Below are 55241 nucleotides of genomic sequence, written 5' to 3' on the forward strand. Positions count from 1 at the left end.
ATCGACTGGCCCACCCTCCTCACCCCCTACAACACCCACCCCACCGAACTCCCCCCCTACCCCTTCCAACACCACCACTACTGGCTCACCCCCGAGCCCGCCGACGTCACGGTGAGCGGGTCGCGTTCGGAGGGGCGACCGGTGGAACCCGTACGTCTGTTGGGCGTGCGACTGCCGTCGCCGCTCGCGCAGGCGCAGTTCGCCGCCCGACTCGACCCGGCGGCGCATCCCTGCCTCGGTGACATCGTGGTCGGCGGACGGCCGGTGGTGGGTGCCGGGGTGTTCCTGGCGTCGGCGATCGAGGCGGTCACCGAACTGGCCGGGCCGGGGCCGGTTTCCGTCGAGGGTCTGGAGCTGCCGCTCGACCTGGTGCTCGCCCCGGCCGGCGCCGATCCGGGCGCGATCACCGAACGCGCCGTCCAGCTCGTGGTGGATGACGGGTCGTTCCGTTACTACGCGCAGGACGCGGCCGGTGGCTGGCAGCTGCACGCGGAGGGACGGGCCCGCTCGGGCGCGCCGGCCGCGCCGACGGTGGCGCTCGCGGTGGTCGAGTCGGGCCGGGAGCTGACCGGGGACCAGCTGTACCGGTTGCTGTGGCAGCGTGCGTTGTACCTGGGTTCGGCCGTCCGCTGGGTGGAGCGGATCAGGCTCGGCCGGGACGAGGCCACGGCCGTGATCCGGGCCGCCGTCTCGGGTGAGGCGGAGCCCTATCTGCTGCACCCGGGGCTGGTCGACGCGATGTTCCATACCGCGCTGGCCTGCTTCCCCGCGGGCGGGCCGGCCCTCGTGCCGGTCGGGCTGGACCGCTTCGTCCACTACCGTCGTGGTGGCCCCGGGGACGGTCTGCGATGTCACGCGGAACTGTTCGACGGTGGCGCCCGGGCGCGTATCCGGCTCGTCGCGGGAGACGGGCGGCTGGTGGCCGAGGCCGACGGTGTGCGGTTCGCTCCGGTCGCTGCCCGGCCCGGGGCGGAACCCGCGGCCGTAGCGACGTCCGTGGTGGTGCCGGGGCCGTGCGCCCGGACCGCGGAGCTGACGGTCCCCGCGCCCGCCCCGGCAGAGGTGGCCGAAGAAGTGCCCGCCCTCACGCCCGAGGCGGTGCGGGCGTTCGTGGCACGGACCGTGGCCCAGGCGCTGGGTATGGAGGCGGCCCGGTTCGACGGACGCCAGCCGTTGCAGGCGCTCGGTCTCGATTCGCTGATCGCGATGAAGATCCGGCTGACCCTGAGCCGGCGGTTCGACGTCCTGCTGCCGATGACGGCGTTCCTCAACGGCCGCGGCAGCGACGACATCACCGACGACATCCTTCGCGCCCTGGGCAGCGCGGTCGAAGCGGAGAGCGACCGCGAAGCCGGCACCGGCACGGAAGCCAGGCAGGCCGCCGAGGAAGCGGGCACCGTGTCCCGGGCCGAGGACGCGGAACGCTACGAGCCGTTCGGTCTCACCGATCTTCAGCAGGCGTACCTCGTCGGCCGTGGTGACGTCTTCGAACTCGGCGGCACCTCCACCTACTTCCAGATCGAGATCGACCTGGAGCACGTGGACACCGACCGCCTCGCCGCCTCCTTCCGGGCGATGATCGAACGGCACGACATGCTGCGGGCGGTCTTCACGGCCGAGGGCGAGCAGCGGGTGCTGCGGGACGTTCCGGCCTACGTGATCCGGGAGAGCGACGTCTCCGCGCTGGACCCGGCCGGGCGCGACGCCGCGTTGACCGCCGTCTACGAGGAGATGCGGCGGCAGGTGTTCGACACCGCCCAGTGGCCGCTGTTCGACGTGCGGGTGACCCGCGTCGACGACCGGGTGATCCGGCTGCACGCCGGCTTCGACGCCCTGATCATCGACGGTTTCAGTACGTCGATCCTGTTCAGGGAGTGGGCCGCCCACTACCGCGGTGAGACGCTGCCGGAACTGCGGCTGCGCTACCGGGACTACGTCCGCCAGGCCCGTGCCCTGGAGAGCGGGCCCGAACACGAGCGGGCGCTGGCCTACTGGCGGGACCGGCTCGACACGCTGCCGCCCGCGCCGCAACTGCCGCTGGCTGTCGACCCGTCGACCCTGGACCGGCCGGTGTTCAACCACCGGGGGGCGACCCTGTCGAGCCGGGACTGGTCCCGGTTCAAGCGGCACGCGGCGGCGGCCGGGGTCAGCGCGTCCGCGGCCCTGTGCACCGCGTACTCGCAGGTGATCGCGGCGTGGAGTGCCACCCCCGACTTCTCGCTCAACCTGCTGTTCGCCAATCGGCTGCCACTGCACCCGCAGGTCGGCGATGTCATCGGCAACTTCTCCACCACCCTGCTGCTGGAGATCCGGGACGCGGCCACCGACACGTTCGCCCGCCGTGCCGAAGAGGTGCAGCGCCGGCTGTGGAGCGACATGGAGCACAGTCAGGTCAGCGGGGTGCAGGTGCTCAGGGAGCTGAACCGGGCCCGGGGCGGATCGGTGCGGGCCGCCGCGCCGGTCGTCTTCACCAGCCTGGTGAACTCCACCGGCCGGCAGGACACCGAGCAGCGGGGTGTCGTGCAGTATCTGGCCGGGATCGGTGAGAACGGCCGCCAGGTCAGCAGCTCGGTCCGCACCCCACAGGTGTGGCTGGACCACCAGGCGGTCGAGGAGGCCGGTGAACTGGTCCTGAACTGGGACGTCATCGAGGAGTTGTTCCCGGCGGGCTGTGTCGACGCGATGTTCGCCGCCTACCGGCGGCTGCTGCACGACCTGTCGCAGGACCCGGCGGCCTGGCAGCGGCCCGCTCCCGTCCTCGTCCCGGCGGCCGATCTGGGCGTGCGGGACACGGCCAACGCCACCGACGGGCCCGTCCCGGACGGGCTGTTGCACGAGGGTGTTCTCGCCCAGGCAGCGTTGCGGCCCGACGAGCCCGCGGTGATCACGCCGGCGCTGACCCTGACGTACGCCGGTCTCGACCGCCGGTCCAACCAGGTGGGGCACCGGCTGCGCGCTCAGGGAGCCGGTCCCGGCGATCTGGTGGCGATCGTGATGGACAAGGGCTGGGAGCAGGTCGTCGCGGCGCTCGGCATCCTGCGGGCCGGGGCGGCGTACGTCCCGATCGACGCCGCCGTGCCCGCCGAGCGGCTGCGGGTACTGCTGGACAGCGCCGGGATCAGCCACGTCGTCACCCAGCCGTGGGTGGAGGACACCGCCGCGTGGCCTCAGGGCGTGGCCAGGACCGTGGTGCGGGCCGATGACGAGGGTGACGACCGGCCGCTCGGCCGGTGCGGCGCCGGACCCGCCGACCTCGCCTACGTGATCTTCACCTCGGGTTCCACCGGGCTGCCGAAGGGCGTGATGATCGAGCACGGGGCGGCCCTGAACACGGTGGTCGACGTCAACGAGCGCTACCGCGTCACCGCGGCGGACCGGGCGCTGGGGCTGTCCGCGCTCAACTTCGACCTGTCCGTCTACGACGTCTTCGGGCTGCTGTCGGTGGGTGGCGCGCTCGTCCTGCCCGAGCCGTCCGCGCACCGCGAGCCGGCCCGCTGGGCGGAACTCGTCGCCGAGCACCGGGTGACTGTCTGGAACAGCGTGCCGGCGCTGATGGAGATGTTCACGGAACACGCCCTCGCCAACGGGCTGACCGGGCTGCCGGTGCGGCTGGTGATGATGAGCGGGGACTGGATCCCGGTGACGCTGCCGGGCCGGATCCGGCTGTTGCTGCCGGACGCCGAGCAGTGGAGCCTCGGCGGCGCCACCGAGGCGTCGATCTGGTCGATCTGCCAGCCGATCGGGCAGGTCGCGGAGGACTGGGTGAGCATCCCCTACGGCAGGGCGATGCGTAACCAGCGCTTCCACGTCCTCGACGGCGCGATGCGGCCCTGCCCGGTGTGGGTGCCGGGTGATCTCTACATCGCCGGTGTCGGTCTGGCCCGCGGGTACCTGAACGACGAGGCGAAGACCCGGGCCGCCTTCGTGCACCACCCGGTCACCGGTGAGCGGCTGTACCGCACCGGTGACCTGGGACGCTTCCTGCCGGACGGCACCATCGAGTTCCTCGGCCGGCAGGACTCCCAGGTGAAGATCCAGGGATACCGGATCGAGCTGGGAGAGGTGGAGGCCGCCCTCACCCAGTGCGAGGGGGTGCGGGCCGCCGCGGTCGTCGCGGCGGGCGAACAGCACGGTCCCAAGCGCCTGATCGCCTACGTCGTCCTCGACGACGGGCGGGAGGACACCGAGGCCGGGATCACCGAGGCGCTGCGCCGTGCGGTGCCCCGGTACCTGGTGCCGCAGCGGATCCTCGTCCTGGACGAGCTGCCGCTGAGCGACAACGGGAAGGTCCTGCGGGCGGCGCTGCCCGCGCCGGACGAGGTGGCCGCCGAAGGCACCGGCTTCGTCGCGCCCCGCGACGACGTGGAGCGCCGACTGGCGGAGATCTGGGCGGAGTTCTTCGGTCTGGCCGAGGTCGGGGTGACCGCCGGCTTCTTCGAGCTCGGCGGTGACTCGCTGCTCGCGGTGCGGCTGATGGCCAGGATCGCCCGCGGTCTGGGCCGCAGCCTGCCACTGTCCACCCTCTTCGCCCGGCCGACCATCGAACTGCTCGCCCAGGCCGTCCGGGAGACCGGCAGCGGTGGAGACGGCCGCACGGCGCTGGTGCCGGTGCGCACCACCGGCTCACGTCCCCCGCTGATCTTCGTGCACCCGGTCGGCGGTGACGTGCTCTGCTACGCGGAGCTGGCCGAACTCCTCGGCGACGACCAGCCGTTCTACGCGCTCCAGTCGCCGGACGCCGAACTGCTCAGCGTCGAGGACATGGCCGCGCACTACGCGGCGGCGGTCCGCGAGGCGCTGCCCGAGGGCCCGTACCGGCTGGGCGGCTGGTCGATGGGCGGGGTGATCGCCCTGGAGACGGCCGCCCAGCTCACCGCGGCGGGCGCCGAGGTGGACCTGCTGACCGTGGTGGACCTGCTGGAGCCGCCCGGGCCGGCCGACGCGTCCGTCACCGACGAGGTGCTGCTGTCCTGGTTCGCCCGGGACCTGGCGGGTCTGGCCGGCGTGGACTGGGAGCTGCCGCCCGAGGCGTTCGACGGCCGCCCGCCCGTGCAGGTGCTGCACAGCGAGGCGTGCGCGGCGGGGGCGTTGTCGGACGACGTCGACCTCGGCACGCTGAGCCGCATCCTCACCCGGTTCCAGAACAACTACCGTGCTCTGCTGCGCCATTCGCCCCGCGGCTTCGCCGGCCGGGTGCTGGCGCTGCGGGCCGCGGACGGCGGTGCGACGGCCGAGACGGCGTCGCGCTGGATGGCGTACTTCCCCGGTGACGCCGAGCTCGTCGACATTCCGGGCGACCACTACACAGTGATGCGCGGCGAGGGGCTGCGCGCTCTGGCCGGCGAACTGCGCCGGGCACTCGACGCCAACTGACCGGCCGGCCGGGCCGTCCCACCGACGGCCCGGCCGGTCCACCCCGGACGGGTCCTGCGGGTCCGGCGGGTCCGGTCCAAGGAGTGAGGACAATCGGTATGCGAACTGACCAGGCCGCCGACCCGAAGCGGTGGCTGATACTGGGCGCGATGGCGTTGATGATGTTCATCGCGACCATCGACAACACGGTGATGACCGTGGGCCTCGCGTCGATCCAGAGCGGACTGGGCGAGTCCAACGCCCAGTTGCAGTGGTCGATGGACGCCTACACGCTCACCTTCGCGGCGCTGCTGTTCACCGCGGGCATCCTCGGTGACCGGTTCGGCCGGCGGCGGGTGCTGCTGGCCGGCCTCGTGGTCTTCCTCGGCGCGTCCCTCGCCGGCGCGTGGTCCTCCAGCCCGGGCGAACTCATCGCCTGGCGGGCCGTGATGGGGGTCGGTGCCTCCGTCGTGCCGGGTTGCACGATGGCCGTCGTCGCGAGCGTGTTCCCCGCCGAGGAGCGGGCCCGGGCCATCGGCTACTGGTCGATGTCGGCCGGTATCGGCATCGCGGCCGGGCCGGTCGTGGGCGGTGCGCTGCTGTCCGCCTTCTGGTGGGGGACGCTGCTGCTGGTCAACGTGCCCTTCGCGGTCGTCGCGCTGGCGATGGTCGGCGTGCTGGTGCCGGCGAACCGTGGCCCCGGGGCTCCCCGGGTGGACGTCACCGGGGTGCTGCTGTCGGTCGCCGGTGTCGGCGCCCTCGTCTACGGAGTGATCGAGGGCGGTGAGGAGAGCAGCTGGCTGGAGGGGGTGGTGCTCGGTCCGATCCTGCTGGGACTGGTCCTGCTCACGGTGATGGTGCTGGCCGCCCGCCGCCGGGACCAGCCCGCGTTCGACCCGTCGCTGTTCACCGACCGGCGGTTCGCGATCGGCGCGGCGGCGCTGGCCGCGTCGTTCTTCGTCGCGACCGGGGCGACGTACATCCTCTCCTTCTACCTCCAGCAGCTGCGGGACTTCTCGCCCGTGCGGGCCGGGCTGCTGACGTTGCCGCTGGCCGTCGGTTCGACGGTGTCCGGTGCCGCTGCCACCCGGCTGACCGCCCGCTGGGGGCCCGCGGTCGCGCTCGGCGGCAGTGGCCTGCTGATGGCCGTCTGCTGTGTCTTCTACGCGGTGGTGGACGCCGCCACCCCGGTCTGGCTCTTCGAGGCCGTGCACGCGCTGTTCGGGCTGGGTTTCGGGGCCACGTTCGCGGTGGGCATGGCGGCGACGATGTCCGCGGTGCGGCCCGCGAAGGCCGGCGCCGGGTCCGCCGTCGCGAACACGGTGCGGCATCTGGGTACGGCCTTCGGTGTCGCGGTGCTCGGCTCCGTCCTGGGGTCGGTGTACCGGCACTCGCTGGGCGGTGCCGCCGGGGCGCTGCCCGCCGGGGCGCGGACGTCCCTCGGTGGCACCCTGCGGGCGGTCGTGCACGCGCCGCCGGGCCTGCGCGGGGCGGTGGTGGCCGACGCCGACAGTGCGTTCCTGACCGGGCTGCACGCCGCGATGTGGGTCGCGGCCGTGGTGTGCGCCGTCGCGTCCGCCGTCGTCCTGGCCGGCCTGCGCGGCGGTCCCGCCCCGGCCCGCCCGGTCGCCGGCCGCCGGCCGCGCGCGGTCGCCGGAGGGACCCGATGAGCGCGCTGCCGGCCACCGTGCCGGTCGCCGTCGTCGGAGCGGGCCAGTCCGGGCTCGCCGTCGGGTACTACCTGCGGCAGGCCGGCGTGCCCTGCGTGCTGCTCGACGCCGGGAGCGCGGTCGGCGAGACCTGGCGGCGGCGCTGGGACTCGCTGAGACTGTTCACGTCCGCGCGGTTCTCCGCACTGCCGGGCCTGCCCTTCCCCGGCCCCGGCGCGCGCTACCCCGGCAAGGACGAGGTCGCTGCGTATCTACGGGAGTACGCGCGGCGGTTCGACCTTCCCGTACTGCCCGGCCACCGGGTGCTGGCCCTGCGCAGGGACGGCGACGGCTACCTGCTGACCACCGGGCACGGCGACTGCCGGGCCGGTCAGGTCGTCATCGCGACCGGCGCGTTCGGCACCCCGCGGATCCCGGAGTTCGCCGCCGCGCTCAGCCCGGACGTGCCGTCCCTGCACACCGGCGACTACCGCGGCCCCGCGCAGGTCCCGCCGGGCACGGTGGTGATCGTCGGTGACGGCAACTCCGGGCGGCAGATAGCCGTGGAGCTGGCCGGCACCCACCGGGTGGTGCTCAGCTGCGGGGACACCGTGTCACCGGGGCTGCCGCAGACCGTCGTCGGGCGGGACATGTTCTGGTGGATGAGCGTCCTCGGCGTGATGAGCATGCCGGTGAACATGCGGGCACCGGATCCCATCGTCGGTGACCGGGTGCCCGCGCTGGTCGCGGACGGCCGTATCCGGACGGTGGGCCGGATCGCCGCCGCCCGGGGCGCCGAGCTGCTGGTCGCGGACGGCGAGCGCCTCAGGCCGTCCGCGGTGATCTGGGCGACCGGCTACCGCACCGACTGGAGCTGGCTCGACCCGGCGATGCTCGACGAGTCCGGTCAGCCCCGGCACACGGAGGGTGTGGGGGCGCTGCCGGGCAGTTACTACCTGGGCCTGTACCGGATGCGCACCCGCGGCTCGGCGCTGCTCGGCTTCGTCGGCCGGGACGCCGAACGCATCGCGGCCGCGGCCGTCACCGCCGCCCGCGGCACCCCGGACGCTTCCCCCGCTGCGAAAGGCGAACCGGCATGACCACGGCCACCGTCACCGAACTCGACGTACTCGCCGCACTGCTGGCGTTCGACTTCATCGGTTTCGCGCAGAAGTCCACCGCCCTGGATCCCGCCGACCCGCACTACGGGCGCGCGGTCGGCGCCGCGTTCTCGCTGGCGGTCCGCCGCCGGTTCCCGCGCGGCGCGGCACCCGAGGAGATCAGCGGCTACGTCGCCGGCGTACTCGGCTCGCTGGAGGCAGGCGCGGAGGACTTCCCCCCGGCGTTCCTCGAAGGCCTCGTCACCGAGGGCCTGTACGGCGGGCAGGCGTCGGGCGAAGGGCACGTGGGCCCGGAGACGGTACTCCAGGCCCGACTGCTGCTGACGTTCCGGCTGGTGCGCGAGCTGGGTCTCGACCCGGACGGGCAGCGGGAGTTGCTGGCCGAGGCGGCCCGGCGGGTGTCGGCCTGAGGCGTGCCGGTGTGGGCCCCGACGGCCGGGGCTCCTCCTGAGGCGTGGCCGCTGTGGTGCCCCGGGCGGCGGGCGGCACCGCAGCGGCGCTCACCGCGCGGACGGCGGACCGGGAACCTGCGGTCCGGCCGGGCTCCCGGACACTCGCGCCGTGCCTCGGTCCCCGGCTGCCTGCGCCGTACCGCCCTCCCCGGTCGCCTGCGCCACGCCTCGCTCCCCGGACGCCGTGTCCGTGTCCGCGCCGGAGGCCCGCGGGCCGCCCGAGACGTGCAGGGCGCCCTCCGCGTACATCGCGCGTACCGACCGCTTGTCGTACTTGCCGACGCTGGTCTTCGGCACCGCGTCCACGAACGACCACCGCTCCGGAACCCACCAGCGGGCCACCCGACCGGCCAGGAACTCCCGCAGCTCGTCGGCGCCGACGTCGGCGCCCGGTACCAAGGACACACAAGCGAGCGGGCGTTCCTCCCAGCGCGGGTCGGGCACACCGACCACGACGGCCTCCAGCACCGCGGGGTGCTCGGTGATCGCGTTCTCCAGCTCGATGGTGGAGATCCACTCGCCGCCGCTCTTGATGCCGTCCTTGAGCCGGTCGCTGACCACCACCCAGCCACCCGGTTCGATCACTCCCAGGTCGCCCGTGCGCAGCCAGCCGTCGTGGAACTTCTCGGCCGAGTCGGGGCTGTTGTAGTAGGAGCCGGTCACCCAGGGCCCGCGCAGCTCCAGTTCGCCCACCGACGTGCCGTCCCAGGGCTGTTCGGTGCCGTCCTCCGCGATCAGCCGCACCTCGACGCAGGGCATCAGCCGGCCGCTCTTGGCGAGCCAGTCGATCTCCTCCTCGTCGGGGGTGCCGTGCGGCGGGACCGCGAAGGTGGCCAGCGGGCTGGTCTCGGTCAGACCCCAGCCCTGCTTCAACCGGACGCCGTAGCGGTCCTTGAGCCGCTGGAGGAGGGCACGCGGCGGGGTGGCACCGCCACAGCCGGCGAGCCGTACGCCGCTCAGGTCCAGCGGGTGGTGTTCGCCGTGGTGCACCAGGCTGTTCCAGATCGTGCAGATCGCCGCCACCCCGGTGGGCCGCTCCTCGTTGATGATCCGGGCCAGCTCCGGAGGGTGCAGCAGCCGCCCGTTCATGATCAGGTCGGCGCCCGCCAGCCAGGCCGCGTACGGCCAGCCCCAGGCGTTGGCGTGGAACATGGGCACGATCGGCAGGATCCGGTCGCCTTCCCGCATCGCGAAACCGGCGCCGGCCGACACACCGAGTGTGTGCAGGAAGATCGACCGGTGGCTGTAGGCCACGCCCTTGGGGTGGCCGGTGGTGCCGGTCGTGTAGCAGAGCGCCGCCGCGTCCCGTTCGTCCAGGTCGGGCCAGGGGAAGCCGGGCCGCTCGGCCGCCAGCAGCTCGTCCCAGCGGTGTACGGTGATGTGCCCGGGCAGGTCCGGTTTCGGCGCGTCGCCGATGACGACCACGTCGCGCACACTGCCCAGCCGGTCCCGCAGCGGGGCGAGAGTCTGCAGCAGGGTCGCGTCGACCAGGAGGACCGCGTCCTCGGCGTGCTCGACGATGTAGCCCAGCTGGTCGGGGTGCAGCCGGAGGTTGAGGGTGTGCAGCACCGCGCCCATGCTCGGCACGGCGAAGTACGCCACGAGGTGCTCGGGGGTGTTCCAGGCCAGCGTGGCCACGCGCTCACCGGGCCGCACGCCCAGCCGGTCCAGCGCCGCTGCGAGCCGCTCGGCCTGCCCGGCGATGCCGGCGAAGGACTGCGAGGAGCGTGCGGCCGGCCCGTCGGCACAGCGCACGACCCGGCTGTCCGCGTAGACGCGCTGCCCGTGGCTCAGGATGTCGCGGACGAGCAGTGGACGGTCCTGCATCGTGCTCTTCATGGCGGCCCCTCGCAGGTGCGCGGTCAGAAGGTGGTCCGGCGTCTTACCACGGCTGTCGTCCGGGAGGTCCGGACGACAGGCCGGGGCCGCACGGGGAACGCTGACGGCGGGCGGCGGGCCGGCCCGTCGCCCGCCGCCGTCGTCCGTTGCTAGGAGAGGGTGCCGTGCAGACTCGCGGAGACGTGGGACGTGTCCCGGAGGTTGACGACGGAGTTCATCCGTCCGCCACCGGTGGCGTGCGCGTACTCCCCGGTGCCGCCGGTGATCCAGTAGGTGCCGGACGGGTGGACGACGGGGTCCTCCGTGAGCGGCGCGGTGAGGTGGTAGCCGAGGGTGATCCGGTCGCCGTCACCGGCGCTGATGACCGCCGTCCCGTTGATGTCGTACTGGCCGGGAAGGCTCAGCGTGCAGGCCTTCTCCTGGTCCTGCCATGTGCCGTTGCCGCCGATGGGAGTGCCGGCGGCGCGCCCCTGCGCGGTCACGTCGAAACCCCCGCAGGTCACGGTGTCCGGGTCCGCGGCGACGGTCGCCGCGAAGTGCGCGGTGACGTTCATGTTGCGACCCTGCTGGTCGGCGGCGTGCGTGGCACCGGCGGTGTACCCGGCCAGCAGCAGCGCTGCGGCAGTGGCACCGGTGGAACGCGCCAGCCATTGACGGACAGCTTTCCTCAAGACGTCCTCCGTCTGTCATGAACAGTCAGATCTGGGTTCGGCAGGCCGCGGCGGACCGGTCGGCGCCGACCGGCCGTGGCCCGTGTGCGATCTCGCGTGTCAGCCGCCCTGTCGGGGTCTCCCCCTCCCCGGGGCACGCGACACGGCCGTCCTCCGCGCCGGTGCCGGTCGGGCAACCGAGCGCGGGTGAAAGTCCGTTGAGGACAGTTTCCCTGCCGATGTCCCTTCCGTCGAGGCGTTTGACACATTGTCCTGCTTTCGGATCTGCGTTCTATGCGACTGCCGAGCACGGCTCCCACCGGCCGGCCCGGCCCGGTGCCTCAGGTCGTCCTGTGCGACCGAACGGCCCGGTACGCACCGGCGCGCCGCCCGACTGACGCGCACGGCCGTGCCGGGCACGCGATGCTGGTGGACGGAACAGGTCCGTGCGAGGCCAGGAGGCTCGGCCGGTGACAGCCGTCAACCCGACGAACAGCGCCTCGGTACTCGCCGCCTTCGGCGCGCTGGGCGTCCTGGCGGTGATCTTCGCCGAGTCGGGGCTGCTCGTCGTCGGCTTCTTCCTGCCCGGTGACACCCTGCTGTTCCCGGCCGGGGTGCTGTGCGCCGGCAGTGCCGGGCAGCCGCCGCGCCTGGAACTGTGGCAGGTGCTGGTGTGCGCGGCGGTCGGGGCGGTGGCGGGCGGCCAGGTGGGGTACCTGATCGGCCGGCACGGCGGACGGGCGTTGCTGGCGCGCACCTCCAGCCGGCGCGTGAAGGACGCGGCGGCACGGGCGGAGGAGCTGCTGGCGCGCTACGGCCACGGCAAGGCGCTGGTGATCGGCCGGTTCGTACCGGTGCTGCGCACGGTCGTGCACCCGGTGGCGGGCGCCCTGGGCGTGCCCGCGCGGGCCTTCACGCTGTGGCAGACCGTGGGCGGCGTGCTGTGGTCGCAGACGCTGGTCCTCGCCGGCTACCTGCTCGGCACGTCCGTACCGCACGTCGACGACTACCTGCTGCCGCTGGTCGCCCTGGTGGTGGTGCTGTCGCTGCTGCCGCTGCTGGCCGGAAGCCGCCGGGCCCGCCGCGAACGAAGCGAGCGGCGCGGCCCCGGACACTGACCCCACGCACACGCTGCCCCGGCACGGCGCACGCGCCCCGCGGGCGCACGCCACCCGCCGGACCGGTGCCGACGGGCGCCGGTCGTGCGGGGAGCCGAGGCGGTCGCGCGCCCGGCGCCGCCCGTGCCCGAAGGCGCGCCCGCGGCCGGACCGGGCCGGTGTCAGTGGGGCCGGAGCGGCGTGCGTTCCTCGCGGCGCCTGCTGTTCGGACGGCGCGGGCGGTGGACCGTGTCCATCTCCCCCACCGCCGCGCGGACGTGCCCCGGACCGTCCGGCCCGTCGGTCCCGCCGCACCACCAGGAGGGGCGTCCGGCGACCTCGGCCAGGTGCATCCCGAGCCCGTGGAGGGTGCACACCGGCCACGCCAGCCACAGGCACTCCATGACGGTGTCCTGGGCGGCCCCGGCGACGGCCAGGAGGGCCTCGGCAGCGGTCGACGACGGCTCCAGCGGGTTACCGTGCGCGTCGCCGTCCGCCAGGGCCACGTGCACGCGCTCCGCCTCCTCCTCCGGCTCGCCCGGCCAGGCGACGAGGCACAGCGGACGCTGGTCGGGCAGGGTCACGGCCAGGTCCTGGTTGACGGCGGCCAGGGCCTCGTCCCGGAGCGGGTGTTCGCCCCTCGGGACGAAACGCGGCTCGGACGGGGCGGGGAACGGTGCATGCATGGCCTCATCCTCCCAGCCGGCCGCCGGGACCACGCCGGCCGTTCGTCGCCGCCGGCCGCCCGGGGAGCCGTGTCATGCAGGTACGTGCCCGGCGTCCGGTGGTCCGCGCCGCCGGAGAGCGCGGAGTTCCACGGCGTCCTGGGTCTGGAGGAGGTCATGAAGCGGGACCCGAACGGCGCGGTGGTCGACGTGCTGGGCCACCCCTGACCCGTCCGGGCGGGCACAACAGTCTCCTGGGCGGTTCGCTGACCGGCCGTGGTACCGGTCCGGGTACGACGCCCCCGCTGTCCGGAACGGGGGCAGCGGCTTCTCGCCGGAGGCACCCGAGGGGGTGCGTTTCCTCACCCGTTCTCGCGTAGTGGACGCCTGCTCGGCCCGGCGGCCGCCCGAGTCTGGTGCACTTCCCTTGGTCAAGGCAGAGTTGACGAGACATCAGGGGACACGGTGATCAGACGTCGCAGACGTTCGACAGCGGGCAGAGTGGTTCTCACGGCGGTCACGGCGTTCGGCGTGCTGGCCGGTACGGCGTCGGCGGTGGCGGCCCCGGCCCCGGCGGGCCGGTGGATCGCACCGGGTGTGACCTACCGTCAGTTCGACATCGACGCCCGCGCGGGGACGGCCCACGCCCATCTGCTCACGGTCGACCTGGCCAACCCGCACGTCCGGGTCGACCTGCTGTATCCGGGCGAGGTGGCGGCCCGGGCCACCGTCTCCCGGCTGGCGGACTCGGCCGGGGCGGTCGCGGGTGTCAACGGCGACTTCTTCCACATCACCGAGACGCAGCATCCGGGTGTGGAGGCCACCGGTGCGACCGTAGGGCCGGCCGTCGCGGCCGGGCAGGTGCTCAAGGCGGCGGTGCCCCAGGGCCAGCGGTTCGGACCGGCACTGCCCCCCGGCACGACCACGCGCGACGTCTTCGGCGTGGGCACCGACCGGAGGGCCCGTCTGGACCGGCTCTCCCTGGCCGGCACCGTCGGCACGCCGGACGGCCGGCTGGCCCTCGGGGGCCTCAACCAGTACGCGCTGCCGGTGAACTCCGTCGGCGCCTTCACCGCGAAGTGGGGCAGCGCCTCCCGGGCGCGGGCCGTATGCGGCACGGACACCCAGCGGTCGGCGCCGTGCAGCGGCGACACCTACGAGGTGAAGGTGCGCGCCGGCCGGGTGGCCTCCGTCTCCGGCGCCCCGGGCGGCGGCGCGATCCCGGCGGACACCACGGTCCTGGTGGGCCGGGAGGAGGGCGCGGGGCAGCTGCGCGCGTTGTCGGTCGGGGACCCGGTGGAGGTCACGCACAGCCTGGTGGCGGCCTCCTCCGGGGTGCCGTACACGTTCGCGGTCGGTGGCTTCCCGGTGCTGCGCGGCGGCGCCCCGCTGTCCGGGCTGGACGACGTCACCTCGGCGGTGCGCACGGTCGTGGGGTACAAGGGCGGCGGACAGCAGCTGCTGCTCCTGGCGCTGGACGGCTCCGCGGAGTACCGCAGCGGCCTGACCGTCGCGGAGGAGGCGGACACCATGCGGTCGCTGGGCGCCTCCGACGCCTTCAACCTGGACGGCGGCGGCTCGACGGAGCTGGTCACCCGCGCCGCGGGCGCCGGCGCCGTGTCGGTCCGCAACCACCCGAGCGGCGGCGCCGAACGTCCGGTGCCGAACGGCATCGGTGTCTTCTCCACCGGGTGACTCAGGGCCGCAGGCTGCTCACCAGGTCGGCGGTCGCGGTGAGCCCGCTGTGGATGGTCGGCGCCATGCTGGTGCCGGCCAGATAGAAGCCGAGCATCATGCAGACCAGGGCGTGGGACACCTTCAGGGCGCCGTTGCGCATGAAGATCACGGCCAGGATCAGGAGCAGCAGCACCACAGAGATGGAAATGGCCATCAGAACCTCCTCCGCCACGCCCCATGTGCGGCGTTCGGCCGCAAGTGTGGCGTAGCGGAGGGTCTGCCCGGGTCGCTGACGTGTCCGCCGTTCGTGTGGTGTCACACGGAGGGACGGGCGTCGAGGAAGGCCTCGAGGCCGGCGAGGTCGTCGGTGTTGAGACAGTCGACGCCCGCGGCGAGCAGTTCCGTCCACAGCGCGTCCCGGGCGGGACCGGCCGTGTCGGGGGTGGCCCAGAAGCGGACCCGCCGGCCCTGCGCGTGGGCGGCGCCGGTGATGCCGCGCGGCTTCTCCCGTTCGGCGTCGGGGAACGCGCCCTCGCCCGTCCAGGTGAAGTTCTGTGTCCAGTTGTCGCTGATCAGTGAGATGAGGGAGGCCGGGGCGGTGCCGGGAGGTCGTCGAGCCGGCCGTCGTAGAAGGCACGGCGTTCCGTCTGCGCCTCCATAGGGGTGCGGGCGGCACGGTCGCCTCAGACGACGGCGGTGACGGGACCGGGGTGGACGCGGCCGTGCGCGTACCGCGTCCACAGGTGCGGGTGGCGGCGAGGTGGCGGTCGAGTTCCAGGTAGGTCGAGGCGCCCTCGGTCTTGATGTCGATGAGGAGGTGCAGTGGCCGGCGCCGTCCCCCGTGGACACTGCCGCGGTTGGCCCGGACGAGGGCGGCGAGCGGGTCGAGACAGAGGGATTCGAGGGTGCGGGACGGGTCCGGTCCGGAGCTGTCGTGGCCGACGAGGAGCTGGTCGCCGACGAGGAAGATGTCGGCCTCGACGCTGCCGAAGCGGTGGTCGAGGGCGTCGGACAGGGGCCGCGGATGGGCGTAGTCGTTGTGGGCGTGGGCGTGCCACAGCGGGCGTGGGTGGTGCTGGTGCGCACCGGCCGACGCGCGGTTCGCGGGCAGGGCGAACGTGCCCGCGAGGGCGGCGCCGAGGGTGGTGAGTACTCGGCGGCGGGTGGTGAGGGCCATGCGCTGCCTCCCTGGGAATGCCGGATGAGGCCGAAGGGAGTATGCGTTCGGCACCTCACCGACAGGCCCCACCCGACGGGGAGTTCGCCCTCTGTTCACTTGTCGTCGCCGGGTGGGACGGCCGGCCCGGGGCGCGGGGAAGCGCACCCGGCCGGGCCCGCGCCCGGCGTCCGCCGGTCAGGGCTCCTGGAGATCGACCAGTTCTGCCAGCGCCGAGCGGTGCGCGCCCGCGGTGCCGTAGGCGATGGAGTCGGCCTTGGCCCGCTTCAGGTGCAGGTGTGCCGGGTGTTCCCAGGTCATGCCGATGCCGCCGTGGAGTTGCACCGCCTCCTCGGTGGCGCGGACGGCGACGGGGGCGGCGTAGGCCTGGGCGACGGCGACGGTGATACCGGTGTCCTCGCCGGTGGTGAGGGCGTCCGCCGCGGCACGGGCGGCGGCCCGGAGGTGGACGACCTCCAGCCACAGCTGGGCGAGCCGGTGCTTGAGCGCCTGGAACCCGCCCACCGGCCGGTTGAACTGCTTGCGCTCCTTGAGGTACCGGACCGTTTCCGTCAGCGCCCAGTCGGCCACACCGAGCTGCTCCGAGGCGAGCAGTCCGGCGGCGGCGCGCAGCGCCCGGCGTACGGCGGGTCCTGCGTCGCCGACCCGGCGGCCGGCCGCGCCGGCCAGGGTGACGGTGGCGAGCGGGCGGGTGAGGTCGAGGGAGACCTGCGGGGTGACCGTCACGGCGTCGGCGGTCACGGCGTACAGGCCGCCGTCGTCGGCCGGGACGAGCAGCACGTCGGCGACGGCCGCGTCCGCGATGCCGGTCAACTCGCCGTGCAGGACGCCGTTCTCGACGCGCACGGTCGCGAAACCGGCGTCCGGGGCGAGGTGCAGTCCGACCGCGAGGGCGCCGATGGTCCGCCCGGAGGCCAGTCGGCCGAGCAACTCCTCGTCGGCGCAGGCGAGCAGGGCCTCGGTGGCCACGACGGCGCTCGTGAGGTACGGCACGGGGGCGACCGCCCGCCCCAGTTCCTCGAGCACGACCGCGGCTTCGCGGGCGGAGGCGCCCTGGCCGCCCTGCGCCTCGGGCACCAGCAGGCCGGCCAGGCCCATGCCGTCGGCGAGCAGCTTCCACAGGGCGAGGTCGTGCGGGGCGTCCGACTCGGTGCGGGTGATCACGTCGGCCGGGGCGCAGTGGTCCGTGAGCAGGTCGCGGACGGCGGCACGCAGCGCCTCTTCCTCCTCGGAGTAGAGGAGATCCGGCTGTGTACTCATCGGGCCAGGTCCTTCCAGGCGACGTCCTTGTCGGTGCGCGGCTCGGCGGGCAGGCCCAGGACGCGCTCGGCGACGATGTTCAGCAGGACCTCGCTGGTCCCGCCCTCGATGCTGTTGCCCTTGGAACGCAGGTAGCGGTATCCGGCGTCCCGGCCGGTGAAGTCGACGAGTTCGGGGCGGCGCATGGTCCAGTCGTCGTACAACATGCCCTCCTCTCCTCGGAGTTCGACTTCGAGGCCGCTGATCTCCTGGTTGAGGCGGGCGAAGGCCAGCTTCATGCCGGAGCCCTCGTAGCCGGGCTGGCCGGCGACGAGCTGCTGGCGCAGGCGTTCGCCGGTGAACCGGGTGACCTCGGCCTCGACCCACAGCCGCAGCAGGCGCTGGTGCAGGTCGTGGGTGCGCAGTCCGGGGCGTTCGCGCCAGGTCCTGGCGACCGGGCCGATCATGCCGCCCTCGCGGGGAACGGCCATGCCGCCGATGGAGACACGTTCGTTCATCAGGGTGGTCTGCGCGACCCGCCAGCCGTCACCGGTCTCGCCGAGGCGGCGGGTGTCGGGGATGCGGACGTCGGTGAGGAAGACCTCGTTGAACTCGGCCTCGCCGGTGATCTGGCGCAGGGGCCTGACCTCGACGCCCGGGTCGGTCATGTCGCAGACGAAGTAGGTGATGCCCTGGTGCTTGGGCACGTCCGGGGCGGTGCGGGCGATGAGGATGGCCCAGCGGGCCACGTGCGCGCTCGACGTCCACACCTTCTGCCCGTTGACGACCCACTCGTCGCCCTCGCGTACCGCCCGGGTGCCGAGCGCGGCCAGGTCGGAACCGGCGCCGGGCTCACTGAACAGCTGGCACCAGACCTCCTCGCCGGTCCACAGGGGCCGCAGATAGCGCCGCTTCTGTTCCTCGGTGCCGTACTCGAGGATCGTCGGCGCGGCCATGCCCAGGCCGATGCCGATGCGCCGGGGGTCGTTGTCGGGGGCGCCGGCGGCCTCCAGTTCGGCGTTCACGACGCCTTGGAGGGACCGTGGGGCGCCGAGCCCGCCGAGGCCCTCAGGGTAGTGCACCCAGGCCAGGCCGGCGTCGAAACGGGCCCGGAGGAACTCCAGGCGGTCGGTGCTCGCGGGTGGATGCTGCGCCAGCAACTCCTGTGTGCGGCGGCGCAGTTCCTCGGCGTCGGTCATGCGGCGGCTCCCTTCTCCAGAACGACGGCCACCCGGCCGGTGGTACGTCCGTCGGCGACCCGCTGCACGGCGTGCGCCGCCTGGGCGAGCGGCACGCGCTCGCTCACCAGCGGCCTGACGGCGCCGCGGGCGGCCAGTTCGGTCAGTTCCTCGTGGCAGCGCCGGACCAGCTCGGGGTTCTTCGTGTTGTACAGGCCCCAGTGCAGCCCGAGGATGGTGTAGTTCTTCACCAGGGCGTGGTTGAGGGCCGGGCTCGGGATGGTGCCGCTGGCGAAGCCGACGACGACGATCCGGCCCTCGAAGGCGGCCAGCTTCGCGGACTGTGTGTAGGCCGCGCCGCCGACCGGGTCGTAGATCACGTCGGCGCCCCGGCCGCCGGTCGCCTCCTTGACGGCGGCGACGACGTCCTCGGCACGCCGGTCGACCACCACGTCGCAGCCGAGCCCGCGGGCGACGGCGGCCTTGTCCGCGCCGCCGACGACACCGATCACGGTGGCGCCGGCGGCCTTGCCGAGCTGTACGGCGGCGCTGCCCACACCGCCGGCGGCGGCGTGCACCAGCAGGGTCTCCCCCGCCTCCAGGCGGGCGCGGCGGTGCAGGCCGAACCAGCCCGTCTGGTAGCCGATGTGCAGCGCGGCGGCCTCGGCGTCGTCCAGCGACTCGGGCGCGGGGAGCAGGGCGCGGGCGTCGGCGAGGGCGTACTCGGCGAAGCCGCCGTGGGGCAGCACGGGGTTGGCGAGCACGCGCCGGCCGTCCTCGGTCTCGCCGCAGATCTCCACGCCCGGGGTGAAGGGCAGCAGCGGGCGCACCTGGTACTGGCCCCGGCACAGCAGCGCGTCCGGGAAGTTGATGTTGGCGGCGCGCACCCGCAGCAGCACCTGGCCGTCGCCCGGCGTGGGCGGCTCCACGTCGGCGAGGCGCATCACCTCGCTGGGCTCGCCGTTCTCCTGCACTTGCCATGCCTGCATGCGGGGCCTCCACGGGACTGCTTCGTCTGACCGGGTGAAGGCATACTAAGCGGTCGCTTGCCGATCAGGGAACAGTCGGGTGCGTCACGTACGAGCCGGCCGCGCCCGTACGTGCATCCGCTCTCCCTGCGGCCCGAACAGGCTGAGGAACTCCACGGGCCCCTCCCCCGTCGATCCGAACCAGTGCGGCACCCGCGTGTCGAACTCCGCCGCCTCCCCCACCGCCAGCACCACGTCGTGCTCGCCGAGCACCAGCCGCAACCGCCCGGACAGCACGTACAGCCACTCGTAGCCCTCGTGGGTGCGCGGCTCCGGTGCCTGCCTGCGCTCGGGTTCGCGCACCTTGTAGGCCTGGAGGCCGCCGGGCTGGCGGGTCAGCGGCCAGAACGTGCGGCCGTTGCGCTGGACGGGCTTCGCCCGCACCCGGGGGTCGCCGGCCGGCGGGGCGCCGACCAGCTCGTCCAGCGGGACCTGGTGGGCCTCGGCGATGGGCAGCAGCAGCTCCAGGCTGGGCCTGCGCAGGCCGGACTCCAGCCGGGAGAGGGTGCTGACGGAGATGCCGGTGGCCTCGGACAGCGCCGCCAGGGTCACCTCCCGCTCCTTCCGGATCCGTCGCAGCCGCGGGCCCACCTCGGCGAGGACGTCGTCGGTACTCATGCCCGTATTGCAGGTTCGGCAAGGGTGTTTGTCAATGCGGCACGTCCTGGACGGCAGCCCGGAGGGGGATGGGCATCGGGCGGCCGGCGGGGTGGAGACCAGGTCGTCGTCCCGCCCCGCCGGACCCGGTGCGGCCGTCCGGGTGTGGACCCCGCACCCGCGGTGCACCATGACTCCATGCTGCTGACCCGGTTGGCCGAGGTGTCCCGGGACGTCGCCGCGACGGCGGCCCGGTCCCGTAAGACCGCGCTGCTCGCGGAGCTGTTCCGCGACGCGGAGGCGGACGACGTGCCGATCGTCATCCCCTACCTGGCCGGACGCCTGCCGCAGGGCCGGCTCGGAGTCGGCTGGAAGGTACTGAGCCGCCCTGTCCCGCCGGCGGCCGAGCCCACGCTCACCGTCCGGGAGGTCGACGCCCGGCTCACCGAGCTCGGCAAGGTCTCCGGGCCCGGCTCGCAGGCGGAGCGGGCCCGGATCGTCGGCGAGCTGATGGGGGCGGCCACGGAGGCGGAACAGCGTTTCCTGCTCGGCCTGCTCACCGGCGAGGTCCGGCAGGGCGCGCTGGACGCGGTCGCGGTGGAGGGGCTGGCCCGGGCGACCGGCGCGGACCCGGCGGACGTACGGCGGGCCGTGATGCTCGCGGGCTCGCTCCGGACGGTGGCCCGGGCGCTGCTCGGCGAGGGCCCTCAGGCACTGGAACGGTTCCGGCTCACCGTCGGCCGCCCGCTGCTGCCCATGCTGGCGCACAGTGCCTCCTCGGTCGCGGAGGCGGTCGAGAAGCTGGGTGCCTGCGCGGTGGAGGAGAAGCTGGACGGCATCCGGGTCCAGGTCCACCGGGACGGCGACACGGTACGGGTCCACACCCGCACCCTGGACGACATCACCGACCGGCTGCCCGAAGTGAGGGCCGCGGCACTGGAGTTGCGCGGCGAGCGCTTCGTCCTGGACGGCGAGGTGATCTCCTTCGACGCCGGCGGGCGGCCCCGGTCCTTCCAGGAGACGGCCGGCCGCGTGGGATCGCGCACGGACGTGGCGAGGGCTGCCGAGGAGACCCCGGTCTCCCCCGTCTTCTTCGACGCCCTCTTCGTCGACGGCCGCGACCTGCTCGACCTGCCCTTCGCCGAGCGGCACACGGAGCTGGCCCGGCTGGTGCCCGAGCCCATGCGGGTGCGCCGGACGGTGGCCTCGGGGCCGCCGGACATCCCGGAGGCGGAACGGTTCCTCGCCGACACCCTCGCCCGCGGCCACGAGGGCGTGGTGGTGAAGGCGCTGGACGCGCCGTACAGCGCGGGCCGGCGCGGTGCCTCCTGGCTCAAGGTCAAGCCGGTCCACACGCTGGACCTGGTGGTCCTGGCCGCCGAGTGGGGCCACGGCCGCCGCACCGGCAGGCTCTCCAACCTCCACCTGGGCGCCCGCAACCCGGACGGCACCTTCACGATGCTCGGCAAGACCTTCAAGGGCATGACCGACGCGATGCTCGCCTGGCAGACCGAACGGCTCCGGGAGCTGGCCGTGGAGGACGACGGCTGGGTGATCCGGGTGCGCCCCGAACTCGTCGTGGAGATCGCCTACGACGGCCTCCAGCGCTCCTCCCGCTACCCGGCCGGCGTGACCCTCCGCTTCGCCCGCGTGGTCCGATACCGGGAGGACAAACGCCCGGAGGAGGCCGATACCGTCGAGGCCTTGCTGGCGGCCCACCCGGAGGTCACACCGTGACGGTGCGTGCGACGAAGCGCAGCGCGGGACTGTTGTTGTTCCGACACACCGAGGACGGGCTGGAGGTGTTGCTCGGCCATATGGGCGGCCCGCTCTGGGCGAAGAAGGACGCGGGTGCGTGGACCGTACCCAAGGGCGAGTACGAACCGGACGAACCGGCCTTGGAGGCGGCCCGGCGGGAGTTCCGGGAGGAGCTGGGGCTCGCGCCGCCCGACGGGGAGGCCGTAGCGCTCGGCGAGGTCGTGCAGCGCAACGGGAAGATCGTCACCGCTTGGGCGGTGGAGGGCGACCTCGACCCGGAGGCGATCGTCCCCGGCACCTTCACCATGGAGTGGCCGCCGAGGTCCGGCCGCAGGCAGGAGTTCCCGGAGCTGGACCGGGTGGAGTGGTTCGCTCCGGACCGGGCCCGTGCGGTGATCGTGACGGCCCAGGCGGCGTTTCTCGACCGGCTGGCGGAGCACTCGGGCTGAACAGGCGGCCACGCGTTGCGCTCGGCCCTGCCGCGCGCGAAGGTCGGAACAAGCCCGCTCCCAGGGAGGTCGGCCATGCCCATCGCGACGGTGAACCCGGCGAACGGTGAGACGCTCAAGACGTACGAGCCCATGGACGAGGAGGAGCTGGAACGCCGGCTCCAGCTCGCCGAGGCCACGTTCCGCACGTATCGGACGACCCCGTTCGCCGACCGCGCCCGGCTGCTGAACAGGGCCGCCGACCTGTTGGACGGGGACCGGCAGGAGATCGGCCGGGTGATGACCACCGAGATGGGCAAGCCGGTCGGGCAGGCGCGGGCGGAGGCCGCGAAGTGTGCCAAGGCCATGCGCTGGTACGCGGAGCGCGCCGAGGGACTGCTGGCCGACGAGGACCCGCCCGAGCAGGACGTGCGGGACTCCGGCGCCCAGCGGGTCCGGGTGCGCTACCGCCCGCTCGGCCCGGTCCTCGCCGTGATGCCCTGGAACTTCCCGCTCTGGCAGGTGATCCGGTTCGCCGCGCCCGCTCTGATGGCCGGCAACGTGGGCCTGCTCAAGCACGCCTCCAACGTGCCCCAGACGGCCCTGTACCTGGAGGACCTGTTCCACCGGGCGGGCTTCCCGGAGGGCTGCTTCCAGACGCTGCTGATCGGCTCCGCCGCGGTGGACGACATCCTGCGCGACGAGCGCGTGAAGGCCGCCACCCTGACCGGCAGCGAGCCGGCGGGCCGGGCGGTCGCCTCCACCGCCGGGGAGATGATCAAGAAGACGGTGCTGGAGCTGGGCGGCAGCGACCCCTTCGTCGTCATGCCCTCCGCCGACCTGGACCGCGCGGCCGAGGTCGCGGTGACCGCGCGCGTGCAGAACAACGGGCAGTCCTGCATCGCCGCCAAGCGGTTCATCGTCCACACCGATGTCTACGACGCCTTCGCCGAGAGGTTCGCCGCCGGCATGCGGGCCCTGCGGGTCGGCGACCCGCTGGAGGAGGACACCGAGGTCGGGCCGCTCGCCAGCGAGCGGGGGCGGACCGATCTGGAGGAACTGGTGGACGACGCGCGGCGGGGCGGCGCCGAGGTGCTGTGCGGCGGACAGCGGCCCGACGGGCCCGGCTGGTACTACCCGCCGACCGTCCTCGCCGGCATCACCCGCCAGATGCGCGTCCACCGCGAGGAGACGTTCGGACCGGTCGCCACGCTCTACCGGGCCGGCGACCTGGACGAGGCGGTCCTCATCGCCAACGACTCGCCGTTCGGACTGAGTTCGAACGTATGGACGCGCGACGAGAGCGAGGTCGACCGGTTCGCGCGCGACCTGGAGGCCGGTGCCGTGTACGTCAACGGGATGACCGCCTCCCATCCGGCGTTCCCGTTCGGCGGGGTGAAGCGGTCGGGGTACGGGCGTGAGCTGTCCGGGCACGGAATCCGGGAGTTCTGCAACATCACCACGGTTTGGCACGGTGCGTGAGCGCCGCGCGGCTACCATCCCGTTCTGTGAACCGCGAAGTGACCCTGCCTCTGATCGTCGACGACCGCGGTACCTTGCAGGTGGCCGCGGCCGACGTGAGTAAGCTGCTGCGGACCGTGGGCGCGCGGTGGCTGCACCTCGTCGACGCCGGCGAGCAGCGGCTGGACGAGGACACGGTCGCCGCTCTGACCATCGAGCTGGCGAAGCTGGCGGACCGGATCGACGTGGCCTGTATCGCGCACAGCAGCGGGGCGCCGTAGGACCGCCCGCCCGTTGCCGGGCGCGGGGGCGTGACCGTCCCGCGTCCACCGCTCCACCACGTCGACCGCGTCCACCGCGGCTCCGGCCCTCCTCCTTCCTCCCCCCGCCCCGCCCTGCCGAGTGGTCGTAACGCCCGGCACGGCGTTTTCCCCCGTCCGGTGGTGGAAATCGCCCTGGTCGCCGTATCCGGGGTCCCCGATTCGGAGTAGTCCAACGAGAGATCGTGGGCCTCCCGGGTGACGGTGGGTGGAGCACCCACAGAGGTGAACCACCTACGGACCGGTGGGCGAAGGCCCGCCGGCACGCGGAAAGCAGGGACGGTTCATGGCGACTTTGTGCAGACCCTCGGTATCGGTCCCGGAGCACGTGATCACGATGGAGGAGACGCTGGAGCTGGCGCGCTCCCGCCACGAGGACCACCCTCAACTGCCCCTCGCGCTGCGGCTGATCGAGAACACGGGCGTGAAGACCCGGCACATCGTGCAGCCCATCGAGGAAACCCTCAAGCACCCGGGCTTCGAGGACCGCAACAAGCTCTACGAGGCCGAGGCCAAGGCCCGGGTCCCCGCGGTGATCCAGCGCGCGCTCGACGACGCCGAGCTGCTCACCAGGGACATCGACGTGATCATCTACGTCTCGTGCACCGGCTTCATGATGCCCTCGCTCACGGCGTGGCTGATCAACGAGATGGACTTCGACAGCACCACCCGTCAGCTCCCCATCGCCCAGCTGGGCTGCGCGGCCGGCGGAGCGGCGATCAACCGGGCCCACGACTTCTGCTCGGCCTACCCGAACGCCAACGCGCTGATCGTGGCCTGCGAGTTCTGCTCGCTGTGCTACCAGCCCACCGACATCGGCATCGGCTCGCTGCTGTCCAACGGCCTGTTCGGTGACGGCATCGCCGCCGCCGTGGTCCGCGGGCGCGGCGGCACGGGCGTCCGGCTGGAACGCAACGGCTCGTACCTGATCCCGAAGACGGAGGACTGGATCGCGTACGACGTCCGGGCCACCGGGTTCCACTTCCTGCTGGACAAGCGGGTCCCCACGACCATGGAGCCGCTCGCCCCGGCGCTGAAAGACCTGGCGGGCCTGCACGGCTGGGACGCGTCCGACCTGGACTTCTACATCATCCACGCGGGCGGCCCCCGAATACTCGACGACCTCAGCAAGTTCCTCAAGGTCGAGCCGCACGCGTTCCGGTTCAGCCGGGCCACGCTCACCGAGTACGGCAACATCGCCAGCGCCGTCGTGCTGGACGCGCTGCGCCGGCTGTTCGACGAGGGCGGCGCCGAGGACGGGGCGAGCGGACTGCTCGCCGGGTTCGGTCCCGGCATCACCGCCGAGATGACGGTGGGCCGCTGGGCCTCCTCGAACGGGGACGGACGATGACCGAGGAGACCCTCACCGGGGTCCTGCCCCCGGTCCGGCACTGGCCGGCGCTCGACCTGACCGGGACGGACTTCGACCCGGTGCTGGCCGAGCTGATGCGGGAGGGTCCGGTCACCCGCGTCCGGCTGCCGAACGGTGAGGGCTGGGCGTGGCTGGTCACCCGGTACGACGACGTGCGCGCGGTGGCCAACGACCCCCGTTTCAGCCGGGAGGCGGTGATGGACAAGCCGGTCACCCGGCTCGCCCCGCACTTCATCCCCGACCGGGGCGCGGTCGGCTTCCTCGACCCGCCCGACCACACCCGGCTGCGCCGCTCGGTCGCCGCCGCCTTCACGGCGAAGGGCGTGGAGCGGCTGCGGGACGAGGCACGCGGCATGCTGGACGACCTGGTGGACCGGCTGCTCCGGGCCGGCCCGCCCGCCGATCTCACCAGCGCGGTGCTCAGCCCGTTCCCCATCGCGGTGATCTGCGAGCTGATGGGCGTCCCGGCCGGTGACCGGCACGAGATGCACACCTGGACGCAGCTGATCCTGTCCTCCGCGCACGGCAAGGAGGTCAGCGAGCGGGCGAAGCGCGAGATGAGCGCCTGCTTCTGGGACCTGATCGGCTCGCGCGCGAACAGCACGGGCGAGGACGTCACCTCACTGCTCGGTGCGGCGGTGGGCCGGGGCGAGGTGACGCCGGAGGAGGCCGTCGGCCTAGCCGTCCTGCTCCAGATCGGCGGCGAGGCGGTCACCAACAACAGCGGGCAGCTGTTCTATCTGCTGCTGACCCGCCCCGACCTGGTGGAACGGCTGCGCGTGGAGCCGGAGATCCGCCCCCGGGCGATCGACGAACTTCTGCGCTACATCCCGCACCGCAACGCGGTCGGCCTGTCCCGGATCGCCCTGGAGGATGTGGAGATCCGCGGGGTCCGCATCCGCGCCGGCGACGCGGTCTACGTCTCCTACCTGGCCGCAAACCGCGACCCGGACGTCTTCCCCGATCCCGAGACCATCGACTTCTCCCGCAGTCCGAACCCGCACGTGTCGTTCGGCTTCGGCCCGCACTACTGCCCCGGCGGCATGCTGGCCCGGCTGGAGGAGGAACTGCTGATGGACGCCCTGCTGGACCGGGTGCCGGGCCTGCGACTGGCCGTGCCGCCGGACCAGGTGCCGTTCCGCAAGGGCGCGCTGATCCGGGGCCCCGAGGCCCTGCCGGTGACCTGGTGACCGGCCCATGACGGAGACGGAGGGACTGTACGTACCGCCGGGCCACGGCCGCGTCGTGGAGACGCCGGCCCAGCGGGTGACGTTCAAGGTCACCGGAACCCACTCGCGGATGGCCTCCACCTTCGAGGTGGAGGTCCCGCCGGGCTTCGATGTCGGCGCCCATGTACACACCCGCAGCGAGGAGCTGTTCTACGTCCTCGAGGGCGAACTGGACGTCCTCGCCTTCGAGCCCCGCGTCCGCACTCCCGACAACTGGCGGAAGTGGGAGTCGGGTTCGGGCAGCAGAGTGGTGCGGGCGACGCCGGGCACGGTCGTCGTCGTACCGCCCGGATGCCCGCACGCGTTCGCGAACCCGACGGACACGCCCGCGAGGATGTTCTTCCAGGCGAGCCCGCCACCGGATCACGAGCGCTATTTCGAGGAACTGCTGGAGATCCTCCGCGACGGCGGCCCGCCGGACCAGGAGGCCATCGAGGCGTTGCGGGCCAAGTACGACATCGAGCAGCTCACCCCGCTGAGACACCGGTGAGCGTCCCCGCCGGCGAGGGGCGCGGGGAACCCCGCGGCGAGCCACGGCGCACCCGCCCCCCGCGGCGCTACCTGATCGGCATCCCGGCCAGCGTCCGCGCGATCACGAGCCGCTGGATCTCGCTCGTCCCCTCGAAGATCGTATAAATGGCCGCGTCCCGGTGCATCCGCTCCACCGGGTACTCGCGGGTGTACCCGTTGCCACCGAGGATCTGGATGGCCTGCGCGGTGACCTTCTTCGCGGTCTCGCTGGCGAACAGCTTGGACATCGACCCCTCGGCCGCCGTGAACGACTTGCCGTTGACCGCCATCCACGAGGCCCGCCACACCAGCAGCCGGGCCGCGTCGATCTGCGTCCGCATGTCCGCGAGCTGGAAGGCCACGCCCTGGTTGTCGATGATGGGCCGCCCGAACTGCTCGCGCGTCTTCGCGTAGTCGAGGGCGACCTCGTACGCGGCCCGGGCGGTGCCGACCGCCATCGCGCCCACGGCCGGCCGCGAGGCCTCGAAGGTGGCCATCGCCGCGTTCTTCACCCTCTCCCCGCCGGAGGCCTTCGCCCGCTCCCGGGCCCGGGCGAGCCGCTCGTCCAGCTTCTGCTTGCCGCCGAGCAGGCAGGAGCCGGGGACGCGGACGTTGTCGAGGATGACCTCGGCGGTGTGCGAGGCGCGGATGCCGTGCTTCTTGAATTTCTGGCCCTGTGCGAGGCCCGGTGTGCCCGGCGGGACGATGAAGGACGCGTGGCCCTTGGAGCCCAGCTCCGGATCGACGACGGCGACGACGACGTGGACGTTGGCGATGCCGCCGTTGGTCGCCCAGGTCTTCGTGCCGTTGATCACCCACTCGTCCTTGGCCTCGTCGTACACGGCCCGCGTGCGCATCGAGGCGACGTCGGAGCCGGCGTCGGGCTCGGAGGAGCAGAACGCGGCGACCTTGACGTCACTGGCGTCGCCGTACATCTGCGGGATCCAGGTGCCGATCTGTTCCTCGGTTCCGTTGGCGAGAACGCCCACGGCGGCCAGGCCGGTGCCCACAATGGAGAGGGCGATGCCCGCGTCGCCCCAGAACAGCTCCTCCATCGCCATCGGGATGCCCAGACCGGTGGGGTCGAAGTACTGCTGGGCGTAGAAATCGAGGGAGTAGATGCCGACCTTCGCCGCCTCCTGGATGACCGGCCAGGGGGTCTCCTCGCGCTCGTCCCACTCGGCGGCGGCGGGCCGGATCACGTCCGCGGCGAAGCCATGGAGCCAGTCCCGGACTTCTCTCTGTTCGTCGTTCAGCTCCATGGTGAACCCGGACATGTCCCCTCCAGCGGCGGCAGTGCGATGTTACTAGCGGTAACCCGAGTCTGTTACTGACCGGTAGAAAAAGTCAACCGGTGAGGACCTTCGGCATCCCGTTCGATGTCAGGGGCCCGGTCAGTGTTAGTTTGCGCTGGCGTCACCGAATCAGCACGGGTGGGGAGAGCACATGGACACCACGCAGCGGACCGATCAGCAGCGGTCCGCCGACCGTCGACGGCGCGAGCTGCTGGAGGCCGCCGACCGGGTGGTGCTGCGCGACGGCCCGCAGGCGTCGATGAACGCCATCGCGGCGGAGGCCGGCATCACCAAACCCATCCTCTACCGGCACTTCGGCGACAAGGGCGGACTGTACGCCGCTCTCGCCATGCGGCACACCGACGCGCTGCTCGACTCGCTGCGGGCCGCGCTGGACGCTCCGGCGGACCGGCGGGAGCGGGTGGAGTCCACACTGGACACCTACCTCGCCGCGATCGAGGCCCGCCCCCAGGTGTACCGGTTCCTGATGCACCCCGCGGAGGGCAGCACCGGGCACGACCAGGGGTTCGACGTCGGCAAGCACTCCGCTCCGCTGCTGCGGCGGATGGGCGAGGAACTGGCCCGGGTCATCGAGGAGCGGGTGGACCTCGGGCCGGAGAGCCAGCGGCTGGCCCGGGTGTGGGGGCACGGCATCGTCGGGATGATGCATGCGGCCGGGGACTGGTGGCTGGGAGAACGGCCCTGCTCCCGGGCCGAGTTGGTGCGCTCTCTGGCCGACCTGCTGTGGGGGCGTCTCGCGGCGGCCGGGGACCGGCTGGGCGGTCCCGGGTTCTGACGGCCCCCTCACCTCACCGGTGCCACGAGGCCCGGGAGATCTGTCGCAGCAGCCGGCGCCTGCGCAGGCCCGTGAGGTGGTCGGCGTACACACGCCCTTCCAGGTGGTCGCACTCGTGCTGGAGGCACCGGGCGAAGAAGCCCGTGCCGTGGACCGTGACCGGCTCCCCGGTCACGGTGAAGCCCTCGACCACCGCGTGGTCGTACCGTTCCGTGCCCGCCTCCAGCCCCGGCAGGGACAGACAGCCCTCCGGGCCGCGGAGCACCACGCCGTCCGCCTCCACCAGGCGCGGATTGACGACGTGACCGAGGTGACGGACGTCGTCGTCGTCGGGACAGTCGTACACGAACACCCGCAGACCGACCCCGACCTGATTCGCGGCCAGGCCCACCCCCTGCGCCGCGTACATCGTGGCGAAGAGGTCCTCCACGAGAGCGGCCAGGCCGGGGCCGAAGTCGGTGACGTCCCGGCACGGCTCGCGCAGTGACGCGTCGCCGAGCAGGGTCAGGGGCCGGACGCGCCCGCGGGCGCCCGGAATGGAACCGTGTCGCATGGCGGCAAGGGTACGGTTCGTTCAGCTCATGCCCCGCCGCGGAGGGTGTGGACCGGGATTCGGGTGTGCGAACGGATCTCGATAGGCTGACGTTCACACCACGTTGCCGGATGGCCCCAGGCGCGGCGCGTACGCTAGGAGGATCGAGAACTGATGGCAGGCAACTCGGACCCGCTCTCGCCGCGGGCCAAGCTGGCCGTGACCGCGGGCAAGGCGGTCGCTGCGGCATCGCGCGCAGCGGGACGCGGCAGCGGGTCGGTGATCGGCGGCCGGGTCGCGCTGAAACTCGACCCCGACCTGCTCGGGCGGCTCGCCCAGAACCTGGACGTCGTCCTGGTCTCCGCCACCAACGGCAAGACGACGACCACCCGGCTCATCGCGGAGGCGCTGGGCGCCGCGGGCCCCGTCGTGTCGAACGCGCTGGGCGCCAACATGCCGGCCGGCATCACGTCGGCGCTGGCGGGCGGTTCGGACGCGAAGTTCGGCGTCATCGAGGTCGACGAGAAGTACCTGGCCGGCGTGGCCCGGGACACCAGCCCCAAGTGCATCGCGCTGCTGAACCTCTCCCGCGACCAGCTGGACCGCGCCGCCGAGACCCGGATGCTCGCGGAGAACTGGCGCGAGGGCCTGGCCGGTTCCAAGGCGGTCATCGTCGCCAACTGCGACGACCCACTGGTGGTGTGGGCCGCGTCCTCCTCGCTCAATGTGATCTGGGTCGCAGCCGGACAGATGTGGAAGGACGACGCCTGGTCCTGCCCGTCGTGCGGTGGCGTCATGCAGCGCCCGGGCGACGACTGGTTCTGCGGCGAGTGCGGCTTCCGCCGGCCCACGCCGTCCTGGGCGCTGTCCGGGGACCACGTGCTGGACCCGCACGGCTCCGCCTGGCCGATCCACCTCCAGCTGCCCGGCCGCGCCAACAAGGCGAACGCGGCCAGCTCCGCGGCCGTCGCCGCCGTGTTCGGCGTGCCGCCGCAGGTCGCCCTGGAGCGGATGTACCAGGTGCAGGCGGTGGCCGGACGGTACGACGTCGTCCAGTTCCAGGGCCGTGACCTGCGGCTGCTGCTGGCCAAGAACCCGGCCGGCTGGCTGGAGACGTTCTCCCTGATCGACCCGCCGCCCGCCCCGGTGATCCTGTCGGTGAACGCCCGCGGGGCCGACGGCACCGACACCTCCTGGCTGTGGGACGTCGACTACACGCGGCTGACCGGCCACCCGATCTTCGTGGTCGGCGACCGGAAGCTGGACCTCGCCGTCCGCCTGGAGGTCGCGAACCAGCACTTCCAGGTGTGCGAGAACCTCGACCAGGCCGTGCAGATGTGCCCGCCGGGCCGTATCGAGGTCATCGCGAACTACACCGCGTTCCAGGACCTGCGCCGCCGCGTCGGCAACTGATCTTCGAAGGGCGATCACCTCATGAGTGACAACCAACTGCGGCTGGTGTGGATCTACCCCGATCTGCTGAGCACCTACGGCGACCAGGGCAACGCGCTCGTCGTGGAGCGCCGGGCCCGGCAGCGCGGCCTGGACGTGGCGCGCCTCGACGTGCGCAGTGACCAGCCGATCCCGACCTCCGGCGACATCTACCTGATCGGCGGTGGTGAGGACCGTCCGCAGCGGCTGGCCGCCGAGCGGCTGCGCCGCGACGGGCAGCTGCACCGGGCGGTGGAGAACGGCGCGATCGTGTTCTCCGTCTGCGCGGGCTACCAGATCCTCGGCCACGAGTTCATCAACGACCTCGGTCAGCGCGAGCCCGGCCTCGGCCTGCTCGACGTGGTGTCCGTGCGCGGCGAGGGCGAGCGATGCGTCGGTGACGTGCTGGGCGACATCGACCCGCAGCTCGGGCTGCCCCCGCTGACCGGCTTCGAGAACCACCAGGGCGTCACCCACCTCGGCCCCACCGCCCGCGCCTTCGCCCGGACACGGATCGGCAAGGGCAACGGCACCGGGGACGGCACGGAGGGCGCGTACAACGGGACGGTCTTCGGTACGTACATGCACGGTCCGGTGCTCGCCCGCAACCCGCAGATCGCCGACCTGCTGCTGAAGCTGGCGCTGGACGTCAACGCGCTGCCGCCGATCGACGACCGCTGGTACGAGGCGCTCCGTGACGAGCGCATCGCGGCGGCGCAGCAGCCCGCGTGAGAACCGCCGCGCAGCGGCTTGCGTAACCGGCCGTTCAGCGGGATGTCAGCGGGGTGGGGCAGGCTCGTGGTGGGCCCGCCTGACGGCCTGTCCGCTCACATGTGCGGGCGAGTCCAGCAGGCGGACGCCCGCTACGGAGCCACCCCCTCACGCCGGTAGGGTGACCGGGAATCCGCCGGACAACGTGGTCCGGTTTCCCGGCCCACGTTGAGAAGGTATTTCGGGCTATGCGCATTGGTGTCCTCACGTCCGGCGGCGACTGCCCCGGCCTGAACGCCGTCATCCGGTCCGTCGTGCACCGCGCCGTCGCCGACCACGGCGACGAGGTCATCGGCTTCCGGGACGGCTGGAAGGGCCTCCTGGAATGCGACTACATGAAGCTCGACCTGGACGCCGTGGGTGGCATCCTGGCGCGCGGCGGCACCATCCTCGGCTCCTCCCGGGTCCGTCCGGAGCATCTGCGGGACGGGGTGGAGCGGGCCCGGGGCCATGTCGCGGAACTCGGCCTGGACGCGATCATCCCCATCGGCGGTGAGGGCACCCTGAAGGCGGCCCGGCTGCTGTCGGACAACGGGCTGCCCATCGTGGGCGTGCCCAAGACCATCGACAACGACATCGCCGTCACGGACGTCACCTTCGGGTTCGACACGGCGGTGGGTGTCGCCACCGAGGCGCTGGACCGGCTGAAGACCACCGCCGAGTCCCACCAGCGGGTGCTGATCGTGGAGGTCATGGGCCGGCACACCGGCTGGATCGCGCTGCACTCGGGCATGGCGGCCGGCGCCCACGCCATCGTCGTACCGGAGCGGCCCTTCGACATCGACGAGTTGACGCGGAGGGTCGGCGAGCGCTTCGAGGCCGGCAAGCGGTTCGCCATCGTCGTCGCCGCGGAGGGCGCCAAGCCGCGTCCGGGCTCCATGGAGTTCGACGAGGGCGGCAAGGACGTCTACGGCCACGAGCGCTTCGCGGGGATCGCGCGGCAGCTGTCGGTCGAGCTGGAACAGCGGCTCGGCAAGGAGGCCCGGCCGGTCATCCTCGGGCATGTGCAGCGGGGCGGCACGCCGACGGCGTACGACCGGGTGCTGGCGACGCGGTTCGGCTGGCACGCGGTGGAGGCCGTGCACCGGGGCGAGTTCGGCAGGATGACGGCGCTGCGCGGGACCGACATCGTGATGGTGTCGCTGGCGGAGGCCGTGGAGACGCTGAAGACGGTGCCGGCGGCGCGGTACGTCGAGGCGGAGTGCGTCCTGTAGTCCGGTGGCCCGGATCCTGACAAGCCGCCCCCGGTCACCGTCGTGACCGGGGGCGGTTCTACTCTTGGGGCGGACAACTCGTACAACCCCCACGAATCAGGAGCCGGCGGATGGATCACAGCGGGCACGGCATGACCATGGATCTGCCGCCGTTCACGCTGGGGCGAGGTCTCGAATGGTCGGCCGACCCCTTCTTCCTCGTCGCCTGTCTGGCCGGGCTGGCCCTGTACGGCTGGGGTGTCGTGCGGCTGCGGCGGCGCGGGGACGCGTGGCCGGTCTCGCGGACCGTGTCGTACGTGGTCGGCGTACTGACCATCGTGCTGGTGATGTGCACCAGGCTGAACGACTACGGCATGGTGATGTTCAGCGTGCACATGGTGCAGCACATGGTGATCAGCATGCTGTCCCCGATCCTCATCCTGCTGGGCGCCCCGGTGACGCTGGCGCTGCGCGCGCTGCCGGCCGCCGGCCGGGGCCGCAGGGGGCCGCGCGAGCTGCTGCTGATGCTGCTGCACAGCCGGTACATGCGGATCATCACGCATCCGGCGTTCACGATCCCGCTGTTCATCGCGAGCCTGTACGCCCTGTACTTCTCCCCGCTGTTCGACTTCCTGATGGGCTCCAGGGCCGGTCACGTCGCGATGATGGTGCACTTCCTCGCGGTGGGAGTCGTGTTCTTCTGGCCGATCATCGGTGTCGACCCGGGCCCGCACCGGCCGGGTCATCTGATGCGGATGCTGGAGCTGTTCGCGGGCATGCCGTTCCACGCGTTCTTCGGCATCGCGCTGATGATGGCGTCGACGCCGATGGTGGAGACCTTCCGGCACCCGTCGGCCTCGCTCGCGGTCGACGCGCTGTCCGACCAGAGCGCGGCGGGCGGCATCGCCTGGGCGTTCAGCGAGATCCCGTCGGTACTGGTGCTGATAGCGCTGCTGTTCCAGTGGTACCGCTCCGAGCAGCGGCAGGCCAGGCGCACGGACCGGGCCGCCGACCGGGACGGCGACAAGGAGCTGGTGGCGTACAACGCCTATCTGGCCTCCCTGAACGCCCGCGAGAGCTGACCCGCGCGTCCGCGGTATGCCCTTCGGGCGGATATCGGGGCACCATGGTCGTGGACGGACCATGAGGAGGGTGTCGCGATGCGCGGATCCACGAACGGTTCCATGGACGGTTCCACGAGGACGATGGGGGCGCTCACGATCGGCGGGCTCGTCGTCGTGACCGCCTACACGGTCGCGCTCGGCAGCAACGGCTGGCTCTGGTTCGGCTGGGTGGTCCTGGGGCTGCTGACCCTCGCCATGGTCGTCACCCGGCCGTGAGCCCGTCCCCGGCGCGCCCGTTCACTACAGTGCCCGCATGAACAGCAGGACGCCCTCCTTCGACGAACTGGACCGCCGGATCATCACCGCGCTGATGGGGAACGCCCGGACCAGCTTCGCCGAGATCGGCGCGGTGATCGGGCTCTCCGCCACGGCGGTCAAACGGCGGGTGGACCGACTGCGCGAGACCGGGGTGATCACCGGGTTCACGGCGACGGTGAAACCCGTGGCGCTGGGCTGGCGCACGGAGGCTTACGTGGAGGTCTACTGCGAGGGTGCCGCCCCGCCCCGGCGCCTCGCGGAGGTCGTCCGCAACCATCCGGAGATCGCGGCGGCCATGACGGTCACCGGGGGCGCCGACGCGCTGCTGCACGTGCGCGCCCGGGACGTGGAGCACTTCGAGGAGGTGCTGGAGCGGATCCGCGCCGAGCCGTTCATCCGGAAGACGATCAGCGTGATGGTGCTGTCCCACCTTCTCCCGGAGAGCCCGGAGGCGGGCGCCACCCACGCGGCACCCGAGTGACCCGCGAAGGCGCGCAGCATCCGTGCGCGTCCGCGGGAGACAACGCAGCGTTCCTGCGCATCCGCGCAGCTCATGTCGCTTGTCGTCCGCATCCCTCCCTTCCTACCGTGGAGTCACCCCCAGTGACACACAGAAGAGCGGAGGGAACCCTCTGTGTCCGACGTGCGTGTGCAGCGCTCCCGGCGGTTCCTGGTCTGCGAACCCAGGCACTTCGCCGTCCAGTACGCGATCAACCCGTGGATGTCTCCCGACCGGCCCGTCGACGTGGATCTCGCCCGGGAGCAGTGGCAGGCGCTGATCCACGCCTACCGCACGCACGGCCACACGGTCGACGCCGTCCCGCCGGTCCCGGGCCTGCCCGACATGGTGTTCGCCGCGAACGCGGCGTTCGTCGTCGGTGGCCGGGTCTTCGGCTCCCTCTTCCACGCCCCGGAGCGGCGCCCGGAGTCGGTGCACTACGACACCTGGTTCGAGGCGGCGGGCTACGACGTGCACCGCCCCCGATCCGTGGCCGAGGGCGAGGGCGACCTGGTGTGGACCGGCCGGTACGTGCTCGCCGGCACCGGGTTCCGCACCACGCGGGAGGCGCACCGGGAGGTGCAGGAGTTCCTCGGCCACCCGGTGATCGGGCTGACCCTGGTGGACCCGTACTTCTACCATCTGGACACGGCGCTGTTCGTCCTGGACGACGACAACATCTGCTACTACCCGGAGGCGTTCTCGCCGGGCAGCCGGGAGGTCCTGCGGCGCCTGTACCCGGACGCGGTGCTCGCCACCCGCGAGGACGCGATGGCGTTCGGACTGAACTCCGTCTCCGACGGCCGCCACGTCTTCATCGCACCCCGGGCCGAGGCGCTGGCCGAGCGCCTGTCCGGCCACGGTTTCGTCCCCGTCCCCGTCGACCTGTCGGAGTTCCACAAGGCCGGCGGGGGCATCAAGTGCTGCACCCAGGAGATCCGCTGATGACCGCACCCGCGCGCACCCGTACGTCCGACGACCTGATCCGCGCCGAGGAGCCGGTTCTCGCGCACAACTACCACCCGCTGCCCGTGGTGGTGGCCCGCGCCGAGGGCAGCTGGGTGGAGGACGTGGAGGGCAACCGCTACCTCGACATGCTGGCCGGCTACTCGGCCCTCAACTTCGGCCACCGGCACCCGGCGCTGATCGAGGCCGCCCACCGCCAGCTCGACCGGCTCACCCTCACCTCCCGCGCCTTCCACAACGACCGGCTGGCCGGGTTCGCCGAGCGGCTCGCCGAGCTGACCGGCCTGGACATGGTGCTGCCGATGAACACGGGCGCGGAGGCGGTGGAGAGCGCCGTCAAGGTGGCACGCAAGTGGGCGTACGACGTGAAGGGGGTCCCGGACGGGCAGGCCACGATCGTGGTCGCCGCGGACAACTTCCACGGCCGGACGACGACCATCGTTAGCTTCTCCACCGACGAGACGGCCCGCACGGGCTTCGGCCCGTTCACACCCGGCTTCCGGATCGTGCCGTACAACGACCTGGCCGCGCTGGAGGCGGCCGTCGACGACACCACGGCGGCGGTGCTGATCGAGCCGATCCAGGGCGAGGCGGGTGTGGTCATCCCGGACGACGGCTACCTCGCCGGGGTGCGGGAGCTGACCCGCCGCGAGGGCTGTCTGTTCGTCGCCGACGAGATCCAGTCCGGCCTCGGCCGCACCGGCCGTACCCTCGCCGTCGAGCACGAGGACGTCGTCCCGGACGTGCTGCTGCTCGGCAAGGCGCTGGGCGGCGGCATCGTGCCGGTGTCGGCGGTCGTGGCCCGGCGCGAGGTGCTGGGTGTGCTGCACCCGGGCGAGCACGGCTCGACGTTCGGCGGCAACCCGCTCGCGGCGGCGGTCGGCACGGCCGTGGTCGAGCTGCTGGAGACCGGCGAGTTCCAGCGCCGGGCGGCCGAGCTGGGCGTGATCCTGCGGGACGGACTGGCCGGACTGGTCGGCAACGGTGTGTCCGGGTTCCGGGCGCGCGGGCTGTGGGCGGGCGTGGACGTCGACCCGGCGCTCGGCACCGGCCGCGAGATCAGCGAGCGCCTCATGCGTGAGGGGATCCTGGTCAAGGACACCCACGGCTCCACGATCCGGCTGGCGCCGCCGCTGACGATCACGGCGGAGGAGCTGCGTTCCGCGCTGGCCGCCCTGGCGAAGGTGCTGGCCTGAGGGACGGGCGGGCGGGCGCCGGTGACGGCACCCGCCCGCCGTGCGGTCAGCCGGCGCCGAGGAGCTGCCTCATCTCCTTGATCTCGGCGGTCTGCGCGGTGACGACGGCGTCCGCCATGGACAGGGCGGGACCGTACCGGCCCTTGTCCCGCTCGGTCGTGGCCATCTCGACGGCGCCCTGGTGGTGCGCGACCATCAGCGACAGGAACCGGCTGTCGAACTCCTTGCCGGTGGCCTTCTTCAGCGCCGTCATGTCATCGCCACTCATCATCCCCGGCATCTCCGACATCCCACTCATGCCGGACATGCCGGCATGACTCGAGTGGTCCATGCCGGTCTTGGGCACCTGCTCCCCCCAGGACGTCAGCCAGCCGGTCATGGTGCGGATCTCCGGCCCCTGGGCCTTCTCGATCCGGGCGGCGAGATCCTTCACCCGCGCCGAGGAGGCCCGGCCGTCGGCGAGTTCCGCCATCTCCAGGGCCTGCTGGTGGTGCGGGATCATGCCCTGCGCGAAGGCGACGTCCTGGGCGTTGTGCGCGGTGGCGGAGGCGCTCGGGGTGGCCGACGTGGTGCTGCCGGCGGCGCCCTCGGTACCGCCGCTCCCGCCGCAGGCGGCGAGGAGAAGGGCGGCGGTCGCGGCGGCCACGGTGACGGCGGCACGGCGCGTCAGCGCACGGGGGGTCTGCGTACGGGGGGTCTGCGTACGGGGGGTCTGCGTACGGGGGGTCATACGGGAACTCCTGCTGTTCGAGGGATTTCGGGCACGCGTGACGCGGCCGCGGCACCCGCGCCTGGCGGGTGTGCGGCCGGGGCGGCCTCTAGATCCGCAGGAGTTGGAGTTCGGCCAGGTCGGGCGGCGCACGGGCGCCCTCCGGCGCGGTGGCCGGACCGGGACGTGGGCAGGCGGCGGGCACGGCGGCGTGCACCGGGCCGGGAACCGGTGGGGGAAGCTGCGGGCCGCCGTCCACCGCGCCGGAGGCGCAGGCGGGGTCGGCGTGGTGCGGCCGGTGGCCGCCGCAGCGACCGTCGCCGTCCGGGCAGTCGTCCGGCGCGGTGACGGCGACCGTGCCGCGCGCGGCCCGGACGTGCCCCGCGTGCGCCGCGTGCCCCGTGCCCCCGCCGGGCGCCAGGGCGTGCATACCGAGCAGCCCGGCCAGCACCGCCAGCACGAGCAGCCCACGCCACCGCGGCCGGGGCGGCAGCGGGGCGTGCGGTCGGGCACCGGTCATGGGGGACATCGGCCACATCGTACGGGTCCGAGGACGACCACCGGGCAGAGGCACACCGAGGCCGTCGCCGCCCGCTTCAGGCAGGACGGGGGGATGGGGACGCGCCGGGCGGGCGGACTTCCGCGCTCTCCGGGCAGGCGGTGTGGTCGGTTCGGGGCAGGGCAGTCCGTCGGCCGCTGCCGCCGAGCGGGCCGGTTCGCGCCACCCGGCCGCGACCACCGGCCGTCGGCGGACGCGCAAGGCCGAGTGCGACGCGTGCGCGCAGCCGGCCCGCGGTGGACCGACGAAGGCTCACGGCGCCCGGAACCGTCACCCAGGCACCCGGCGCCCCGCCCCCCTCGGGCGCCGCTGTCGCCCACCGTCGCTGTACGAAGTCACCGGCCGGTGTCCGCCGGGCGTGCGGAAACGCCCAGGGAACGCAGGCCTGTGGAGCGAGGCACGCGCGCCGGGGCGCGCCACCGTACGCCCCGTGGAGTGTGCGGCGGCCCTCATGGTTTGCTGCTCCTCGACCGCTCACGCGAGCGGGTCCGGCCGGTGGGTGTGAGACTCGGTACTGCCGAGCGTGCACGCGCGACGGAGAGTGCGCCGGACCGTGGGTGTGGCGATGCCGACACCGGTGAGCAGGGGATGATGTGAGAGGTGCCCGCGTGACGGGGCATACGGCAAGCAGGCGTGTGTCGAATCCGGCGCGCGCCACATGTGCGATGCGACGAGCGGGGTGGCAGCTCGATGGTCCAGGAGGCGAGGAGATGGCGGAACCGGAGAAGACGGAGACCGGTCGACGGGAGACCCGGACAGTGCCTCCCGCCGAATCCGCCTGCGCGCTGGAGGCAATCGGGGCGCCCGCGTACGTCGTGGACGAGCAGGGCCGCATCCTCGTCGTCAACAGCAGCGCCGTACGCCTGCTGGGCCGGTCCGCCGGGGAACTCGTCGGCCACGACGCCCACGACCTGCTGCACCGCGGGCCGGAGGGACAGCCCCTGCCCGCCGCTCGGTGCAATATGCGGCAGGCGTTCCACGCCGGGCGCCCGGCGCAGGCCGAGGAGGACCACTTCGCCCATGCCGACGGCTCCGTGCTGAACGTCTCCTGGCTGATCAGCCCCTACACGCTCACCTCGGGTGAGAGCGGCACGCTCGTCGTCTTCCACACTCCCGAGCCCGTGCCGGATTCCGGCGCGCGCTCGCAGCCGGCCGTCGAGACGTTGACCGAGCTCGAACGCCTGGCTCTGCTGGCCGAGACCACCACCCGGCTGACCTCCACCCTGGAGGTCGACGAGACCCTGCGCAGGCTGGTGAGCCTGGTACTGCCCCGACTGGCGGACTGGGTCGTCATCGACCTGATCACCGAACGCGACGAGGTGTGGCGCACCGCCGTGGTCCAGGCCGACGGCGACAGTCTGACGCACCACGAGGATCTCCAGGGGCCGATGCCGCCCGTGCCCGAGCAGTCCCCGATGCCCCTGTCCCGGGCCCTGCGCGGCGTCGCCTCCACCCTGGCCGGCCCCGAGACCTACCACGGGCCACCGGACTCCGGCATCGCCGTGGAGCAGCGCCGCCTGTTCGACGTCACCGGCATCCATTCCGCGGCCATCGCCCCGATACGCACGGCCCGTGAGGTCCTGGGTGCGCTCACCCTGGGCCGGGCCGAGAAGCCCGGTAACTTCACCGGTGCCGACCTGCCCCTGGTCGAGGACATCGCCCGCCGGGCCGGCCTGGCCCTGGACAACGCCCGCCTCTACCAGCGCCAGCGCAAGGTCGCCGAGACCATGCAGAACCACTTGCTGCCGCAGATGCCGCGCGTGCCCGGGCTCCAGATGACCGTGCGCTACCTGCCCGCTCCCGACGGCTCGCACGTCGGCGGCGACTGGTACGACGCCTTCACCCTGTCCGACGGGGCCACTGCCCTGGTCATCGGGGATGTCGTGGGCCACGACCTGGAGGCCGCGGCCGGTATGGCCCAGCTGCGCAACATGCTGCGCGCCTACGCCTGGTCGCACGCGGAACCCCCCAGCCGCATCGTCGGACGGCTGGATGAGGCGATGATGCCCATCACCGACGTCACCATGGCCACCCTCGTCATGGCCCGGGTGGTCCGGGACGGCGGCGGAGACTGGGTGCTGTCCTGGACCAACGCCGGCCATCCGCCGCCCCTGCTCGTCACCCGAGACGGTCTGGCGTCCTACCTCACCGACGGCCACGGACTTCTCCTGGGAACGGGAGTCAACGCCGCCCGCCCCGACGCCTCGGTCCTGCTGCCGCCCGGATCGACCCTGTTGCTGTACACGGACGGCATGGTCGAAGCGCCCGGGCAGACTCTGGACGACGGCCTGGACCGGCTGCGCCAGCACGCCGCCGCCCTCGCCCACCGTTCTCTGGAATCCTTCACCGACGAGCTGCTGCGCCGCGTCCATCCGCCCGGTTTGGACGACGTCGCCCTCCTGGCCGTGCGGCCGCCCCTGTGAACGGTCCCGGGCGGAACGGCGGCACCGGGCGACGAGTGAGCGGAACGGAAACAGCGCCGAGACGCGCCGAGACCGAATCCGGCCACCGGCGGGCGTTGACATCTGCCTGCCGGCGGCCGGGTCCGGGGTTCGGGGGTCCCGGTCAGACCGCGGTCTTCGTCCGCGACTCGCCGCTCCGGGCAAGCAGCTGCGCGTTGATGCGCTGAGCTTCCTCGAGCTGGTCCTCGAGGATGACGATGCGGCAGGCGGCCTCGATCGGGGTGCCCTGGTCGACGAGTTCGCGCGCGCGGGCGGCGACGCGCAGCTGGTAGCGGGAGAAGCGGCGGTGACCGCCCTCCGAGCGCAGGGGGGTGATCAGGCGGTGTTCGCCCAGTGCGCGGAGGAAGGCGGGAGTGGTGCCGAGCATCTCGGCGGCCCGGCCCATGGTGTAGGCGGGGTAGTCGTCATCGTCGAGGCTGTCGACGGCGCGGGTACTGCGAGGGGGCATAGACCTCTTCTTCCCGGGGACGCATCGGGGGGCCCGGGTGCCGTACGGCACCCGGGCCCCGAGCTTTCAACACCATCTACCGGCAGACTTCGCCGGCGTTGTCTGTCCACAGGCTCCGCCTGGGAGGGCGGGGCTGCGGGGATCGCGGATGCGTGACCGGGGACCACCTTCCAATCCGGGGCCTGCGGTACCCGGGCGGACTACTTCCTCGCCCGGGCGATCCTGATGGCGTCTGCTCCTTACTTTCGCTACTTGGTTCGTACTACTGGATACCGCGGGTACTGCTCGCGACCTTTCGGGTCACGTCCTGCTCGACCTGCATGCGCGGCAGTTCGTCTCTGCCGTGCCCACGTGGACTTCTTGGCTACGTCGACAACAGTAGCCCAGCGACAGGGCAATGTCTATCGCCGCCGCGACAGATTTTCTCCATGCTCTGAGCCCGCACTTCTGTCACTCGTGCGACCCGAAGCTTCCTGCGGTCCCGAGTGATGCCACGTGGCACCATCTGACACCACCCCCTGCCACTCGGCGTTGTATCACCCCGCCCTTCGGCCCCTCCCAAGCGAAACACCAACCGGGCTTGCGTATGGCACCACTTTGACGCCATGATGGCGCCATGGACCTCACCCCCTATGTCGAAGCCCTGCGCCGGGAACTCGCGGTGGCCGCCGAAGCCGGCGGGAAGGAAGCCCGCGAGCTGGCGGAGCGGCTCACCGCTCCCCTGGAGTCGGCGACCCGGCTGACCATGCTCCACGTGCTGTCCGCCGCGATGGACGAAGTCACGCGCGACCTCGCCCCCGGCTCGGTCGACGTACGGCTGCGCGGGCTGGACCCCGACTTCGTGGTGACGCCGCCGCCCACCGGCGCCGGCGCCACGGAAGCGGTCGCCGCACCCGCCGAACCGCCCAGGGCACAGGCCCCCGCCGACGCCGACGAGGGCGGCACCGCTCGCGTCAACCTTCGTCTGCCGGCCCACCTGAAGGCGCGCGCCGAGGAGGCCGCGAGCCGCGAGGGCCTGTCGGTCAACGCGTGGCTGGTCCGGGCCGTGTCGGCCGCGGTCGACAGCGGCGCGCGACCGCGCACGACGGAGAAGACCCACACCATCGGCCAGAGCTTCACGGGCTGGGTGCGCTGACCGCACCCGCCCCACTTCACCCACACACCACGTCCCACCAGCGGGGACGATCCGAAGACCCATGAGGACGGTACAGTCATGCCTTCTTTCGACACTCCCGAACCGGTTTCGGCCACCGCCCACGTGTACGCGGGTTCCATCCGGTTCGCCGCGGGCGACCGCCTCGACACGGTCGTCGAGGTGCTGCCCCGCGACCCGAAGCGGGACCAGGACGTGCGGGCGGCGGCCCAGACCGAGGTCACGTACGCGAGCGGCGTCCTGACGGTCAGGACGCCCAAGCACCGCAGTCTCGTCGGGCGCGCCGGCACCGTCGACGTGACGGTCGAACTGCCCACGGGCTCGCACGTCGACATGACCGGTTCCTGGGTGCAGGTGCTCGGCGAGGGCCGGCTCGGCGAGGTGCGCGTGAAGACCTCGTCCGGTGACGTCCGCCTCGACACGACCGGGCCGCTCCATCTGACCGCCTCCCACGGCTCGATCACCGTCGACCGGGTCGAGGGCATGGCCGAGATCGCCACCAGCTCCGGCAGCCTGCGCGTCGGCACCGTCGACGGCCCCGCAGTCCTGAAGAACTCGCACGGCACCACGACCGTCGGCGCCGCGGCCGGCGAGCTGCGGGTGAGCGGCGCCAACGGTGACATCGACATCGCGCGCGCCGAGGGCTCGGTCACCGCCACCACCGCCCACGGCACCCTGCGTGTCGTCGAGGTCGCGCGCGGCACCGTGCAGCTGGAGACGTCCTACGGCGCCATCGAGGTCGGTGTCCGTGAGGGCACCGCCGCCTGGCTCGACGTCAGCTCCGGCCACGGGCAGGTACGCAACACGCTCACCGCCTCCGGCACCCCGGGAAACACCGAGGACACCGTCGAGGTCCGCGCCCGGACCCGCTACGGCAACATCGACGTGCGCCGCGCCCGTATCTGAGCCCCGGCCCCGCGCACCCCCCACTCCGCCATCGTCACGTCAGCCTTTCGAACGGGAGGGCTCCATGCCTTCATCTGTCATGCCCACGTCCAGGCGGGGCGACGGTCCGCAGTCGCCTCCCGCCGTCTCCGCCGTCGGTCTGCGCAAGTCGTACGGCGACGCGACCGTCCTCGACGGCATCGATCTGACCATCCCGGCCGGGTCCGTGTTCGCGCTGCTCGGGCCCAACGGCGCCGGGAAGACCACCACCGTGCAGATCCTGTCCACGCTCATCGCCGCCGACGGCGGCCGGGCCCAGGTCGCGGGCCACGACATCGTCACGTCACCGGACGGGGTGCGCGCCGCGATCGGCGTCACCGGGCAGTTCGCCGCGCTCGACGACCTGCTCACCGCCGAGGAGAACCTGCTCCTCATGGCCGACCTGCTGCACCTGGGCAAGCGTGAAGGACGCTCCCGGGCCGAGGAGTTGCTCCGACGGTTCGACATCGCGGACGTCGCGGGCAAGCGGGCGGCGACCTTCTCCGGCGGTATGCGGCGCCGGCTCGACCTCGCCATGACGCTGGTCGGCGACCCCCAGGTGATCTTCCTGGACGAGCCGACGACCGGGCTCGACCCACGCAGCCGCCGCACCATGTGGGACACGGTCCGCTCGCTGGTCGCGGGCGGCACCACCGTCTTCCTCACCACCCAGTACCTGGAGGAGGCCGACCAGCTGGCCGACCGGATCGCCGTGCTCGACGGCGGCCGCATCGTCGCCGAGGGCACCGCCGGCGAACTCAAGGCGCAGATCCCCGGCAGTCACGTACGGCTGCGGTTCACCGGCCCCGCCGAGTACGAGCGCGCGGCCACCGCCTTCCCCGGCGCGGCCCGCGACGACGACGACCTCGCCCTGCGCGTGGCGGGCGACGGCGGTCTCGACGCGCTGCGCGCCCTGCTCGACCGGCTCGACGCCGCCGGTGTCCGGGCCGCCGACCTCTCCGTGCACACCCCCGACCTCGATGACGTGTTCCTCGCCCTGACCGGTGACGGCACCACCGGAACCGGCACCCAGCCGCACCTGAAGGAGACCCTGCGATGAGCGCCCTCACCTACGCCGTGCACGACTCCATGACGATGCTGCGGCGCAACCTCAGGCATGCGCTCCGCTATCCTGCCGTGTCGCTCGGCGCCTCCATGACCCCGATCCTGATGCTGCTGCTGTTCGTGTACGCCTTCGGGGACTCGATCGGAGCCGGAATGGGCGGCGGCCGGGACGCCTACCTGGAGTACCTGACGCCCGGCATCGTCATCATGGGGGTGGCCTCCGGGGCGATGTCCACCTCGATCGCGGTCTGCTCCGACATGACCGAGGGCATCATCAACCGATTCCGCACCATGAACATCACGCGTTCGTCGTTCATGACGGGCCATGTCATCGGCAGCGTCATCCAGACGATGGTGAGTGTCGTCCTGGTCGTGGCGGTGGCACTCGCCCTCGGTTTCCGGTCGGACGCGAGCCCGCTGGAGTGGCTTGCCGCCGCCGGCCTCCTCACGGCCATCGCGTTCGCGGTGACCTGGCTGGCGGCGGCGTTCGGCCTGATCTCCAAGACCGTCGAGTCCGCGAGCAACAAACCGCTGCTGGTCCAGTTCCTGCCGTTCCTCGGCTCCGCGTTCGTGCCGGCCGGCTCGATGTCACCGGGCCTGCGCTGGTTCGCCGAGTACCAGCCGTTCACGCCGATGACCGAGACACTGCGCGGCCTGCTCTCCGGCTCGGAGATCGGCGCCGACGGCTGGATCTCGCTCGGCTGGTGCGCCGGTATCGCCCTGTTCGGCTACGTCTGGTCGCGCTCGCTGTTCAACAGCACCACCAAACGCTGAGAGCCCGGCGCGTCGTGGGCACGCCGCTCCGTGCCGGAGGTGACACCGGCAGGCCCGTCTCCAGGTGCGTGGCGAGCAGGGCCGGCGCGGCCGCACGAGCGGCGACCGCTCCCGCCGCTCGTGCGGCCGCCGTCGGTTCCCTCCCGTGACGCCGGACCAGGCGGGGCGCCGTCGTACTCCTCAGGGTGGAGGCCGGCGGTCCACGGAGACCGACCGCCCGGCATCCCGGCGCCGACGGCCCGACCGGGCACCACGACGGCTTCACATCCTGGCGAACGGGCAGCCTGACGACAGGTACGCGTGAGCCCATCTCCGTCCGTGACGCCTGACCCGACCTGGGAGTGAGCCGTGTTCTACTACCTGCTCAAGTACGTGCTGCTGGGGCCTTGGCTCAGACTGGTCTTCCGGCCCCGGATCGAGGGCCTGGAGCATGTGCCCGCTTCGGGGGCGGCGATCATCGCCGGCAACCATCTGTCCTTCTCCGACCACTTCCTGATGCCGGCGATCCTGAAACGCCGCATCACGTTCCTCGCCAAGGCGGAGTACTTCACCGGGCCCGGCGTGAAGGGCCGGCTCACCGCGTTCTTCTTCCGCGGCGCCGGGCAGATCCCGGTGGACCGTTCCGGCAAGGAGGCGGGCCGGACGGCGATCCGCGAGGGCCTCGGCGTGCTGGGCAGGGGCGAGTTGCTCGGCGTCTATCCGGAGGGCACCCGCTCGCACGACGGCCGGCTGTACAAGGGCAAGGTGGGTGTGGCCGTGATGGCGCTCAGGGCCGGGGTCCCGGTGGTGCCCTGCGCGATGATCGGCACGTTCGAGGCACAGCCGCCCGGCCGGGTCGTCCCCCGGATCCGCCCGGTCACCATCCGCTTCGGCCGGCCCCTGGACTTCTCCCGCTACGCAGGCATGGAGCAGGAGAAGGCGGTACTGCGGGCCGTCACCGACGAGATCATGTACGCGGTCCTGGCACTGTCCGGGCAGGAGTACGTCGACGAGTACGCGGCCGTCGTCAAGGAGCGGCAGGCGGCCGGGAAGCGCGGGCGGGAGCGCGGCTTGCGCGGGCGCCGCTGAACCGGTCTTCCGGCGCCGGGCACGGCGGAGGGGCGGCCGGTGGCCCGGCCGCCCCTCGTCACCGTGCCGGTGCGGTTACGGCTTGGGCGTGGCGTGCGGGGCGCAGGTCACGTCCGAGCCGTCCAGCGCGCCGTCGATCAGGTAGGCGTCGACGCGCTGGTTGATGCACGGGTTGACCAGGCCGGTCACGCCGTGGGAGCCCGCGTCCTTCTCGGTGATCAGGCGGGAGCCCTTGAAGCGGTGGTGCAGCTCGACGGCGCCCGCGTACGGGGTGGCCGCGTCCCGGGTCGACTGCACGATCAGGACCTTCGGCAGGCCATGGTGGGTCCTGACCTCCAGCGGGTGGTGCTGCTTGGCCGGCCAGGTGGCGCACGGCAGGTTCATCCAGGCGTTCGCCCAGGTCATGAACGGGTAGCTCTTGTTGAGCCGGGTGTTGTCCCGGTCCCACGTGTGCCAGCTGGTGGGCCACTTGGCGTCGGCGCACTCGACGGCCGTGTAGACGGCGTTGGAGTTCTCCGAGGCGATGTTGCCCGCGGTGTCCGACAGGTCCGGGGCGGCGGCGTCGACCAGCGCCTGGGTGTCACCGGCGACGTACTTGCTGAACACCGTGGCGACCGGCACCCACGAGGAGTCGTAGTACGGGGCGCTCTGGAAGAAGGAGATCAGCTCGGCCGGGCCGACGAGCCCGCCGATGGGGTTCTTCTTGGCGGTGGCGCGCAGCTGGAGCCACTTGTCCTGGACGGCGGCGCGGGTGGTGCCGAGGTGGAAGGCGGCGTCGTTCGCGGCGACCCAGTTCTCCCAGTCCTTCCAGCGGCCCTCGAAGGCGATGTCCTGGTTCAGGTTGGCCTGGTACCAGATGTTCTCGCGGGAGGGGTCGACGACGCTGTCCACGATCATCCGGCGCAGGTGGCCCGGGAAGAGGGTGCCGTAGACGGCGCCGAGGTAGGTGCCGTAGGAGACGCCGAGGTAGTTGATCTTCTTTTCGCCCAGCGCGGCGCGGATGACGTCGAGGTCGCGGGCGGTGTTCGGCGTCGTCATGTGCGGCAGCATCGCGCCGCTGTGCTCGCCGCAGCCCTCCGCGTACTCGCGGGCCAGCTTGCGCTGCGCGGTCTTGTCGGCCTCGCTGTCCGGCACCGGGTCGGCCTTGGGCGCCTTGACGAACTCCTGCGGGTCCACGCAGGAGATGGGCGCCGAGTGGCCGACGCCGCGCGGGTCGAAGCCGACGAAGTCGTAGGCCTTGGCGACCTTCGCCCAGACGGCGTTCTTGTTGGTGACCCGGGTCGGGAAGCGCAGTCCGGAGCCGCCGGGGCCGCCGGGGTTGTAGACGAGGGCGCCCTGGCGCTCCTGCGGGGTGCCGGTGTTGCCGATGCGGTCCACGGCGAGCTTGATCTGCTTGCCGTAGGGGTGGGCGTAGTCGAGCGGCACGCTGACCCAGCCGCACTGGATGGGCTTGGCGAGCCCCCAGCCGGTGGGGCAGTCCTGCCAGTCGATGCCGGCCCGGGCGGCGCGGGCGGCGGCTGTCGCGGCGCCCTTGGCCTCCCGGTCGGGTCCGGGCCGGCCGGCGGCACCGGCGGTGGGCGCCGACACCGCCCCGGCGATCAGGGTGGCGGTGACGAGTACTCCGGCGGAACCGAACGCCAACAGGCGGCTCTTCGGTCGGTTCTCCCTCAAGTGGGCCCCTCCCCGTACTTGCTGCGAGTGGTCAGGCGGGGATCCTCTCGGTTGTGAGCCGGTTCGGGACAGGGTTTGCCGCCCATCTTTACCAATCCGATAACCGGATGATCAAGTCTCGCTGAGCGGGGCCCTGTTCACCGGCCGAGCCGGTCCAGCCGGTCCAGCGCCGCGTCCAGCAGCCGCCGCAACCGCAGCGCGTCGGGGGCGACCGCGCTGACGAGCACGGCGGGCCCGGCGAGCGGCACCAGCGCGGCGCACTCCCCCAGCATCCGCGTGGCCGGCGGATCGTCGGCGAACTCCGGGCACACCACCACGAGTTGACCGACCGCCCGATGCCCGGCGAGCACGGCCGGCCCGTCCCAGCCGCCCGGCGCGCCGGGCCCGCAGGCCAGCTCCTGGTCCAGCACCGTACGGCCCGCGACCCGTACGGTCAGCCGGCTGGTGAGCCGCCCGGGCTGCTCCCCGGCCCGCCCGAGCACCTGCTCCTCACGCAGCACGAGCCGGGCGTCTGCGCCGAGTTCGGCCCGGGTGGTGACGTACAGGTCGCTGCCACCGGCCGAGATCAACTGCTCGGGCAGCCAGCGCAGTTCGCCCCCGTCGGCCACGTCGAGCCGTACGTCGTAGCGTGCTTCGTGCTCGGTCTGTCCGGGCAGCGCGATCGTGGCGGCGGCCGATCCGACGTGCAGCCGGGCGCCCTGCTCCACCCGCGCGGCCAGCGTGAAGCGGTCGCCGCCGAGCGGACCGCTCATCGCGCCGACGACCATGACCCGCGCCCCGGGCCCGGCCGCGCGGGTACGGCGCAGCGCCAGCGGGCCCTCGCCGTCCAGGACGGGCAGGGCCGTACCGCCGCGGCCGTCGGCGCGGGCGACCACACGGGCGCTCGCCCGGACGCCGGCGAGGGTCACGCCGTCCACGCGGCGAGCCGCTCGCGGACCCACGCGGCCACGTCGGCGACGCCGGTCCCGCCCCGCAACGACTGGAACACCACCGGCAGTCCGGCCCGCTGGGCCTCGGCGTCGGCGGCCATCCGGGCGAGGTCCGAGCCGACGTACGGGGCGAGATCCGTCTTGTTGACCACGAGGAGGTCGGCGGTGGTGACGCCGGGACCGCCCTTGCGCGGGATGTCGTCACCGCCGGCGACGTCGATGACGAAGACCTGGGCGTCCACGAGCCCCTTGGAGAAGGTCGCGGTGAGATTGTCACCGCCGGACTCGACGAGGATCAGATCCAGCGGACCGACGGCGTCCTCCAGGTCCTCCACGGCCTCCAGGTTGGCGGAGATGTCGTCGCGGATCGCTGTGTGGGGGCAGGCGCCCGTCTCCACGGCGGTGATCCGCTCGGGCGGCAGCACAGCCTCCCGGAGCAGGAACTCGGCGTCCTCGCGGGTGTAGATGTCATTGGTGACGACGGCGAGGGACAGCTCGTCGCGCAGCACCCGGCAGAGCGCGGCGACGGTGGCGGTCTTGCCGGAACCGACAGGGCCGCCGAGTCCGATGCGCAGGGCGCGGCGCCTTCCGTCGGGACGGTGGGCGTCGGCGCTGAGGGCGGCCGGACCGTCGTGGGTGTGGTCGAGGTGCATGTGCGGCTCCTGGGGGACAAGGGGTGGTTCGCTCGGCCCGTCCGGTGCCCGGGGACGGCGGCGGAGGGGCGGCAGGACACTGAGGACCGGGGGCGTCAGGACGCGAAAAGCCGCACCGGCCAGGCCGCGTGCCACTCGGCGCCGACCTCCAGCAGAGGTGCGGAGGCGGCCGGCAGGGCGTCGACGCCTTCGTCGGCCACCCGCCGGGCCGCCGCCACGGCCCGGTCCGCGACACGGTCCAGCTCGGGTGCCAGCCGGGCCAGCACTCCGGTCGCGTCGAACGGGTCGAGACTCAGCAGACGCACGGTGGCCGTCGCCGGGCCGCTCACGCTCTCGTACACCGCGCAGTGCGCCGCGTCGTCCGGGCCCAGTCCGGCGGCCCGTGCGGCGACACCGAGGACCACCGGCTGGTGCGCCCCCTTCGGGAACCGTCGCGCCAGTGCGTCGAGTTCGCCGCACGGCCAGCTCGCCCGCGTGGCCCGCAGCAGCTGGCGCCCGAGCCGCCGGGCAGCGGTCCGCAGGGCGGGCGACGGTGTACGGGCGTCGGCCGCGGCATCCAGCTCCGCCGGCTCCGCGCCGAGTACGGCGGCGGCCGCCAGCGCTCCCGCGACCAGCCCGGCGGTGTGCAGCCGGCCCCGGCAGAAGTCCTCCAGGCTCGCGGCGTCGGTGATGCGGCCCGCTCTGACGGCGGCCTCCGCCCCGCCGGAGTGCGCGTGTCCTCCGGCGGGGAAGCGGCCGTCGGCCAGGACGAGCAGGGCTGCCCTGGACATCAGAAGAGGAAGTAACGCTGGGCCATGGGCAGTTCGACGGCCGGGGTGGCCTCGACCAGTTCACCGTCGATCCGCACGGCGAAACTGTCGGGGTCGATACGGACGTCCGGCCGGGCGTCGTTCTCGCGCATGTCGGCCTTGGTGACCGCACGCGTGGAGTCGATCGCCGCGAACCGCTTGCCCAGCCCCAGCCGTTCCGGCAGCCCGTCCTCGATCGCCGGGCCGGCCACGAAGTTGACGGAGTTGGCGGCCGGGGCCCTGCCGATCGCGCCGTACATCGGCCGGGGCAGGATCGGCTGCGGGGTCGGGATGGAGGCGTTGGCGTCACCCATCTGCGCGTACGCGATCTGTCCGCCCTTGAGCACGAGGAGCGGCTTGACCCCGAAGAACGCGGGCTCCCACAGCACCAGGTCGGCGAGCTTGCCGTTCTCCACGGAGCCGATCAGGCTGCCGAGGCCCTGGGCGAGCGCCGGGTTGATCGTGTACTTGGCGACGTAGCGCCGGACGCGGTGGTTGTCGGCGTGTCCGTCGCCGGGCAGCGCTCCCCGCCGCCGCTTCATGACATGGGCCGTCTGCCAGGTGCGCAGGATGACCTCGCCCACCCGCCCCATGGCCTGGGAGTCGGAGGAGATGACGGAGATCGCGCCGAGGTCGTGGAGGATGTCCTCCGCGCCGATGGTGGAGGGGCGGATGCGGGACTCGGCGAACGCCAGGTCCTCCGGGACGGCCGGGTTGAGGTGGTGGCACACCATCAGCATGTCGAGGTGTTCCTCGGTCGTGTTGACGGTGAAGGGCCGGGTCGGGTTCGTGGAGCTGGGCAGGACGTTGGGCTGGGAGACGACCGTCATGATGTCCGGTGCGTGGCCGCCACCGGCGCCCTCGGTGTGGTACGAGTGGATGCCCCGGCCCGCGATGGCGGCAAGGGTGTCGCCGACGAACCCGGCCTCGTTCAGGGTGTCGGTGTGGATGGCGACCTGGATGCCGGTGCGGTCGGCCACGGTGAGCGCGGCGTCGATGACGGCCGGGGTGGATCCCCAGTCCTCGTGCAGCTTCAGGCCGACGGCGCCGCCGCGGATCTGGGAGAGCATCGCCTCGTGGCTGACGGTGTTGCCCTTGCCGAGGAGGCCGACATTGACCGGGTAGGCCTCCATCGCCTCCAGCATGCGGGCCAGGTGCCAGGGGCCGGGTGTCACGGTGGTCGCCTTGGAGCCCTCGGCGGGGCCGGTGCCGCCGCCGACCAGGGTGGTGATGCCGGAGGCCAGCGCCTCGTCGGCGACCTGGGGGCAGATGAAGTGGACGTGGGCGTCGATGGCACCGGCGGTGAGGATGCGTCCGTTGCCCGCGATGATCTCGGTCTCGGGGCCGATGACGAGGTCGGGGTGGACGCCGTCCATGGTGTCCGGGTTGCCGGCCTTGCCGAGGGCGGTGATCCGGCCGTCGCGGATGCCGACGTCGGCCTTGACGACGCCCCAGTGGTCGACGACGACGGCACCGGTGATCACGGTGTCGGGGGTGCCCTCGGCCCGGGTGGCGCGGGACTGGCCCATGGACTCGCGGATGACCTTGCCGCCGCCGAAGACCGCCTCGTCCCCGGAACCGCCGAGGCCACGGGAGCGGTCCTCCTCGATCTCGATCAGCAGGTCGGTGTCGGCGAGCCGGATGCGGTCGCCGGTGGTGGGGCCGAACAGGTCGGCGTAGGCACCACGGGACATCTCAGGCATCGAGGGCACCCCCGGTCTCGCCGCGCAGGCCCGGCACGATCCGGGCGCCGGCGAGGGGGACGAGCGCGACCTCGACGGGGATGCCGGGCTCGAAGCGGACGGCGGTGCCGGCGGCGACGTCCAGCCGCCTGCCGCGCGCGGCGGCACGGTCGAACTCCAGGCCGGGGTTGGCCTCGGCGAAGTGGTAGTGCGAGCCGACCTGGACGGGCCGGTCGGCGGCGTTGAGGACGGTCAGGCGAGTGACCTCGCGGCCCTCGTTGACGACGACGGGGCCGTCCGCGAACAGGATCTCTCCGGGAATCATCGCGGCGCCCCTCAGAAGATCGGCTCGTGCACGGTGACGAGCTTGGTGCCGTCCGGGAAGGTGGCCTCGACCTGGACGTCGTGGATCATCTCGGCGACCCCCTGCATGACGTCGTCCCTGCTCAGCAGCTTGCGGCCGGAGGACATCAGCTCGGCGACGGTACGGCCGTCCCGAGCGCCCTCCAGGATGTGCGACGTGATGAGGGCGACTGCTTCCGGGTGGTTGAGCCGGAGCCCGCGAGCCCTGCGCTTCTCGGCCACGTCGGCCGCCACATGGATCAGCAGCCTCTCTTGCTCGTGCGGGGTCAGTTGCACGTCCCACCTCACCGTCCTTGCTCCGGACCGTGCGGGGTCCGGTTGCCGCAGCCACCGCGACGGGGACAGGTGTAGCACGCAGACAAATGCCCGGATCGTCGTCGATCCCGGGCAGACAACCCCCTGATGGCGTGGAGCGGCAGGCTAGAACGCCGGAGTTTCAGCGACGTTAACCAGGCCTTGATCGGCGTATGACCGTGCGATGGGCTTCGCCATACCGGCTCACTCCGCGGCACGCCTCACGACATGCCCGGCCCCCGGTGCTCGGCCGCTATCCCGAAGCGCTGCTGCTCGCGCCCGCCGGGCCCGCTCTCGCGCACCAACGACACCGAGCTGACGATCCGCTCGTCGTCCGGCTCGTCGAGGGCGTCGAGGCGCTCCAGGTCGGCGGCCGAGACCAGGGCGACCAGGGGCTTGCCGTGCCGCGTCACGACGACACGCTCACCGCCGTACACGACCCGGTTGATCAGGTCGGCGAGTTCAGCCCTGGCTTGCGTCACCGGAATCTCGTAGGCCATACCACCAGCTTACGGGGCATCCCCGCGGGGCCGGCCGGCCCGGCAGCCGCGGCCCGCCGCCCCGGGCCCCGCCATGGCGGGCGGCGTGTCCGTCGACGCACTCCCCCCCGCTTCTGTACGTCCTGTACATTTTTTACAGAGAGCGGACCGGAGTCGGTCCGCCGTGAGAGGGGTGTGCCCATGTCCCGACCGTTCGCCCGCCATGTCCTGCCCGAGTTCACCGAACGCACGGGAAGCGGCGCCCGTACGTTCGACCCGTACGGCAAGCTCTTCGAGTCCCGGATCGTCTTCCTCGGCACCCCGGTCGACGACGCCGCCGCGAGCGACGTGACGGCGCAGCTCATGTACCTCGAACACGCGGCCCCGGACCGGGACATCACGCTGTACGTCAACTCGCCGGGCGGTCCCTTCCACGCCATGACCACGATCTACGACACCATGCGCTACATCAGCTGCGACGTGGCGACGTACTGTCTGGGACAGGCCTCCTCCACCGCCGCGGTGCTGCTCGCGGCCGGCGCGCCGGGCAAGCGGTCCGCGCTGCCCGGCGCGCGCATGCTGATCGAACAGCCCGGGCTGCCCGAACCGTTGCGCGGCCAGCCCAGTGATCTCCTCATCGAGGCCGAGGAACTGACCCGGGTACGCGCGCTGCTGGCGGAGATGCTCGTCCGGCACACGGGGCGCACGGCCGGGCAGGTGCACGAGGATCTGGAGCGGGACCTCTTCCTGGACGCCCCCGGGGCCCTCGCCTACGGCCTGGTGGACCACATCGTGCCCAGCCGCCGGGACGCGCCCGGCGCACCGGACGCGAGGTGAGCGCCCCGATGCCGCCGGACCTGCCACCGCTGCCCGCGCTGACCCGGGCCGAAGGTGACCTGATCGACCGTTACCTGGAGGCGGCCGACCTGCTGGGCCGCGTCAATCCGGCCCGGCACGGGGACACGTACCACGGGCTGCGTGCGGCCCAGGCCCTGGTGCGCAAGGCGGCAGAGCTGCGGGACGCGCTCGAGGTGATGCACCAGCGGGGCGAGAGGGAGCTGCACGGGGACACGCTGGCACGGGCCTTGCGCGTGCTGGACGGTGAGCGCCGCACCGCTCGCGTCGCGCTCCCGCCCGACACCGTCGGCTGAGGGGGACACCCGACCCGCTGGACGGGGCAAGCCGTGTCGACGCCTACCGTTCGGGCCGGACTTGAAACGGCCCGAACGACGTACGCCCATCCGATGGACATCCAGAATGATTTTCGGGCTTCCCGACTTGTGCGGCACGTGGATTCAGTCTGCGCCGGAAAGCGTTTAGCCCCAGGTCCGGGCATACGCACGGGTGCTGACGGTGGCTCGAACACACCGACGTCCACCCGAACGGGTGAGTGGTGAGTAAAACCACAAATCCCCGATTCCGTTGGGATTTTCCGACAGTTGTAGGTCAAGATCCCTGACTGACGACAAGCCCCCGCCACCGCGGCGGGGCGATCCGGGCGGACGCCGAGTCCTGCCGCCGCCCGGATGACCGGTCGACAGGAGTGGATCGGCAGGAGTGGAGGACCCAGGCAAGACGGGTCGCCGGAACACATGTTCGTCTGCTCGACGCGGACGGGCGGGGTTCCGAGCAGCCCTTGGGGTGAAGCCGTGGCAACGCGGCCGGGCAACTTCGCCAGCCCGAATCCGACAGGTCATCCTTCACAGGCGGCTGACGAAGGGTTGCGCATGACTGCGCTCAATCGTGTCCCGTCGCTGATGGCCCGAGCCGGCACGGCCTCGGCCCTCACCCTCGCCGCCGTGGGCGGCTCGATCGCAGTGCCCGGCCTCGCCACCGACGCGTCCGCCGCGACGATGGCGACGAAGGCACTCAAGGTCGCGGCCTCCAAGAAGGGTGCACCGTACAAGTGGGGCGCCACAGGACCGCGCAGGTTCGACTGCTCGGGACTGACCCTCTACTCCTTCAAGAAGGTGGGCAAGAAGCTGCCGCGCACCGCCGCCCAGCAGTACAACAAGACCCACCACATCTCCGCCCGCAGCCGCAAGGCGGGCGACCTGGTGTTCTTCCACTCGGGTTCCAACGTGTACCACGTCGGCATCTACGCGGGCCACGGCAAGATCTGGCACGCCCCGAAGACCGGTGACGTGGTGAGGCTCCAGAAGATCTGGACCAGGAGCGTCTGGTACGGCCGGGTCAGCTGACCCGGCCGGGGAGCGGGAGCGGCGGCGCCGGCCCCGGTGAAACGGCCGGCTCCGGGCGCCAGGCCCGCTCCGAGCGCCGTAGCGCCGCCCCGGTGCCCGCCCGCAGCCCGCGGGCGGCCCGGGGCCGTCACGTGCCCCACGGAGCCGGCCGGGCGGCCA

Annotated in this window: 53 protein-coding genes, 2 pseudogenes and 1 riboswitch; of the genes and pseudogenes, 33 read left to right on the forward strand and 22 right to left on the reverse strand. The window is 72.6% G+C overall.

Translation table 11 applies throughout. The features are described 5' to 3' along the window. The 4 genes from ACF1BE_RS25220 to ACF1BE_RS25235 all read left to right on the forward strand — a co-directional run. Positions 1-5373: amino acid adenylation domain-containing protein (locus ACF1BE_RS25220; protein WP_392201296.1), on the forward strand; the 5373-nt coding region annotated here is incomplete at its 5' end. A gap of 98 nt (positions 5374-5471) precedes the next feature. After that, positions 5472-7022: an MFS transporter gene (locus tag ACF1BE_RS25225; RefSeq protein WP_392201297.1), complete on the forward strand. Its 1551-nt coding sequence runs from the start codon at positions 5472-5474 to the stop codon at positions 7020-7022. Then, positions 7019-8101 (forward strand): flavin-containing monooxygenase, encoded by a 1083-nt coding sequence (locus tag ACF1BE_RS25230; protein ID WP_392201298.1) that lies wholly within the window; start codon positions 7019-7021, stop codon positions 8099-8101. The genes ACF1BE_RS25225 and ACF1BE_RS25230 overlap by 4 nt, the downstream gene beginning before the upstream one ends. Further along, entirely contained in the window at positions 8098-8532 is a 435-nt protein-coding gene (locus tag ACF1BE_RS25235) for a hypothetical protein (protein ID WP_392201299.1), read from the forward strand. Before ACF1BE_RS25230 ends, ACF1BE_RS25235 begins: the two co-directional genes overlap by 4 nt. A gap of 90 nt (positions 8533-8622) precedes the next feature. Here ACF1BE_RS25235 and ACF1BE_RS25240 read toward each other — a convergent pair whose 3' ends face one another. Beyond that, a complete protein-coding gene (locus tag ACF1BE_RS25240) occupies positions 8623-10413 on the reverse strand; it encodes a long-chain fatty acid--CoA ligase (protein WP_392201300.1) in 1791 nt (596 codons plus the stop codon). Positions 10414-10562: 149 nt separating this feature from the next. Then, the gene (locus ACF1BE_RS25245; RefSeq protein WP_392201301.1) at positions 10563-11084 is read right to left on the reverse strand and encodes a hypothetical protein; all 522 of its coding nucleotides are present in this window, start codon (positions 11082-11084) and stop codon (positions 10563-10565) included. A gap of 449 nt (positions 11085-11533) precedes the next feature. On the opposite strand from ACF1BE_RS25245, the gene ACF1BE_RS25250 reads away from it, so the two are divergent. Beyond that, on the forward strand, positions 11534-12181 hold the full coding sequence (locus ACF1BE_RS25250) for a DedA family protein (RefSeq protein WP_392201302.1): 648 nt from the start codon (positions 11534-11536) through the stop codon (positions 12179-12181). A gap of 161 nt (positions 12182-12342) precedes the next feature. Here the strand turns inward: ACF1BE_RS25250 and ACF1BE_RS25255 are convergent, their stop codons facing one another. Continuing rightward, on the reverse strand, positions 12343-12846 hold the full coding sequence (locus ACF1BE_RS25255) for a hypothetical protein (RefSeq protein ID WP_392201303.1): 504 nt from the start codon (positions 12844-12846) through the stop codon (positions 12343-12345). 84 nt (positions 12847-12930) lie between these two features. Between ACF1BE_RS25255 and ACF1BE_RS25260 the strand changes: the two genes are divergently transcribed. From ACF1BE_RS25260 to ACF1BE_RS25270, 3 genes and pseudogenes are all read left to right on the forward strand, one after another. Next, complete coding sequence (locus ACF1BE_RS25260; RefSeq protein WP_392201304.1) at positions 12931-13053, forward strand: hypothetical protein; 123 nt, start codon at positions 12931-12933, stop codon at positions 13051-13053. 85 nt (positions 13054-13138) lie between these two features. Continuing rightward, positions 13139-13213 (forward strand): annotated as a pseudogene (locus tag ACF1BE_RS25265) (DUF779 domain-containing protein); the annotation flags it as partial. A 113-nt stretch (positions 13214-13326) separates the two neighbouring features. Then, on the forward strand, positions 13327-14520 hold the full coding sequence (locus ACF1BE_RS25270; protein ID WP_392201305.1) for a phosphodiester glycosidase family protein: 1194 nt from the start codon (positions 13327-13329) through the stop codon (positions 14518-14520). A 1-nt stretch (position 14521) separates the two neighbouring features. On the opposite strand, the gene ACF1BE_RS25275 is transcribed toward ACF1BE_RS25270, so the two are convergent. From ACF1BE_RS25275 to ACF1BE_RS25300, 6 genes and pseudogenes are all read right to left on the reverse strand, one after another. Further along, complete coding sequence (locus ACF1BE_RS25275; protein ID WP_392201306.1) at positions 14522-14716, reverse strand: hypothetical protein; 195 nt, start codon at positions 14714-14716, stop codon at positions 14522-14524. A gap of 101 nt (positions 14717-14817) precedes the next feature. Then, positions 14818-15679: pseudogene (locus ACF1BE_RS25280) on the reverse strand (phosphatidylinositol-specific phospholipase C/glycerophosphodiester phosphodiesterase family protein). 177 nt (positions 15680-15856) lie between these two features. Then, a complete protein-coding gene (locus tag ACF1BE_RS25285; protein ID WP_392201307.1) occupies positions 15857-16939 on the reverse strand; it encodes an acyl-CoA dehydrogenase family protein in 1083 nt (360 codons plus the stop codon). Beyond that, entirely contained in the window at positions 16936-18117 is a 1182-nt protein-coding gene (locus ACF1BE_RS25290; protein WP_392201308.1) for an acyl-CoA dehydrogenase family protein, read from the reverse strand. The genes ACF1BE_RS25285 and ACF1BE_RS25290 overlap by 4 nt, the downstream gene beginning before the upstream one ends. Continuing rightward, positions 18114-19085, reverse strand: a complete 972-nt coding sequence (locus ACF1BE_RS25295) for an NADPH:quinone oxidoreductase family protein (RefSeq protein ID WP_392201309.1) — start codon at positions 19083-19085, stop codon at positions 18114-18116. The genes ACF1BE_RS25290 and ACF1BE_RS25295 overlap by 4 nt, the downstream gene beginning before the upstream one ends. A gap of 84 nt (positions 19086-19169) precedes the next feature. After that, positions 19170-19742 carry a helix-turn-helix domain-containing protein gene (locus ACF1BE_RS25300; protein WP_392201310.1) on the reverse strand — a complete coding sequence of 191 codons (573 nt, stop codon included), beginning with the start codon at positions 19740-19742 and terminating at the stop codon, positions 19170-19172. A 177-nt stretch (positions 19743-19919) separates the two neighbouring features. On the opposite strand from ACF1BE_RS25300, the gene ACF1BE_RS25305 reads away from it, so the two are divergent. From ACF1BE_RS25305 to ACF1BE_RS25335, 7 genes are all read left to right on the forward strand, one after another. Next, the gene (locus ACF1BE_RS25305; RefSeq protein WP_392201311.1) at positions 19920-21458 is read left to right on the forward strand and encodes an ATP-dependent DNA ligase; all 1539 of its coding nucleotides are present in this window, start codon (positions 19920-19922) and stop codon (positions 21456-21458) included. After that, on the forward strand, positions 21455-21928 hold the full coding sequence (locus ACF1BE_RS25310; RefSeq protein WP_392201312.1) for an NUDIX domain-containing protein: 474 nt from the start codon (positions 21455-21457) through the stop codon (positions 21926-21928). The genes ACF1BE_RS25305 and ACF1BE_RS25310 overlap by 4 nt, the downstream gene beginning before the upstream one ends. Positions 21929-22003: 75 nt before the next feature. Further along, complete coding sequence (locus tag ACF1BE_RS25315; protein ID WP_392201313.1) at positions 22004-23389, forward strand: NADP-dependent succinic semialdehyde dehydrogenase; 1386 nt, start codon at positions 22004-22006, stop codon at positions 23387-23389. Between the two features lie 26 nt (positions 23390-23415). After that, positions 23416-23649 carry a DUF6213 family protein gene (locus ACF1BE_RS25320; protein ID WP_361995957.1) on the forward strand — a complete coding sequence of 78 codons (234 nt, stop codon included), beginning with the start codon at positions 23416-23418 and terminating at the stop codon, positions 23647-23649. Positions 23650-23974: 325 nt separating this feature from the next. Then, positions 23975-25039: a type III polyketide synthase gene (locus ACF1BE_RS25325; protein WP_392201314.1), complete on the forward strand. Its 1065-nt coding sequence runs from the start codon at positions 23975-23977 to the stop codon at positions 25037-25039. Next, a complete protein-coding gene (locus tag ACF1BE_RS25330; protein ID WP_392201315.1) occupies positions 25036-26250 on the forward strand; it encodes a cytochrome P450 in 1215 nt (404 codons plus the stop codon). The genes ACF1BE_RS25325 and ACF1BE_RS25330 overlap by 4 nt, the downstream gene beginning before the upstream one ends. 7 nt (positions 26251-26257) lie before the next feature. Further along, positions 26258-26779: a cupin domain-containing protein gene (locus ACF1BE_RS25335; RefSeq protein WP_392201316.1), complete on the forward strand. Its 522-nt coding sequence runs from the start codon at positions 26258-26260 to the stop codon at positions 26777-26779. A gap of 67 nt (positions 26780-26846) precedes the next feature. Here ACF1BE_RS25335 and ACF1BE_RS25340 read toward each other — a convergent pair whose 3' ends face one another. Continuing rightward, a complete protein-coding gene (locus ACF1BE_RS25340; RefSeq protein WP_392201317.1) occupies positions 26847-28076 on the reverse strand; it encodes an acyl-CoA dehydrogenase family protein in 1230 nt (409 codons plus the stop codon). Positions 28077-28245: 169 nt separating this feature from the next. Between ACF1BE_RS25340 and ACF1BE_RS25345 the strand changes: the two genes are divergently transcribed. Continuing rightward, positions 28246-28890: a TetR family transcriptional regulator gene (locus ACF1BE_RS25345; protein WP_392201318.1), complete on the forward strand. Its 645-nt coding sequence runs from the start codon at positions 28246-28248 to the stop codon at positions 28888-28890. 13 nt (positions 28891-28903) lie between these two features. Here ACF1BE_RS25345 and def read toward each other — a convergent pair whose 3' ends face one another. After that, complete coding sequence (gene def / locus ACF1BE_RS25350; RefSeq protein ID WP_392201319.1) at positions 28904-29443, reverse strand: peptide deformylase; 540 nt, start codon at positions 29441-29443, stop codon at positions 28904-28906. A gap of 153 nt (positions 29444-29596) precedes the next feature. On the opposite strand from def, the gene ACF1BE_RS25355 reads away from it, so the two are divergent. The 8 genes from ACF1BE_RS25355 (at position 29597) to rocD (ending at position 36860) form a co-directional block, all read left to right on the forward strand. Next, complete coding sequence (locus ACF1BE_RS25355; RefSeq protein WP_392201320.1) at positions 29597-30835, forward strand: MurT ligase domain-containing protein; 1239 nt, start codon at positions 29597-29599, stop codon at positions 30833-30835. 21 nt (positions 30836-30856) lie between these two features. Beyond that, positions 30857-31585, forward strand: coding sequence for a type 1 glutamine amidotransferase (locus ACF1BE_RS25360; protein WP_392201321.1), 729 nt, complete (start codon positions 30857-30859; stop codon positions 31583-31585). 227 nt (positions 31586-31812) lie between these two features. Continuing rightward, positions 31813-32838 carry a 6-phosphofructokinase gene (locus ACF1BE_RS25365; RefSeq protein ID WP_392201322.1) on the forward strand — a complete coding sequence of 342 codons (1026 nt, stop codon included), beginning with the start codon at positions 31813-31815 and terminating at the stop codon, positions 32836-32838. Between the two features lie 110 nt (positions 32839-32948). Beyond that, positions 32949-33899 carry a cytochrome c oxidase assembly protein gene (locus tag ACF1BE_RS25370; protein WP_392201323.1) on the forward strand — a complete coding sequence of 317 codons (951 nt, stop codon included), beginning with the start codon at positions 32949-32951 and terminating at the stop codon, positions 33897-33899. Positions 33900-33977: 78 nt separating this feature from the next. Next, positions 33978-34157 carry a hypothetical protein gene (locus ACF1BE_RS25375; RefSeq protein ID WP_392201324.1) on the forward strand — a complete coding sequence of 60 codons (180 nt, stop codon included), beginning with the start codon at positions 33978-33980 and terminating at the stop codon, positions 34155-34157. A 37-nt stretch (positions 34158-34194) separates the two neighbouring features. Further along, positions 34195-34680 carry an Lrp/AsnC family transcriptional regulator gene (locus ACF1BE_RS25380; protein WP_392201325.1) on the forward strand — a complete coding sequence of 162 codons (486 nt, stop codon included), beginning with the start codon at positions 34195-34197 and terminating at the stop codon, positions 34678-34680. A 153-nt stretch (positions 34681-34833) separates the two neighbouring features. Next, positions 34834-35643, forward strand: coding sequence for a dimethylargininase (ddaH, locus tag ACF1BE_RS25385; RefSeq protein WP_392201326.1), 810 nt, complete (start codon positions 34834-34836; stop codon positions 35641-35643). Continuing rightward, the gene (gene rocD / locus ACF1BE_RS25390; RefSeq protein ID WP_392201327.1) at positions 35643-36860 is read left to right on the forward strand and encodes an ornithine--oxo-acid transaminase; all 1218 of its coding nucleotides are present in this window, start codon (positions 35643-35645) and stop codon (positions 36858-36860) included. Before ddaH ends, rocD begins: the two co-directional genes overlap by 1 nt. Positions 36861-36906: 46 nt before the next feature. Here the strand turns inward: rocD and ACF1BE_RS25395 are convergent, their stop codons facing one another. Next, complete coding sequence (locus ACF1BE_RS25395) at positions 36907-37590, reverse strand: DUF305 domain-containing protein (RefSeq protein WP_392201328.1); 684 nt, start codon at positions 37588-37590, stop codon at positions 36907-36909. A gap of 88 nt (positions 37591-37678) precedes the next feature. Then, a complete protein-coding gene (locus ACF1BE_RS25400) occupies positions 37679-38089 on the reverse strand; it encodes a DUF6153 family protein (protein ID WP_392201448.1) in 411 nt (136 codons plus the stop codon). A gap of 749 nt (positions 38090-38838) precedes the next feature. Between ACF1BE_RS25400 and ACF1BE_RS25405 the strand changes: the two genes are divergently transcribed. After that, positions 38839-40551 (forward strand): SpoIIE family protein phosphatase, encoded by a 1713-nt coding sequence (locus tag ACF1BE_RS25405; RefSeq protein ID WP_392201329.1) that lies wholly within the window; start codon positions 38839-38841, stop codon positions 40549-40551. Positions 40552-40693: 142 nt separating this feature from the next. Here the strand turns inward: ACF1BE_RS25405 and ACF1BE_RS25410 are convergent, their stop codons facing one another. Next, positions 40694-41038, reverse strand: a complete 345-nt coding sequence (locus tag ACF1BE_RS25410; protein WP_392201330.1) for a helix-turn-helix domain-containing protein — start codon at positions 41036-41038, stop codon at positions 40694-40696. 616 nt (positions 41039-41654) lie between these two features. On the opposite strand from ACF1BE_RS25410, the gene ACF1BE_RS25415 reads away from it, so the two are divergent. The 5 genes from ACF1BE_RS25415 (at position 41655) to ACF1BE_RS25435 (ending at position 46022) form a co-directional block, all read left to right on the forward strand. Then, complete coding sequence (locus tag ACF1BE_RS25415; protein ID WP_392201331.1) at positions 41655-42173, forward strand: toxin-antitoxin system HicB family antitoxin; 519 nt, start codon at positions 41655-41657, stop codon at positions 42171-42173. A 78-nt stretch (positions 42174-42251) separates the two neighbouring features. Continuing rightward, positions 42252-43097: a DUF4097 domain-containing protein gene (locus tag ACF1BE_RS25420; RefSeq protein WP_392201332.1), complete on the forward strand. Its 846-nt coding sequence runs from the start codon at positions 42252-42254 to the stop codon at positions 43095-43097. Between the two features lie 79 nt (positions 43098-43176). Continuing rightward, the gene (locus ACF1BE_RS25425) at positions 43177-44175 is read left to right on the forward strand and encodes an ATP-binding cassette domain-containing protein (RefSeq protein WP_392201449.1); all 999 of its coding nucleotides are present in this window, start codon (positions 43177-43179) and stop codon (positions 44173-44175) included. Beyond that, positions 44172-44954, forward strand: coding sequence for an ABC transporter permease (locus ACF1BE_RS25430; RefSeq protein ID WP_392201333.1), 783 nt, complete (start codon positions 44172-44174; stop codon positions 44952-44954). Before ACF1BE_RS25425 ends, ACF1BE_RS25430 begins: the two co-directional genes overlap by 4 nt. A 348-nt stretch (positions 44955-45302) precedes the next feature. Next, positions 45303-46022: a lysophospholipid acyltransferase family protein gene (locus ACF1BE_RS25435; RefSeq protein ID WP_392201334.1), complete on the forward strand. Its 720-nt coding sequence runs from the start codon at positions 45303-45305 to the stop codon at positions 46020-46022. A 75-nt stretch (positions 46023-46097) separates the two neighbouring features. On the opposite strand, the gene ACF1BE_RS25440 is transcribed toward ACF1BE_RS25435, so the two are convergent. The 8 genes from ACF1BE_RS25440 to ACF1BE_RS25475 form a co-directional block, all read right to left on the reverse strand. Then, the gene (locus ACF1BE_RS25440; protein ID WP_392201335.1) at positions 46098-47693 is read right to left on the reverse strand and encodes an alpha/beta hydrolase; all 1596 of its coding nucleotides are present in this window, start codon (positions 47691-47693) and stop codon (positions 46098-46100) included. Positions 47694-47830: 137 nt separating this feature from the next. After that, positions 47831-48610 (reverse strand): urease accessory protein UreD, encoded by a 780-nt coding sequence (locus tag ACF1BE_RS25445; RefSeq protein WP_392201336.1) that lies wholly within the window; start codon positions 48608-48610, stop codon positions 47831-47833. Beyond that, on the reverse strand, positions 48598-49275 hold the full coding sequence (gene ureG / locus ACF1BE_RS25450; protein ID WP_392201337.1) for an urease accessory protein UreG: 678 nt from the start codon (positions 49273-49275) through the stop codon (positions 48598-48600). Before ureG ends, ACF1BE_RS25445 begins: the two co-directional genes overlap by 13 nt. Before the next feature lie 95 nt (positions 49276-49370). Next, positions 49371-50045, reverse strand: coding sequence for an urease accessory protein UreF (locus tag ACF1BE_RS25455; RefSeq protein ID WP_392201338.1), 675 nt, complete (start codon positions 50043-50045; stop codon positions 49371-49373). Beyond that, positions 50045-51766: an urease subunit alpha gene (locus tag ACF1BE_RS25460; protein WP_392201339.1), complete on the reverse strand. Its 1722-nt coding sequence runs from the start codon at positions 51764-51766 to the stop codon at positions 50045-50047. The genes ACF1BE_RS25455 and ACF1BE_RS25460 overlap by 1 nt, the downstream gene beginning before the upstream one ends. Next, positions 51759-52070 (reverse strand): urease subunit beta, encoded by a 312-nt coding sequence (locus ACF1BE_RS25465; RefSeq protein WP_392201340.1) that lies wholly within the window; start codon positions 52068-52070, stop codon positions 51759-51761. The genes ACF1BE_RS25460 and ACF1BE_RS25465 overlap by 8 nt, the downstream gene beginning before the upstream one ends. Before the next feature lie 11 nt (positions 52071-52081). Then, on the reverse strand, positions 52082-52384 hold the full coding sequence (locus tag ACF1BE_RS25470; protein WP_392201341.1) for an urease subunit gamma: 303 nt from the start codon (positions 52382-52384) through the stop codon (positions 52082-52084). Between the two features lie 239 nt (positions 52385-52623). Beyond that, complete coding sequence (locus ACF1BE_RS25475) at positions 52624-52902, reverse strand: type II toxin-antitoxin system Phd/YefM family antitoxin (RefSeq protein ID WP_392201342.1); 279 nt, start codon at positions 52900-52902, stop codon at positions 52624-52626. Positions 52903-53082: 180 nt separating this feature from the next. On the opposite strand from ACF1BE_RS25475, the gene ACF1BE_RS25480 reads away from it, so the two are divergent. The 3 genes from ACF1BE_RS25480 (at position 53083) to ACF1BE_RS25490 (ending at position 55082) form a co-directional block, all read left to right on the forward strand. Beyond that, positions 53083-53718, forward strand: coding sequence for an ATP-dependent Clp protease proteolytic subunit (locus ACF1BE_RS25480; RefSeq protein WP_392201343.1), 636 nt, complete (start codon positions 53083-53085; stop codon positions 53716-53718). An 8-nt stretch (positions 53719-53726) separates the two neighbouring features. After that, positions 53727-54032, forward strand: coding sequence for a hypothetical protein (locus tag ACF1BE_RS25485; protein WP_392201450.1), 306 nt, complete (start codon positions 53727-53729; stop codon positions 54030-54032). 436 nt (positions 54033-54468) lie between these two features. Next, a riboswitch (cyclic di-AMP (ydaO/yuaA leader) is annotated at positions 54469-54606 on the forward strand. A 2-nt stretch (positions 54607-54608) separates the two neighbouring features. Further along, entirely contained in the window at positions 54609-55082 is a 474-nt protein-coding gene (locus tag ACF1BE_RS25490; protein ID WP_121789957.1) for a C40 family peptidase, read from the forward strand. The last annotated feature ends 159 nt before the right edge of the window (positions 55083-55241 follow it).

Source organism: Streptomyces sp. NPDC014991, from assembly GCF_043080665.1.
In the GTDB taxonomy this organism is placed as follows: Bacteria; Actinomycetota; Actinomycetes; order Streptomycetales; family Streptomycetaceae; genus Streptomyces.

Coding starts and splice junctions, on each gene's coding strand:
- ACF1BE_RS25225 (WP_392201297.1), top strand. CDS start 5,472: ATGCGAACTGACCAGGCCGCCGACCCGAAGCGGTGGCTGATACTGGGC.
- ACF1BE_RS25230 (WP_392201298.1), top strand. CDS start 7,019: ATGAGCGCGCTGCCGGCCACCGTGCCGGTCGCCGTCGTCGGAGCGGGC.
- ACF1BE_RS25235 (WP_392201299.1), top strand. CDS start 8,098: ATGACCACGGCCACCGTCACCGAACTCGACGTACTCGCCGCACTGCTG.
- ACF1BE_RS25240 (WP_392201300.1), bottom strand. CDS start 10,413: ATGAAGAGCACGATGCAGGACCGTCCACTGCTCGTCCGCGACATCCTG.
- ACF1BE_RS25255 (WP_392201303.1), bottom strand. CDS start 12,846: ATGCATGCACCGTTCCCCGCCCCGTCCGAGCCGCGTTTCGTCCCGAGG.
- ACF1BE_RS25275 (WP_392201306.1), bottom strand. CDS start 14,716: ATGGCCATTTCCATCTCTGTGGTGCTGCTGCTCCTGATCCTGGCCGTG.
- ACF1BE_RS25285 (WP_392201307.1), bottom strand. CDS start 16,939: ATGAGTACACAGCCGGATCTCCTCTACTCCGAGGAGGAAGAGGCGCTG.
- ACF1BE_RS25290 (WP_392201308.1), bottom strand. CDS start 18,117: ATGACCGACGCCGAGGAACTGCGCCGCCGCACACAGGAGTTGCTGGCG.
- ACF1BE_RS25295 (WP_392201309.1), bottom strand. CDS start 19,085: ATGCAGGCATGGCAAGTGCAGGAGAACGGCGAGCCCAGCGAGGTGATG.
- ACF1BE_RS25300 (WP_392201310.1), bottom strand. CDS start 19,742: ATGAGTACCGACGACGTCCTCGCCGAGGTGGGCCCGCGGCTGCGACGG.
- ACF1BE_RS25305 (WP_392201311.1), top strand. CDS start 19,920: ATGCTGCTGACCCGGTTGGCCGAGGTGTCCCGGGACGTCGCCGCGACG.
- ACF1BE_RS25315 (WP_392201313.1), top strand. CDS start 22,004: ATGCCCATCGCGACGGTGAACCCGGCGAACGGTGAGACGCTCAAGACG.
- ACF1BE_RS25325 (WP_392201314.1), top strand. CDS start 23,975: ATGGCGACTTTGTGCAGACCCTCGGTATCGGTCCCGGAGCACGTGATC.
- ACF1BE_RS25330 (WP_392201315.1), top strand. CDS start 25,036: ATGACCGAGGAGACCCTCACCGGGGTCCTGCCCCCGGTCCGGCACTGG.
- ACF1BE_RS25335 (WP_392201316.1), top strand. CDS start 26,258: ATGACGGAGACGGAGGGACTGTACGTACCGCCGGGCCACGGCCGCGTC.
- ACF1BE_RS25340 (WP_392201317.1), bottom strand. CDS start 28,076: ATGTCCGGGTTCACCATGGAGCTGAACGACGAACAGAGAGAAGTCCGG.
- ACF1BE_RS25345 (WP_392201318.1), top strand. CDS start 28,246: ATGGACACCACGCAGCGGACCGATCAGCAGCGGTCCGCCGACCGTCGA.
- def (WP_392201319.1), bottom strand. CDS start 29,443: ATGCGACACGGTTCCATTCCGGGCGCCCGCGGGCGCGTCCGGCCCCTG.
- ACF1BE_RS25355 (WP_392201320.1), top strand. CDS start 29,597: ATGGCAGGCAACTCGGACCCGCTCTCGCCGCGGGCCAAGCTGGCCGTG.
- ACF1BE_RS25360 (WP_392201321.1), top strand. CDS start 30,857: ATGAGTGACAACCAACTGCGGCTGGTGTGGATCTACCCCGATCTGCTG.
- ACF1BE_RS25365 (WP_392201322.1), top strand. CDS start 31,813: ATGCGCATTGGTGTCCTCACGTCCGGCGGCGACTGCCCCGGCCTGAAC.
- ACF1BE_RS25370 (WP_392201323.1), top strand. CDS start 32,949: ATGGATCACAGCGGGCACGGCATGACCATGGATCTGCCGCCGTTCACG.
- ACF1BE_RS25375 (WP_392201324.1), top strand. CDS start 33,978: ATGCGCGGATCCACGAACGGTTCCATGGACGGTTCCACGAGGACGATG.
- ACF1BE_RS25380 (WP_392201325.1), top strand. CDS start 34,195: ATGAACAGCAGGACGCCCTCCTTCGACGAACTGGACCGCCGGATCATC.
- rocD (WP_392201327.1), top strand. CDS start 35,643: ATGACCGCACCCGCGCGCACCCGTACGTCCGACGACCTGATCCGCGCC.
- ACF1BE_RS25395 (WP_392201328.1), bottom strand. CDS start 37,590: ATGACCCCCCGTACGCAGACCCCCCGTACGCAGACCCCCCGTACGCAG.
- ACF1BE_RS25400 (WP_392201448.1), bottom strand. CDS start 38,089: ATGACCGGTGCCCGACCGCACGCCCCGCTGCCGCCCCGGCCGCGGTGG.
- ACF1BE_RS25405 (WP_392201329.1), top strand. CDS start 38,839: ATGGCGGAACCGGAGAAGACGGAGACCGGTCGACGGGAGACCCGGACA.
- ACF1BE_RS25410 (WP_392201330.1), bottom strand. CDS start 41,038: ATGCCCCCTCGCAGTACCCGCGCCGTCGACAGCCTCGACGATGACGAC.
- ACF1BE_RS25415 (WP_392201331.1), top strand. CDS start 41,655: ATGGACCTCACCCCCTATGTCGAAGCCCTGCGCCGGGAACTCGCGGTG.
- ACF1BE_RS25420 (WP_392201332.1), top strand. CDS start 42,252: ATGCCTTCTTTCGACACTCCCGAACCGGTTTCGGCCACCGCCCACGTG.
- ACF1BE_RS25425 (WP_392201449.1), top strand. CDS start 43,177: ATGCCCACGTCCAGGCGGGGCGACGGTCCGCAGTCGCCTCCCGCCGTC.
- ACF1BE_RS25430 (WP_392201333.1), top strand. CDS start 44,172: ATGAGCGCCCTCACCTACGCCGTGCACGACTCCATGACGATGCTGCGG.
- ureG (WP_392201337.1), bottom strand. CDS start 49,275: ATGCACCTCGACCACACCCACGACGGTCCGGCCGCCCTCAGCGCCGAC.
- ACF1BE_RS25455 (WP_392201338.1), bottom strand. CDS start 50,045: ATGTCCAGGGCAGCCCTGCTCGTCCTGGCCGACGGCCGCTTCCCCGCC.
- ACF1BE_RS25460 (WP_392201339.1), bottom strand. CDS start 51,766: ATGCCTGAGATGTCCCGTGGTGCCTACGCCGACCTGTTCGGCCCCACC.
- ACF1BE_RS25465 (WP_392201340.1), bottom strand. CDS start 52,070: ATGATTCCCGGAGAGATCCTGTTCGCGGACGGCCCCGTCGTCGTCAAC.
- ACF1BE_RS25475 (WP_392201342.1), bottom strand. CDS start 52,902: ATGGCCTACGAGATTCCGGTGACGCAAGCCAGGGCTGAACTCGCCGAC.
- ACF1BE_RS25480 (WP_392201343.1), top strand. CDS start 53,083: ATGTCCCGACCGTTCGCCCGCCATGTCCTGCCCGAGTTCACCGAACGC.
- ACF1BE_RS25485 (WP_392201450.1), top strand. CDS start 53,727: ATGCCGCCGGACCTGCCACCGCTGCCCGCGCTGACCCGGGCCGAAGGT.
- ACF1BE_RS25490 (WP_121789957.1), top strand. CDS start 54,609: ATGACTGCGCTCAATCGTGTCCCGTCGCTGATGGCCCGAGCCGGCACG.